The sequence below is a fragment of the Rhizobium mayense genome, assembly GCF_030272705.1.
Lineage (GTDB): Bacteria > Pseudomonadota > Alphaproteobacteria > Rhizobiales > Rhizobiaceae > Rhizobium > Rhizobium mayense.
In genome coordinates, this window is record NZ_JARFYM010000020.1 from 56,219 (window position 1) to 111,435 (window position 55,217).

Here is a 55,217-nt window from a genome sequence, read left to right on the forward strand (position 1 = left end):
GGCGATGATCAAGGCGGCATCCTCGGCACTGCGCAGCGGCGGCCGCCTAATGCTGGTCGCCAATCGTGGGCTGCCCTACGAGCCGGTACTGGCGGAAAATTTCCGAGAGCATGGCGAGACCTGCCGCAATGCCCGCTTCAAGGTGCTGTGGGCGAAAAAATAAGCGACGAAGGCGGCCAATCGGCCGCCTTTCTTTTATGGGTTAGGCCTCGCCAGTTCGACCTGGGCGGGGCATCAGGTGATCGCGCAGACTCAGGAAGTTCCTTTCGACGAGAAACCAGAGCGTCGCCGCCACGATGAAGCAGGTGGCGAAATAGATCACGAAGCCTGAGAGCCCCAGAAGATTGTCCTTGCCGAACGCCATCTGATCGAGATGGTAGACGCCCTTGTGGGTCAGGTAGAGGCTGTAGGAGAGCGTCGCGATACCTGATACCGCCGGAAGATGCCAACGCCCGATCCTCGACTGCAGGTCCAGCAGTGCGCCTAGAATGAGGGCTATTCCCGCCGAGAAAAGCGGAAAGCCGATGACCGCGCCTGGAAGAGGCTGAAACACGAGCGGTAAACTGGTTTCCGCGAAAGGCCCGCGGGCGGAAAAGATCACGAGGGCCGCTATCACGAACATGCTGCCGACAGCGAGCACGAGGTATGGCGGCATATATCTTTCCCATAGCAGCGGCTTGAATAGCCGGATCGCTGCCAGAACGACGCCGAAGGTCAGCCCGTCCAGGCGATTGTAAGTCGGATAATAGACATCCCTGAGATAGACGGCGAGCGCTGCCTTGTAGGCCTGCATTTCGACAGCCGGGCCGACCTGGCTCTGCCAGAGCGCAAACCTCAGGCCCACACCGGCCATCACGATCGTCACAACCAGACAAGCGATGAAAACCACCGTCGCGCGCCGCTTCAGCAAGACGACGAGAACCGGCAGGACGAGATAGAAATGCTCCTCGACGCTTAGCGACCAGGCCTCGGTGAACGTGCCGCCCGCGCGCGGATCGAGCCCGAAATTGACCGTGAAGGTCAGGAACCGCCACGCCGATTGCATCGTCGGCGCGTCGCGCAGTGATGGGATGAACGTGTAGAAGGCCAGCACGAGCAGAAAGGCCGGCAATATGCGAAACGCTCGGCGCAGGTAGAAGGCCTTGAAGTCGACGGTTTTGCGGCGCGCGGCTTCGGCCATCAGCTGGCTTCCGATGAGATAGCCGCTGAGCACGAAGAATATATCGACGCCGATCCAGCCGTAGGGCCTGATCCCGGCCAACGGCAGCGGGGCCGCCTCCTCCGGCAGATGCACGAACATGACCAGCAGGATGGCAAGCGCGCGCAATATATCCGGCCCCAATGCCCGCGCGGTGGCAGGGGCTTCGAGCGATGTTGTCTCGTCCAATGGATCGAGCGGCTTGGGACTGGCAACAGTTATGGTGTTCACGGTGGGGTTCCCGTAAATGGCTGGTGAATGCCGATGGACATGCAGGAAATACTGTTGAATGCGCCAGATGTATCGGAATTCCGGCCGGTCGTAACGGGCCATCCCCGGCAAGATAGAATTAACCTAAAATTTTCGTAAAATCTTATGGAATGGAGATTAACGCGGCCGATTCGGCGCTCTTGAAGCCCATTCGCGGCTCAGCACGGCATAGATATATTCATCACCCCAGACGCTGTTGAAGCGATCATTCTCGACCAGGTGCGCCTCGCGACGCAGGCCCAGCCGTTCGACGACGCCGATGGAGCCAACATTCCTCGCATCCAGCCGCGCGAAAATCCGATGAAAGCCGAATCTATCGAAGCCGAAGGTGATGATGGCTTCAGCCGCTTCGGTCGCGTATCCCTTGCCGGCATAGGCCGGATTGAAGATATAGCCGACCTCGGCCTGCAGTGCGGCCTTGTTGGTAAGTTTCAGGCTGACCTGACCCAGCAGGGCATCATCCTCGCGCCGAACAACGGCACAGCGGAGAATATCGCCGTCTTCCGACAAACGCATATTCAAACCGGCATCGAAACGCTCGCGCAACTCCTGTGCCGACGGTGGATCGCTGTAGAGGAAACGGTAGACGGCCGGCAGCGAGCGATAAGCGCTATAGGCTTCGAAATCTTCAGGGACGAATCCTCTGAGGATGAGACGTTCGGTGGCTGCGAAGGGTTCGGCGTCGCTGGACGTCATCGGGAATCCTCTGAAAGGATATCCGGAAATTCTGTCCTCCCGGCCAAGGGCCGAGAGGACAATTCAGATCAGCGCGCTTACTCGGCGTCGGCTTTCGACAGCGTTTCCAATGTCGGCATCGAGGTGATGTTGTAGCCGGCGTCGACAAAGTGGATTTCGCCGGTGACGCCTGCCGACAGATCCGACAGGAGATAAAGCGACGAAGAGCCCACCTGATCGATGGTGACCGACTTGCGCAGCGGCGCGTTGCGTTGGTTCCACGACAGGATGGCACGAGCATCGGAAATGCCGGCGCCGGCGAGCGTCCGGATCGGACCGGCGGAGACGGCGTTGACACGGATGCCGCGCGGACCGTAATCGGCGGCGAGATAGCGCACCGAGGCTTCCAGAGCCGCCTTGGCGACGCCCATGACATTGTAGTTCGGGATGACGCGTGTCGAGCCGTTATAGGTCAACGTCAGCATGCTGCCGCCTTCGACCATCAAATCGGCGGCGCGCTTCGCGATCTCGGTGAAGGAGAAGCAGGAAATCACCATGGTGCGGGTGAAATTATCGCGCGTGGTGTTGGCGTAGAGGCCCTTCAGCTCGTTCTTGTCGGAAAAGCCGATGGCGTGGACGATGAAATCCAGTTTGCCCCAGCGCGCCCTGATCTCCTCGAAGACGGAATCGACCGAAGCGATATCTTCGACGTCGCAGGGCAGGAGAAAATCCGAGCCGACTTCGGCTGCGAGCGGCTTGACGCGCTTGCCGAGCGCTTCGCCCTGAAATGTGAAAGCCAGTTCCGCGCCTTCGGCAGCAAGCGCCTTTGAAATACCCCAGGCAATCGAGTGATTGTTTGCGACGCCCATGATGAGGCCGCGCTTACCCTGCATGATTCCCGTCATTGCCTTATCCGTTATAGCGCTGGAATACGAGCGTGGCGTTGGTGCCGCCGAAGCCGAAGGAATTGGAAAGAGCCGTGTCGATCTTGGCATTGTCGATGCGCTTGCGCACGATCGGCACACCTTCGAATTCCGGGTCGAGTTCGGTGATATGAGCGCTTTCGCCGATGAAGCGCTCTTGCATCATCAGGATCGAGTAGATCGATTCCTGCACGCCGGCTGCGCCGAGCGAATGGCCGGTCAGTGACTTGGTCGACTGGATCGGCGGGATCTTGTTGCCAAAGACTTCGCGAATCGCGCCGATTTCCTTGCTGTCGCCCACCGGCGTCGAGGTTCCGTGGGTGTTGATGTAGTCGATGTCGCCCTTCACGGTGGCGAGCGCCTGGCGCATGCAGCGCACTGCCCCCTCGCCCGACGGCGCGACCATGTCGTAGCCATCGGAAGTGGCGCCGTAGCCGACGATTTCGGCATAGATCTTGGCACCGCGCGCCTTGGCGTGTTCCAGCTCTTCCAGTACCAGCACGCCGGCGCCGCCGGCGATGACGAAACCGTCGCGCTTGGCGTCATAGGCGCGCGAAGCGGTTTCCGGATGATTCTGGTTGAAGTCGGAAGACATGGCGCCCATGGCGTCGAAGAGGTTCGACATGGTCCAGTCGAGATCCTCGTGACCGCCGGCGAACATGACGTCCTGCTTGCCCCACTGGATCATCTCGGCGGCGTTGCCGATGCAGTGCGCCGAGGTCGAGCAGGCAGACGAGATGGAGTAGTTGACACCGTGGATCTTGAACCAGGTCGCGAGCGTTGCCGAGGCGGTCGACGACATCGACTTCGGCACGGCGAAGGGGCCGATGCGCTTCGGGCTGTTGTTCTTGCGGGTGATATCGGCGGCTTCGATCAGCGTTCGGGTCGACGGGCCGCCCGAGCCCATGATGATGCCGGTGCGTTCATTGGTGATGTCGCCGTCTTCCAAGCCGCTGTCGGCGATCGCCTGCTTCATGGCGACATGGTTCCAGGCGCCGCCTTGCGACAGGAAGCGCATGGCGCGACGATCGACCAGGTCCGTCGTGTCGATCTTCGGCGCGCCCCAAACCTGGCATTTGAAGCCGTGTTCGGCGAAATCGGAGGAAAAAGAGATGCCGGACTTGGCTTCGCGCAGCGAGGCAGTCACTTCTTGAGCATCGTTTCCAATCGAAGAGACAATCCCCAGACCCGTAACAACTACCCGTCTCATGTCGATGACCTTTTCTAAAACGTCTCTTTTTGTGAAGGCGGCAGCGCCGCGGTTCAGGCAGCCTTGTCCTTCGACAGGCCCACGCGCAGGTCTGTCGCCTGATAAATGACCTCGCCGTCGGCCTTCAGCCAGCCGTCGGCAGTGCCGAGGACAAGGCGGCCGCGCATGACGCGTTTGAAATCGATGCCGTATTCGAGGAGCTTTGTGTCCGGACGAACCATGCCCTTGAACTTCACTTCGCCAGTCGAGAGCGCCATGCCACGACCCGGTTCGCCGAGCCAGCCGAGGAAGAAGCCGGTGAGCTGCCACATGCCGTCGAGACCGAGGCAACCCGGCATGATCGGATTGCCGGCGAAATGGCAGGGGAAGTACCAGTCGTCGGGACGCACGTCGTATTCGGCGCGAATGTAGCCCTTGTCGTGGGCCCCACCGGTTTCGGAAATATCTGTAATGCGATGGACCATCAGCATCGGTGGCAGGGGAAGCTGCGCGTTGCCCGGGCCGAACAGTTCGCCGCGGCCGCAGGCCAGGATTTCCTCATAGTTGAAGCTGGATTGTCTCGTCGTCATAAAAATTCCATTTCCCCCACAAGGATGCCGATGAATGTGAAGCTTTAGTGCAAGATCGACAGAAAATGAAGCGCAAGCATGACGCCCAATTCCACCATCCGATCTTACACACTTCACTGTTATGTGGTGGTCGCATACAGGAAGGCTAGGGCTGCTGCCAGAGGCAAATGCGCCAAGAACCCTATTTTTACGGCTTTCAGCTAGCTTCCCACTCCATTGAAACTATTGAAAGCAATCCCCGCAAAAGTTATATGGCTTAGTAAAGATTTACTAAGATCAGGAATCCGGAGTTCCGTGAATGGCGGTTGAGCCTGAAATTGCGATCGAAACCAGGCTCCGCAGCGCGGGCCTGAGGCCGACCCGTCAGCGCGTCGCGCTCGGAGATCTCCTCTTCGCCAAGGGCGACCGTCACCTAACCGTCGAAGAACTGCATGAAGAGGCGGTCGCGGCCGGCGTGCCGGTTTCGCTCGCCACCGTCTACAACACATTGCATCAGTTCACTGAGGCCGGCCTGATCCGCGTGCTCGCCGTCGAAAGTACCAAGACCTATTTCGACACCAACGTTTCCGACCACCACCACTTCTTCGTCGAAGGCCACAATGAAGTGCTGGACATTCCGGTCAGCAATCTGACGATCGACAATCTGCCGGAGCCGCCGAAGGGCATGGAAATCGCCCATGTCGACGTCGTCATCCGGCTGCGCCGCAAGCAGCGGTAAGGCAGTAGGCAATAGGCAATAGGCAATAGGCAATAGAATTGTCCTCCAGCCATTGCTATTGCCGAGTTCCTGCCGCCTTCCATTTTCTACTTCCTCCCATTACCTGCTATTGCCTACTGCCTAATTCCTACTGCCTCCATCACATCACATCGTCGGGATGCCGGCCGGGCTTATGATGGTAGGTCGGGAAGGTCCAGCCGAACCAGAGCGCGCCGCCACGCACCATGAAGGCTGCGGCAACCCCCAGTGCCGCGGATGCGTAGAGCGGCATCATGGTCTCGTTCGCAGCGGTAAAGACGCCGGCCCCGACCAGCGCCGCCGTCACATAGATTTCCGGCCGTAGCAGCACCGAGGGCTCATTTGCCAGGAGATCGCGCAGGATGCCGCCGAAAGTCGCCGTCAGCGCACCGGTGACGATGGCAACCGTCGGCGAGCCCGTCGCCGCCATGCCCTTGGCCGCGCCCATGACGCAATAGGCGGACAGACCGACCGCATCGAGCCAGATCAATAGCCGATAGCGCGATTCGAAGAGATGCGCAGTGAAGAAGACCAGCACGCCGACAACAGCGCAAATGATGATATAGGTGGGGTTCACCACCCAGAAGACCGGCACGCGGCCAAGGACGATATCCCTGAGCGTGCCGCCGCCGATACCGGTGACGGCCGCAAGAAACAGGAAGCCAATCAAATCGAGCTGCTTGCGCGAGGCCGACAGCGCGCCAGTCGCGGCGAAGAGAGCGACGCCGACATAATCGAGAAACGAAAGAAGCGACATTCGAGGCTCCAGGAAAGTGCCGGCAGGATTTTCGGCGGAGTGAATCACGGCGGCAAGGGCCGCGCAAGCAGGCAGGCGTAAAGATGCCGCAGCGGTCGCGGCAACGCCGGCGGCCGTCCCTGCGCTTTCAAGAGGAAATGCCCCTGTGAAGTCCCTGCTGATCGTGATCCTGAATTTCATCGCGCTCGTGATCATGCCCGTGGTGGCGCAAGCACAGCAATCGCTCGTGCAAGATCCCGTGGCCTTCGAGAAGGAACATTTCACCAAACGCTGCGGGGGTCAGGCGAGCTTCGGTGACGGTTTTGCCACCGAGCGGGACATCAACAACGACACCTTGACCGACATCGTGGTCAACGAGGGTGAAATCACCTGCAAGGGGGAAAAGGGGCCCGACTGCACCGACGAGGGCTGCCCCTACAATTTCTACATCCATGTCGCCGAGGGCGGCTATATTCTCGTCGCCACCGCACAAATCTACAGCTACGATTTCATCCAGCGCTTCGGCAACATGGTTCTGGTCATGAAGATGCACCCGCACTACTGCGATCGCACCGATGGCGACCCCTGCGAGATCACCGTCCGCGTCCGTGGCGTGAAATTCGTCACCGTCTCGAAAAAGTAGGCGCTATGCGCACCCACGAGGGTCCGCAGTTACGGGCCGGCCAACGTGGTTACGGGCTGGGATAAAGCGCCGAGGTGCGGCCGACGGCGTAGTAGCCGACGAGGCCGATCCATTCACGGACGCCGGTTGCCAGCAATTGCGCGTTCAGCGACGGCTGGGTGAAATCGAGCCCAAGCGTTTCCTTGCCCGTGCTGCGATAGTCAACCGGCCAGGGGACGATATCGATGCCTTGCTTGCGGAAGATGCCGACAGAGCGCGGCATGTGGAAGCCGGACGTGATCAGCAGGCAATCGGACAGACCATTCTTGGCCAGCAGTTCCTTCGTGTTGACGGCGTTTTCGAAGGTGGTGCGCGACGTCGTGTCCTCGATGAGCCGGTCCTTCGGCAGGCCGAGGGCAACAAAGAAGCGCTCGGAAATGACGGCATCGCCCTCGTACTTGCCGCTAATCGAGCCGTCGCCGCCGGAAACGACGACGCGCGCCTGTGGAAACTTCTGCGCCAGCCGCAACGTCTCGATAAGTCGGTCGCCGGCCGAATCGAGCTCATAACCGCCGCGCGCCGTCGTCACCTCGTTCTGCGTGGCACCGCCGAGAACAATAATGCATTTGAGATCTGCGGGATCACCAGCCGGATGCGGAAAGCGCTCCTCCAGCCCCTGGACGATATAGGCGCCGGTGGTCGTGTAGAGCGCGACGAACAGGATCAGGACCGACAGAAACGTCGAGACGATGGCGATGAGGCGCCTGTGAAAAAGGCTGGCGATGAGCGCCAATAGGCCGAAGAAAAAAGCCAGTGACAGCGGCTGACCAAAAATCCAGACGAGTTTCGAAAAAACGAACAAGATACATCCTCGGGCGAGTCGAGCTGGAGCTCTTGCGAGCATTAGCAGAAAACGATTCGTTCTTTCCTAGCAGATATTTGTGCGCTGCAATGTGGCTATTTCGGTTGGTGTGTAATCGGAAATGGTGCGGCGAATGGCTGCTGACGGGCTCAACCTACAATCTCTTCTTTGCAAAGGCGCGTCCCGAGCCAGATTTCAGATACTTCTCGAATGCGACCGCCTGGGATTCGTCGGAAAAGGCGACATAAGTCTTGAGCGACCATGGAGCATATTTCGACGTATGTGGGACCTCCTTGGCATTGTGCTTTGCCAAGCGGGCTTTCAGATCGCCGGTGACGCCGACATAGTGGCAATCCGGGAACTCGTGGCTTGTGAGGATGTAGACGTACTTCATGCGTCGGCATGATAGAGTAGCTACCGACGAATGCAATTATTGAGAGCGATAAACCGTTTCGCTGAGCCATACGTCATGGTATTGAAAGAACAGCCTGCGTCGAGTGGAGAGAGGTCCGCTTACGCTGCTGTGCAGCTTCAGCGGGACAGCCTTCGTCTGCTGGCTTGCCGAGCCGAAGCTCGGAGAGCGAAGGCTGGTGGAGCTAAGCGGGATCGAACCGCTGACCTCTTGCATGCCATGCAATGGGTCGTGCTTTCCGGCAGTTTCCGCTAATATCCCCTACTCATCATAACCCCTTTTGTTTCAAGGAAAATCCTGTACCATCGTTCCGACGATTTCCGCATGATTCCCTTTTCGTGCTTCCCCGGTGCTTCCCCGAGTTATTCCAATGGCAAAAAAAGAACCTCCGATCAATTCCGCAATAACCGCTGAGATTACCCTCAATCTGCTTAAGCGGGTTGAGCCAGGCGAGAGCGAATATTTTGTGTCCGATACCAGCGCGACAGGTTTTGCGATCCGAGTTCGGCCGACTGGCTCGATGTCCTACGTAGTCCTCTATCGATATGGGGGCGGCCGTGATGGCGCGGCTCGGAAATACACCATCGGCAGCACAAAGAAGGTCACCCCGGATGAGGCAAGACGCCTTGCGAAATCGGTCTTGGCCGAAGTTGTGCAGGGCAAGGACCCGGCGAAGGAGAAGAGCGCCGAGCGATTGTCTCCGACATTCGACATGCTCAAGGATGACTATCTGCTATCGGTCGACGCGAAGCAAAAGAGTTCGACTTATGGCCTCTACTCCCATTGGCTGGGTATAGCCGGCGAGACGCTCGGCCGAAAAAAGGCAAAGGACATCAGCAAAAGCGAGATCGAAAAGCTGCATGTTGCGATGAAGGACAAGGCCATCACGGCAAACCGTGTCCTGTCGACGATCAGCTCAATGTACACGTGGGCCATGGACGTCAAGGCTCTCCCGAAGATGGAGAACCCCGCCAGCGGCATCAAAAAATACCCGGAAGATAGCCGCGAGCGGTATCTGACGAGTGAGGAGCTTGGGCGGCTCGGCGACGCCATACGTGAAGCTGAGACTGACGGCATTCAGTGGGACCCCGATCCTGTGAAAAAGATCAAACACGCACCCAAGGCGGAGAATCGTCGCATAACCATCGATCAGTTTGCTGCTGCCGCTCTTCGACTGTTTATTTTGACGGGCGCTCGACGTGGGGAAATCCTTAAACTCAAGTGGTCAAACGTCGATTTACAACGCGGGCTTCTTTTCCTCGATGATAGCAAGACGAGGAAGAAAACCATCATCCTCAACGGTCCAGCTCAGGTTATCCTGTCGGAGCTTCCTAAGTTGGGCATCTATGTGATTCCAGGTGAACCCAAGACGTTGCCCGATGGCACGGTTCAGGAGCGCCCTCGGTCCGATTTGAAGCGCCCTTGGCATCACATTCGCAAACGCGCTGGCCTCGATGCGGCGGCCGAAGATCCGAAGCTCCGGGTTCGCATCCACGACCTGAGGCACACCCACGCGTCAGTCGGCGTGGAGGCGAACCTCAGCCTCCAGATCATCGGCAAGCTGCTCGGACACACGCAGATGAAGACAACGGAACGCTACGCCCATTTGGCAGACGATCCGAAGCGTCGCGCCTCCGATCTCATCGGTTCGAAAATCGTCGATGCCATGGGCGACCGGCCGCGGCGAGAGAATGTACACCCATTGCGGCCGGGCAAATCCTGATCGCAATAATATCGCAGGGATAGGACGGCCATCCGACAAGCCGGGCAGCACCCCCGGTTTCCCTGCGGTTAAGCTGGTGCATCGCAGGTGCACGATGACATTAGATTTGAAAGCGGCTCAAGCCGCATCGGACCGCTACGAGCAACGCCAAGATCTGATTGATCGGGTTGAGGAAGGGCTTATGGCGCCGGAGACGGCAGAACAAGAGGCGCTGCAACTTGGACTATCCCCGCTTGCCCGAGATGCCGACCGCAGCAAATTTCCCGTTTCGAGCTTGCCCGCTTGGTCGCCACTCATGGCTCTGGCTTGGATATTGTGGCGCGACTACGAAATTGTGACCGACTTCTATGATGAGTATAGGGCTGAGTGCCTTTACTGGAAGAAGGTCGAGCCGAAACAAACTATGCCGCCGACGCCGACGGCACTCTTGCCGCCCACCAAGCATTTCCTGCGACCCCTCCCAACCGCCACCTTCAATAATTTGAAATTGAGGATGGATCGGGAAACCAGGAACGCGCGCCATTCGTTCGTACCCGACATTGCGACTGCCCAGGCGATATTGTCGTCAAAGCTCTATGAGGGAAAGATTGCCGCAAACGGAATTCGAGCAACTACCGAGGATTATGAGCGAATCGAACCAGAAGCATGGGCAATTCTCGAATTCGAAAAGACGCTGCGAAACGGCAAATTCGTGCAGGCGCACCGGCCCGGAGAGGCATATTACACAAAAGTCTATCTATCCCGCGAACACATCGAACGAGAGTGGGCCGCTCAGATGACTGTGCCCGTCCAAGCTCAGGAGACGCCAGGTGCGCCGCTAAGCCAGCGCCCTGCGGGTAAGCAGCAAGTACGAGACGCATTCCACGCCGCGTCCCATTTTTTCAGGTCGCGTGGTTTCTTGATGTGGAGCAAGGACGAAGCAGAAACTGATCTACCCAAATTATTGAACGCCAGCCGGAATCACATTCGTGAGGTTTTCGCCGAAGACGACTTCAAAAAGCTATTCTCTGGCGGAAGAGGGAAACGAGGGCCTGTAAACCAGAATAGAAACAATGAATTGGCAGAGTTTCGCCAGTTTTTTGCATCGGCGAATATGCGAAAATAGACGGCGAATTTGCCGCGCAGCACCTTTGACCACAGGAGACGACTCCTAGTGAAAGCAAAGGAAAGCACATGCTTGATAGCACTACTCCACAGAGGCGCATGCTTCGTACTGAAGACGCGTCTAACTACACCGGCCTTTCTGCCTCGACACTTACCAAGCTTCGGCTGACCGGCGGCGGTCCGGCATATATCAAGTTGGGCAAGTCTGTCGTTTACGATCCTGCAGACCTGGATGCTTGGCTTTCCTCCAAGCGCCGCCGATCCACTTCGGTCGCGGCGTGAGGTGCAGCCATGATCAAAATAGAAAACCCGGCAGCGCTGGCAGGCGCTCACCGGGCTCTTGAAATCGTAGCAACCGCCAAGCCGCTCGATATCAAGAACCCTACCCAACATCACCACGAATTTCAATCCGATTTGCTGGCGGTCCGTTCCGTCATGCGTCGCTTCCGCGTGTCTTTCTGGCACGCCCAAACGATCTGCCGGCTTTCTGGCCTGGGAGGTCGAGCATGACCAACAAACTTACCATTACCGCCCGCATTCTTCCCGACGGCCACGCCATCAAGGTTATCGGCCGGGACGCTTGGGCATTGCGGAACCTCGTCAACGCCGGCGTCGGCGGCTGCACGCCGATCGACCATCCCGGCCCGCGCTGGAGCCATTACGTCTTCAAGCTTCGTGGATTTGGTTTCGTCATCGAGACCATTGACGAGAAGCATGCTGGTCCGTTCGCCGGAACTCATGCTCGGTACGTTTTGCGATCGAATGTCGAAATTCTGGAAACGACTGGTGACAGGAGGGCCGCATGACGGACGCCTCCGAAAACCCGAATATCGTCGCCGCCGCACAATGGCTTGCTGACCAAAAGGAACCGCCTGCAAAGGCGGTTCCGACCATCCGCGAGCGTTTCTCCCTTTCGATGCGAGAAGCCTGCGAGGCCTGCGCCCTGGCGCAGAAATACCGCACGGCTCGGAGGGCGTTCGGCTGATGAACACGACTTCCATTTCGCAAGATGGCTATATCCCGGAACTCGAACAGGAAGTGCTTGGCACGCTCCTGTCATCCGGAAATTTGAAACTTGTCTCCGGCACGCTGCGGCCGGAGCATTTTGTCGAAAACCTGCATCGGCGGATTTTCGAACGCATGCAGGAAGCGGATAGCGCCTATGGCAATGCCGGTCTGCCGGTCGTGTACAAACTCTTCAGCAAGGAAGAGCAGGACGCAGTGAAAACCCGACTCGGCATTCCTCTTTCGGCATACCTCGCCAGCATGGTCGGTGGCTGCGTCCGTGGCGTGCCTGGCCTTCGTACCAGCCTACAGGCCATGCTCCAGCAATGGGCAAGGATTTCGCTTGGCGAGCAGGCCGCCATCGTGCAGGCAGCATCTGCTGATCCCGGCGCCCGGCCTGCCGAGCTCATCCGCGCGCTCGGTCGCACGCTCGACGACATTTCGGCATCGCTGCGTACCGGAAAGCGCACCCAGACTCGATTTACGATGGCGGAAGCATCCGCAACCGCCATCGCGGCGATCGAGGAATCCCGTGCTCGCGGAAATGGGCTCACTGGCATCACATGGGGCCTTGCCGACGTGGACCACGCCACAGGCGGCTTGCAGCGCGGAGAAATGACCATCCTCGGCGCTCGGCCCGCCATGGGCAAGACTGCCGTGGGCTTGGGCGTTGGCATGAAGGCAGCCGCGGCCGGCGCCGGGGTCGGCTTCATTTCCCTCGAAATGGGCGCGCGCACGCTGGCAATGCGCGCGTTGACGGATATCGCTTTCGACCGCTTCGGACGGATTGCCTATTCGGATCTCATCACCGGACGCGTCGATGAAGTGGCAATGGCCCACGTCTACGCGTCTCAGGAGCAATTGGCCGCGTTGCCCTTGCAGATCGAGGACGCCTCCGGCCTCTCGATACCGGACATCCGGGTGAAGTTCGAGCGGATGGCCGATATTGCCGAGCGCGCCGGCACGCCGATCGAGGTCTTGATAGTCGACTATCTGCAGCTCGTCGCGGCGTCGAGCCGTTACCAGGGAAACCGCACGGCAGAAATCACCGAGATTTCGGCCGGCCTGAGAAACATGGCCCGCGAATATAATATCGCCCTTCTCGCCCTGTCTCAGCTTTCCCGCCAGGTCGAAACCCGCGAGGACAAGCGTCCGATGCTTTCGGATCTTCGCGAATCCGGCTCGATTGAGCAGGATGCCGATACGGTCATATTCCTTTTCCGCGAGGCCTATTACCTCTCGAAGGAAAAGGGCAAGAACGCCGATCAAGAGGCGGAGCGCATTGATCGCCTGATCGAATGCGAAAACAGGCTCGAATTCATCATAGCAAAACAACGAAACGGCCCGGTGCGCTCGATTGACTTGTTCGTCGATATCGCATGCTCCGCCGTGCGCAACGCCGCGAGGGTATGATGGCCAGAATCAGAACGATCAAGCCCGAATTTTTTAAGCATGAAGGCATCTTCGACGCTGAACACGCAACCGGCCTTCCACTGCGCCTCGCCTTTGCCGGTCTCTGGACCCAATGCGACCGTGAGGGGCGATTTGCGTGGCGCCCACGACAGTTGAAAGTGGACATCCTGCCCTACGATGACGTGGATTTTTCACGCGTGCTCGACGCGTTGGCCACGCGTGGTTTCATTGTCAAATACGCGTCAAATGGCCGTGAGTATGGATGCATACCATCATGGCATCGTCATCAGGTCATAAACAACAGGGAACGGGATAGCGAAATCCCAGAACCTACGGAAATAATTGAGGTATCTGACGCGTCGAGCACGCGTGATGCACGCGTGGGGCACGCCGGTAAAGCGGAAGGGAAGGGAAAGGAAGGGAAAGGAACAATAGAACCTAACGGTTCTTTGTCCGAAACGAGTTCGGACGAGGTCCAAAAGCCGCGAAAGCGGGAAAGCTATCCAGACGATTTCGAAGCCTTCTGGGAAAGCTATCCCCGAACACCGAACATGTCGAAGAAGGAGGCTTATGACGCTTGGAAAAAGCTTGGCCCGGCAGATCGTGAGAATTGCTCACGTGCCGTTCCCGGCTATGTCGCCTTCCTCAAGAGCAAGCCTGATCTCGAAATCATCCACGCTTGCCGTTTCATCAGCAAGCGCCGTTTCGACGGTTATGCGGAGATCGGCGGCGCCGTTGTCACTGCCGTTGACGAAAAGACATGGCGTTCCCGACTCAGGTACGGGCGCCGACTGGGAAAATGGTCGATCGCCGATTGGGGACCGCTTCCCGGCGCCGCCGGTTGCCGCGCCCCCGGTCATTTGCTCGAACCCGGTGACGGAAACGGTTGGACCGAGATGGAGCGCGCAGCATGAGCGAGCGAGTTCCACCGATTTTCATCCGCCCCGCCGAGCGCATCGGAATTCGGGAAGCCTGCCAGCACACCGGAAAGACAGATCGGACGATTCGGACGTGGTGCAAACGCTTTGGCATTGGTCGTGTGCCCATGTCCGGCGGAGCGCTCGTCATCTCTCTGCCCGCCCTCAACATGGTGATGCAGGACGACCCGGAGGCGCTGGAACTACTTCGTGCTGGAGACCGAACAAATCCACTTGTCCGCCGACATTTTGCTGAAACGGGGACAGCGGAAAGCTGACTTGTTCTGTGTCGCCGATTTCCGCGCATTTCCGAGGGTCTGTCGGGCCCCGGTTAAGAATGCGATTCTCTCCGCGACGCAACAGGAGACGCTAATGCCCCGAAACGGTTCAGGCGTGTACGCATTGCCACCAGGCAGCACATTCACGCCGAATACGCTCATTCAAAGCTCGGTCGTCAACGGGATCAATAATGACCTGACGACGGATGCCAACACGCCGCGCCCGATCGTTGCCGGTGGGACGGGAGCGCCGGATGTGGTGACGGCCCGAACAAACCTCGGCGTCCCATGGGAGCTTATCGCAGCGAATAATTTTTCGGCAGTCGCGACGGTGGATATTACCAATTTGAGCGCATATAGGCGCCTTCGGCTTACTGGGACAATAACGCCGGCTGTTGCTTCGGCAATCGGAATTCAGACAAGCACCAACAACGGGTCATCATATGACAGCGGGGCCACGGATTATTTGTGTCAGGCGCTGAATGTGTCCAACTCAACGGTCACTGCTGCCAGATTCACAACGATGGTCAACGGCGAAATAGTCGAGATGACAGACGATGAGATTGCCGCTCTTCAGGCCGTACAAGCGGTTTCAAGCGCGCCAGTCATTCCTGAAATCGTATCCGCGCGTCAGTTCAAGCTGCAACTTCTCGCCCAGGGACTGCTTGATCAGGCCATGGGCTTCACGTCACAGCAGATCGATGACTTCTTCACCGCGGCGGCGAAGCTCTAACTGGATGACGGGAGTAAAAAACGAACCCAAGGAAAAAGCTGCCAGTTGAAAGCGTTTTGCCCCTTGTGTTCTTTCATTGGAGATTGCCATGAACTGCAATACTGCCGGGAAGACCGACCGGCGAGAACGTCGGGTTCCGGTGATGCTCCGAGGCGCGACTGTGATGGAAGGTTTTCGCGAGAGCTTGTTTGATGCCGCCAACCGTGCCGGTATGACGCCGAACGAGTTTTGCCTTCAGGCGGCGGCGGAAAAGCTCAAGCGCGCAGGTCGCGATTTCTCTGGTGTTTTCCAACCTGGCGACATCGCGGAGGTGCGCTAATGCCGTCAATTGGCAGAATTCCCCAGAGTGTCCCGCAACAGGCGCCATCAGCGCTCCGCCAGCAATATCCCCAATACAGCGCCATGTCCGAACAGGACCTGACGAGTGCGCTTAACGCGTTGCCTTCGGGCTTCCAACTGGATCAACCGGCGACGCAAGGAGCGGCAACTTCCATTCCCTCTCCTCCTCCGGGATTTACGCTTGATCAGCCGTGGCAGAACGACCCGATCGTCCAGCCGGCAGCCACGGCCGCGCCATGGGAGAATGATCCGATTGTTGGCGGCCATCAGAACGGCAACCTCAACACTGACAATGCTGTGCGCGCGGTCGCAACCGGCCTCCCGATCATCGGTGGGGCTTTGAATCGTCTCGACGCTGCGACCAATGCCACGCTTGCGCCTATCCTCGATCCGTTATTGCCGGATAGCTTTCAGAAGCTTCCCGGAAAGACTTGGGACGACCGCTATCAGCAGGCGCTTGATATCCAGCAGGGTAAGGATCAGGCCTTCCAGCAAGAGCATCCCTACGTCGATACCGGATTGCAGGTGGCCGGCGGCGTTGCGGCAACCGCTCCCGTCGTGGCCGCTGCTCCTGATCTCTTTGGCCTCGGGCAAGGATCTCGCCTCGCGAAAATTGGGGCTTCCATGCTGTCCGGCACCGGCATCGGCGCCGCCGACAGCGGGGTGCGGTCGGATTTCGATCCAAAGCAGACTGCGTTGGGCGCTGGTATCGGTGCCATGGTCGGCGTTGCTGCGCCAGTGATTGGTAATGCTATCGGTTCGGCGGCCCGGAGTTTCACGACCGGCCCCGACGCTGTTTCCGGCCTATCGCGGCCTGCTCAGCGCTATTTGCAAGAAGCAATGGGCAACCCCGACAAGGTCGCGCTGCTTCGGGATGCTCTCTCGCGTATGGGCGATGATGCAACATTGGCGGACGTTTCTCCGGAATGGCTTGGCGTGGCTCGCGGAGCGGCAACTCAGCCAGGGATGCGCGATGCTATCGTCACGCCGCTGACCGAGAGAGCACAGGGTGCAAATGCGCGCCTCGCGGCAGCCATTGATGAAAATCTCGGGCCCAATGTCGTTCCATCTGAGGTACAGGCCAATATTGCCGGCAATCAGCAAGCCGTTGGTCCCGCTTATCGACAAGCATTTCAAGGCGCCAGCGCCTATGACGTCCAACCGATCGCCGACACCATCGATGCAGATATCAACCGTCTTCGCGGACCGGCCCAGAATGCCCTTCGCCAGGTACGCGGCATGTTGAATGTGAACGGCACAGATCAGCTTTCGAGCGATCCGCGCGTCATGTTCGAAACACGCCAAGCGATCGACGGGATGTTGTCGAACGAGCAGAATGTCAAGGCGATCGGTGCACTGACGGAGACACGTCAGATGCTCGACGACGCACTGACACGGGCGGTTCCTCAGATCAAGGAACCGGACGCGATGTATGCCGAGCTTGCGCGGCAGAATGGCGCCGTATCCCGAGGTCAACAGGTCCTCGACAGCGGCAGGACCGCGCCACGGCCTTCGGAATTGGCTCAGGAAGTCCAGCAGGGCGCACAGCCGCAGGGAATGCAGATCGGACCGTCTGCGGTGCCGTTTCGCCTCTCACAGGGCGCCCGGGCTGAAATTGACCGTATCGTCGGCACGAATACCAATGACGTCGCGAAAATGAATCAGCTCATCAAAGGCGAAGGTGATTGGAACCGGGACCGGCTCGCAACGCTGTTTGGCCAGGATAAGGCAGACCGCCTGTTTCAGGTTCTCGAGAACGAAAAGGCCTTTGCGGATACCACCAATCGCGTTACCCGCGGCTCGGATACCGCAATGGCAAACCGCTTTGGCAACATGCTCGATAACGTCTCAAGGACAGCGGAAGTGCCCGCCGACACCACCATGACCGGCCTTGGCCTGAAGGTAGCGCACAAGGCCGTCAGGAGCGTTTTGGATGATCAGGCCGAACGGGCAGGATCTAGGTTCGCGAATGAGTTAGGTAGCCTTTCGGTGGCACAGGGCGCGCAGCGTGACGCACTGGTAGCGGCTCTCGCCAATCGTGCCGGCGTCCCGACGTCAGATCCGCGCATCGCTGCCTTGGTTGCGGCGATGACGCAACAGGGCGGTCGCCAGCTTACTTCAGGTTACGGAAATCTCGGGAGATGACACCGAAACAGCCGATCATGAGCGTCGATCCGAACAGGGCGCCGAGGACAAACTCTAGGCCCATGTATCGCAAGAACCACGTCATGGCGCCCATAATGACGGCGAAGACGACAAAGCAGACAGCGATCAGCAGGTTCATTCGATCGGAAGACATGATGGCCCGCGCACAAACGGTGAAAGGTCTACAATAAATGGCACTTTGCTCGAACAATATCAATTCGGTTGCGGAAGCCGTCTCCTTGATCATGGCGCTGAAGGCTGGTGGTCGCCAGGACGATGCTACCAAAGCCTCCATGGATCGTGCCCTCGATGTCATTGACCAGGCCGAGTGCCGTGGCGCGAACGACGCTGTGGCGTTGCTTTGCCTCTCTCGAACGCTTCTGAGCCAAGCAATCGAGGCGGTCATGGATGACGAAGACACCCGGGCAACTGCCGTCTTCTACGCTCGGGCCTACCTCACCAAAGCAATAGCCCATCTCGGGACGGACCACGCTCTCCAGACCGGCGGCGCACGCTTGAATTGATCGGAGCCGATTCATGACCTCTATTCGTCAAAGGCTGGAAAAGATCGAAGCCGCTATGAAACCATCAGCGCGGCGGACTTTCTTTGTGCTCGCAGACGAGCGTCATACGGATACCGACATCGCCAAGTGTCTTGCGGCCCACGGCTATTCGCTGCTCGATAATGATTTGCTGATCATGTGGAGAAGCATCGGGCCGGGCGAAGTGATAACCGACCCCGAATTGCTGTCGGCAACCGTCCACTGAAATCAATCAGGAAATATCAGACATGGCGAAGGTGGGCGGCGCGAGGCCGGGAGCGGGAAGGAAAAAGGGATCGCTGAATCAGCGCACCGTCGAGCTTGCCGCGGATGTTCTCGGATCGGCAAAATCGCCGCTGCAGTACCTATTGGACGTGATGATGGACGAAGAGGCGGACCAAAGGCGCCGAGATTGGGCAGCGGAACGCGCGGCCGCCTTCCTGCATCCGCGACCGGCGCCGGTTCCTCGCGCAATCACGTTCCCGATGAAGGCGATCGAAAGCGCGAAGGACATCCCCGCGGCGATTGCGGGCGTCCTTAATGCCGCCAGCAAAGGCGAGCTGTCACCGTCTGAGGCGCAGAGCGTCGTCGCCATCATCGACAGCCATAGGAAGGCGATCGAGGCTGGCGAGATACTGGAGCGGCTGGAAGCTCTTGAGGCAGCAATAGCGAAACGTTGAGATCGGGTTGGATATGAGCAAGATCGATGACATCGAAACCTCGAATTCTGCAATTGATGCCGTGGCCGATTTGGAAGAACGCCTGACGCATCGCGAGATCCGATTTGTCCGGGAATATTTAATCGACCTCGATCCGAAGCGAGCCGCGATTGAGGCCGGCTATAGCAAAACTGTGGCGGCATCCAAAGCTTACCAGTGGGTAAGCAATGGTAAGGTGAAGCCGCTGGCGCCGCGATGAACTGGCTGAAGAACACCAAATGCATGTTCACCCAGCTCATCCGACCGACGGGCAATTGCAAAGAGCCGCCCAGTTGGATTTGATATCTCCATTGCGTTTGGAGGTCGCCCAATGTCAGCTCGCCACTATCTTTTCCATGATGCCACCGATCCGGAAAGACTCTCGCAGCGCTTGGTCGATGGCCTCATATTCGAAAATGACTCCCTCCCCCAATACGCCGGGACGCGGAAACGAGTGCTCGCAGTTTATCTGGAACGGGAGTCAGGCAAGCCCCAAAGAATATGGAAGACGGAGGGTAGCTATTGGAATTTCGATGCAGACGGCGGCATCGCTGACAGCCTTCGACAATCGGCCGGAGAGGTTATTTCGGCCGCATTTTCCAAACCCGCAGATGGGGCAACGGTTTTGGACCTGAAAACTCGCCTGAATCGAAAGAAGGTCATCGAGAAAAATCGCTGGGAGCCGAGCAACGCAGAGATCGAGCGCATTATCCGTGACATTTGGCCCAAGAAGCCCGGGGACACACTGAAGCCTGCCAAAGGTACCTCAAAAAAGAAGCCTCCCATGACCTCCGAGGCGAGGCATGCTCTTCGAGAAATTTCCTCAGGATTCTGGAAAATAACTCACGAGATAGAGTCGCTGTCGGAGCCGAGCCTGCGCGGGTTCGCGTTTGATGCAAGAAACCAGTCCGAGGGCGATCCAGACTTCGGCATTCTATATCGTGCGATTGCCGACATTTGCGCGTGTGGCACAACTAACGAGCCGAGACCAAATAGGAAGAGGCAATCTCCATGGACGCCTAATGGGTGGGGAAGGTATTGCCGGATATGCCTGAGATTATCGTGATTGCCGTTAAGATTTTCGGCGCTTTGATAATCGTCGCTGCCTTCGTCGTTTTCCACCGCTCCAACGAAAAAAAAGCTGCAAGCATTCTGATGGCGGTGATGATTTTCGTCGGACTCGCTTTAATCATGCACGAAAGGATAGCTGAGGTAACGTTAGGGCGTTTCGGAACGTTTAAGCTGCTGCGCGATCAGGTGTCAGCTGACGCAGGTGTGATTCAAGCTCTGAAAACTCGAGTCGAAAATCAATCTGCGACAGTAGATGCCGTGGCAGCACAGGCCAAAAATGCGGCCGGCCTTTCGGAGAAGGCCGCCTCCCAGATTAACATCGCCGATCAGAAGCTTGCGAACCTCAATGCCACACTCTCGGCGGCAAAGGTCACGTTAGAAAATCTTGAAAGAGATGCAGACTTCGCGAAGACGATTGAACAAGCGCAGAATGATGATCGGGTGGCCTTTGACAAGCTTTCCTCGATCGCCAGTGACCAGAACAGCCCTTATGCAAAACGGGCTGCCGACGCTTGGAGCGTTATCATGGATGCTCACAGCCAAGGGATCTACGAAAGTAATTTCACCATCCCTTGGCCAGTTGGTGTTAATCCGGCGACCTATTCCCTCGCAGACTTAAAGCAGCTTTTTGCTTCGGCGCCGACTGCGTTTAAGCCTGCTGTGCTTGAATATATCAGCAAGCGAGATGATATCCCCAAACTTCAAAAGCTGGATTTCCTCATGGAAGTGATGAAAACCGATGCAAGCTTAAAGGCGGTCGAGTACGCTGGCCGGTATTTCACGACAGACACAGATCTAAAAATTAAGCCGTTGGCACTCGACTACTTGTCGAATTGGTGGTCAGAACACCGCAAGGACTACGAGATTACAGCGTTGGAGCCCAAGTAACCGTTCGCACCGCATGTATGACTGCGATGACGTGGCCCCGCAGTGGCTTCGACGATCAGGACGACAAATGCAACTGTATCACTACACGACGTTTTCCGGTGCTCTCGGCATCCTCTCATCGAGGTCGATATGGGCATCTTGCATCCATTTTCTAAATGACAAGGAAGAATTCCGACACGGAATTGACCTTGCTTCAGGGATCGCGGACAGCCTCATCCACACTCAAGGACCAAACGGAAAGCGCTTTCTGCAGAAGATTGTACAAATGCTTCCAGCGCTGGAGAAACGGTTCCTCTGCGTCGCTTCCTTTACCGAGAACGGCAACTTGTTGAGCCAATGGAGGGGGTATGCCACGTCGGGTGGCGTGTCCTTCGGTTTTCGCAAAAGTGCGCTAGAAGCGGCGGGGGGGCGCGAGCAGTTCCAGTTGCGAAAATGCATTTATGAGAACGCGCAAAAAATCGAAATTATAACCCGAGACCTCGAGAGCTACTTGAAGGACATCGAGGCCCCAAACAACTCCTCGGACGGGGAGATTTGGAACCGTGCAAATGATTGGGTCTTTGCATTCCAAGTCCACGCATCATGCTTCAAGCATGAGAGCTTCGCCGAGGAGAATGAGTGGCGGCTGGTCTCCGGATTAATCCCCGAATACGGCGCTCGTGTCGCGGTTCGGCCGGGACCGGGCCTTCCGATCCCGTATTTTACCCTCCCGCTTCAGCAGGCGGTTGTGAACGGACTGATCGATTTGGGTTTGCATTCAATTATGGTCGGCCCCCATCATGATCAGGAGCTAGCGGAGAGAGCGCTCGATATCGCTGTTGCCACTAACAATGTCCGTTTCGCGGGAATTACGCGCTCTTCCATTCCATATCGAACTGTGTAGCTGGTAGCGTTGGCGGGTTTTCCCTTGCTCCTCTGACAAGGGCTTCGCGTTCACATGTCGACCATTCCCCCCGTTACTTCATCCTTTTGAATCGAAAATGTCGAATGAGGAATCGCGGCGATAGCAAAGCGATTAGATGCCATACGGCAAGACGCTATTTCCGGAGTCTCACGCCTGGTTGACCGTGATTGAGGAACTCGATGCCAGCTTCTTCGAGCACCCGCTGTACCATTTGAACGTTTTGCGCGCGCCCGGCAATCTGACCGGCCCCGGCTGCCTCCATATTGCGGATCGTGTTGACGTTCACACCCACTCTTTCGGCTACCTCCTTCTGCTCAAGGCCTGCTAGCGCGCGTGCTGCCTTTAATTGATTGCCGGTGGTGAGCATTTGATGTCCTCCGTTATCACCAAATTAGTTATCAGAACTAGATATGTGTTGACAAGAATGAATATCCCGTTAAGTTCGGAAAACAGTTATCTAGTTTTCAAACCCAAATGGAGATACAGATGCCGAACACTGCAGTTCAGGCCGCCGGCGAAGCTATGCTCGAAGTGGGAGCACTTAACAGGCTACAGGGAATGCTCAAAGCAGGTGACGTCCAGGGAGCTCTGTCTCTTCTACTAGAGCAATCGATGGTACCCACCGTGCAAATAAGCGATCCGCTCCTCGACGCCATAAACGCATACTGGGCTGGTATTGACGACTTCAATCTAAATGCTCCTGAAGACGACGACGGCGCAAACGCGTACGCCGGTGTGTCGTATGGGCCACCGATGCGGGTGCTGGAAGAATGGAACGAACCCGCGCGGACCCTTGAAGGGGCGCTTACCGCCCTGAAAATTGCGCTGAGGGACAGCAAGGGTGTCCATGGCAGTGATGCGGCGGAAAAAATGATCCTCGCTGCAATTGGCTATTTAGAAGCCGTCATAAAATCGCGAGATGTCCGCGGTGCTATCGCGCTGTTGGACGTCGATAGGTCATCGCTAAATGGTGCGGCTCAAGCGCCCGTCGTGGGCACAGCTGTCGAAGGAAAAGCTCCGGCTGCCTCAGATCCCATAATAGATGCCATTGGCGCTTTTCAGGCAAAATGGAGAGATTATTTGACCGCTGCCGATGGGGAAGCGGACCGGCTAAGTCATCTTTGGAAGGAACCTCATTCTATACTGGTGAATTGGTCCCAGCGGTGCATCACCCGAGAGGGCGCCATTGTTGCGCTTCGATTTGCCATCGAAGACAATGAAATGGGCGAAAGCTACGTAATAGACCCATTGATGCGTGCGGCGCTTGGTTATCTCGAAGCGGTTGCGGCAGTGTCGTCGGCTGCCGACGAGAAAGAGGAGGCAGATTCGTCAATCTCGGAAATGTTCGCCCAATGGAATGAGGCCCGACGCCGCGGTTATGAAAATTCCTCGGAAGAGGAACACGAGAAGAACTATGCGAAATATCGCGACCTTCGGGAACACATTGTTGTTGCACACCCGGCCACTCCAAAGGATTTGGCAATTCAATTCGTCGTGGACACTGATGAGGGCGATAGCGAGGGGAGCGAGGCATTTCGCAAGAAAATTTTCGCGCTCGCCGGCGTGCCAGTGGAAGAGAGGGGCGAGCAAGTCTGACGCTCCCGTCGACACAGCAAATTAGCCAGCGCCTTTGGCGCTGGTTAGTTGGCACACGTCATCACGCCATCTCTGACGATATCAGCCCATTTTGCGGCTTGCTAACTTTGATGGAAAACGAAACGACTGGCTTTTGTCCCTCGAAGGGCCGGCGATTAGAGCCCAATCTGGTTCAGGCAGCCAACGAGGCCAACCGAGGCGAAACCCGGACAAATATGTAAAGCCGAGGATGATCCGCAGTCCCGTTGACACGCTCAATGACCGCCGTCACGCGGTCCTCGCTAATCCACTGTAAGAACGCAGCACACTGAAACTTATTGATATACCCGACCTTCATTCCGCGCGCGAGGACCATCACAGCGTGTGGGTCCCACTGGTTTTCTGGTTCTGGAATTAGGTCGACAGCTTCGCCCAAAGCCCCATCTAGGTCTGAGGGGTAATGCCTATGGCCAACCACTTCGATCATAAGCTCCCGGGTCTTCACTGTGTCGTCGAGGGGATCGACTAGCGCAAACCCATCGGCAGGTAGCTTCGCCTCCGTGATGCCCAATAGGGCAAAATCTGAGATTGTTGTATTTCGGCTAAGCCGGAAATGTGTAATGTACTTATCAAAATCAGCCCGATTGCGCGGGGGTAGGCGCCTGAGAAAGGCTTCGAGTACCCCATCTACATGGTGAAGCTTGGTAGGCTTGAAGGCGGGATATTGAGCATATCCAATGGACCTAATGTATGTCAGCGGCTTCCCGTTCACCCGAAAAAATTCATCTTCTGAATAATAGGTGAAGGTGGGGGGCGAAGCTGCCTGCAGCTCACCGACAGCAAATCTCGTTCGCGACTTAGAGTCGTCGAGGGTTTGCCAGGTCAGTAGCAGCCGGCTAGGTTCAACAATATGTTCGATCTGATTAAGCATTATCCGCACATAAAGCAGTTAGCAGCTCGCGACGCCGAATCATCAGGGCCCGTAAGAAATCCGCACGTACAGCACTAAACTCAACTGGGGACTCAAAGTTTCGGCACCAACCGAGCACGTCGTCGATCGCGTCATTAGTGAATCGAATCATAAATTCTTCCGCTACGCCAGCCGGTTTGTAAGTTTCGAAAAATAATTTGCACAATTCGACATGTCTGTCCCCCTTTGGTCCACCGTCCCAAGCGCAGTGATGGCGTCCCCGACGGATGTAAGCGTCAAGGTCTTGATACCTCGCTAGTTGATCATCCGGCTCGCCGTAACTGAGGCTCGATCCGTTATCGAATAAAGGCGCCATCGAATAATTGAAATTGTTGCCCACAATCGCTGATGCCAGCAGTCCCCAATTGTCGGGATGACGGTCAACGTTGCCGATAATGGCATCAAAAAGGAACGCATTTGCCCACCACTCCTTGTAGTTGGAGATTCCCAGACTTCGAGCAATAGTCAAATTCGCGCGCACCGCATGAGGTCTGCCGCGCTTCCGGTCATAGTTTGATGACAGCCATGCGTGCACGAAATCACTCCCCGGAATGAATCTCGGGAGCTCTTCCCCCTTGTAACCGTAAAAGAACTCTACGAGAACGCCGAGATGGCCTTCGGAACTGTCGCGAGCTAAGAAGCAGGGAGGCACCGACACACCGACAGCTCGCGATAGTTCGTAAGCGATAAGTTCAGACCAAATCTGCTTCTCCTGCCATCCCGTTGGCGTCTTAAAGAGGTACTTGTGGGTCGGAAGAAGAAAAGGCGGGAGCCTATCGCTCGGTGAGATCAGCAATTTTTTGGGTTGCTTACCTTCGGGGTAATAGGGATTGTCTGGGTCGACTTCCCAACCTGCGACGTCGATAATCTGATGGGGGCCTTGCCGCGGTCGATGTTCAATGCCCACGTAAAATCGCCTCTCGACATTTCGGCGCTTCTTGCACTTTAAAAGATTGCTTGCGCTTCCCCAGTGCTTCCCCAACTGAAGCCTAAAAATCTAATGATAAGCTAGAGCAGCGTAATTAATTGAATTTATTATTCTATTTTGGTGGAGCTAAGCGGGATCGAACCGCTGACCTCTTGCATGCCATGCAAGCGCTCTCCCAGCTGAGCTATAGCCCCATCAAGGTGGTACCGGTTTGGCCGGTCCTGGGACCCTTCCGAGCGCTTCGCCCGTCGGGGTGGCGGCTTATTACTTCTGGTTTTTGCAGATAGCAAGCCGAAATTTTCGGCCCGGAAAACTTTTCTCGTTCACCGGGCCGATTGTTCAGAGATCAAACGTCGTCGTCGTCGCCGGTAACGCCGATGATGTCGCTCATATCGTCATCATCTTCGTCTTCGTCGGCTTCGAGGAAGGTGTCGTCGTCATCGTCGCCGATTTCGACATCGTCATCGCCCATATCCGGAATATCGTCGCCGGAGGCAGCCTCATCGGCATCTTCGAGCGATACCAGTTCGACTTCCGTGTTTTCGGTATCGACTTCAGCCACTTCTTCTTCTTCCGGAACTTCCTTCGAAGCCGAGGTTTCCTCGAAGAAGGACAAGGGCCAGGACTTGCCGGTATAGGGCGACACGACCGGGTCCCGGTTCAAGTCATAGAATTTCTTGCCGGTATCGGGATCGGTGCGTTTTGTTCCAAGTTCCGCTTTCGCCACTGTCAAAGCCTCATGAATGGCCGAATAAAAATTCGGCAATGCCGGGGAAGCCGGCGTTTTAAGGGAAATTATCAGCCGGTCCCCTTAATCGTTGCTGCTCTTTCTGTCAAAGCCAAACTTTATATACTCCGAATCAGGTTTTCTGGGCATTCCGGGATGACCCGGCAACGGGTCTATGGTAACGAGCCAACGTGAACCGCAGGTCAGCTGGCGCAACAGGAGCTAAGTCAGCGATAATGCGGCGTAAATAACGGCATCGCAAAGGAATTGCCCATGCCGCACGACATTCATCCGCGGCCCGCGACGGCGCGCCGCTCGACCAATCTTTCCGGCACCATCCGCGTCCCCGGCGACAAATCCATTTCGCATCGCGCCCTCATGTTCGGCGGGCTAGCTGCCGGCGAAACTCGCATTACCGGCCTGCTCGAAGGCGAGGATGTGATCAATACGGGCAAGGCCATGCAGGCCATGGGCGCCAAGATCGAGAAGATCGAGGCCGAATGGATCATCACGGGCGTCGGCAACGGCGCGCTGCTCGCCCCGGAAGCGCCGCTCGATTTCGGCAATGCCGGCACCGGCAGCCGCCTGACGATGGGCCTGGTCGGCGTCTACAATTTCGAATCCACCTTCATCGGCGACGCTTCGCTTTCCAAGCGACCGATGGGCCGCATCCTCGATCCGCTGAGGCAGATGGGCGTACAGGTCAAATCCAGCGAAGGCGACCGGCTGCCGGTGACGCTGCATGGGCCGGAGACGGCCAGTCCGATCACCTATCGCGTGCCGATGGCCTCGGCGCAGGTCAAATCCGCCGTCCTGCTGGCCGGCCTCAACGCGCCGGGCATCACCACCGTCGTCGAGCCGGTCATGACCCGCGACCATACCGAAAAGATGCTGGCTAGCTTTGGCGCCGATCTTTCGGTCGAGACGGACCGGGACGGCGTGCGCACCATCCGCCTTCAGGGACAGAGCAAGCTTTCCGGCCAGATCATCGACGTTCCCGGCGATCCCTCTTCGACCGCTTTTCCGTTGGTCGCGGCGCTGATCGTTCCAGGCTCGGACATCACCATCCGCAACGTGCTGATGAACCCGACCCGCACCGGCCTGATCCTGATGCTGCAGGAGATGGGCGCCGATATCGATATTCTCGACAGGCGCCTTGCCGGCGGCGAGGATGTCGCCGATCTGCGTGTGCGTTCCTCCGCGCTCAAGGGCGTCACGGTGCCGGCCGAGCGGGCGCCGTCGATGATCGACGAATATCCGGTGCTTGCCGTCGCCGCCGCCTTCGCCGAGGGCACGACGGTGATGCTCGGGCTCGAAGAACTGCGGGTCAAGGAATCCGACCGGCTTTCGGCCGTCGCGGAAGGGCTGAAGCTCAATGGCGTCGACTGCACCGAAGGCAGGGATTCGCTGACCGTTCGGGGAAGGCCGGATGGAAAAGGTCTCGGCGGCGTAGACGGCGGCGAGGTCAAGACCCAGCTCGACCATCGTATCGCCATGAGCTTTCTCGTGATGGGGCTTGCCTCGGAGCATCCGGTCAGGGTCGACGATTCCACCATGATCGCGACCAGCTTTCCGGAGTTTTTTGACCTGATGACAAGATTGGGTGCGACGATCGAGGTCGAGGGCTGATAAAACAGTGGCCGCCTGCGGGCGAAATCACCCGCAGGCGCGAGGCAATCCAAGTCGGAATCAGCCGATGGCCATTCGGGGCCGCCGGCCCTATGATGCGCCCGACAACGACAGACGGTCCAAACCATGTATCAGCCGCCCCATCACCGCGAAGACGATCTCGGCACACAGCACGCGCTGATCCGCGCGCATGCGCTAGGATTACTGATCACCGCCGGCAATGGCGGGCTGATCGCCAATCTTGTGCCGTTCCACCTCAAGACCGGCCTTTCATCCAAGGGCACGCTGCAGGCGCATATCGCCAGGGCGAACGGTCAATGGCGGGAAATTCAGGCGGGAGCGCCGGTCCTCGTCGTCTTCCAAGGCCCCGAAAGCTACATCACGCCATCCTGGTATGCGACCAAGCGGGAGACGGGCAAGGTTGTGCCGACCTGGAACTATGCAGTCGTGCAGGTTCGCGGCAACGCGCGCGTCATCGAAGATACCGCCTGGCTGCGCGAGCAGATCGGCATGCTGACCGGCGAGAATGAGGGCCGCCGTGCGGAGCCCTGGGCCGTCGACGATGCGCCTCCGGATTTCATCGCTTCCCAGTTGAAGGGCATTATCGGCATCGAGATCGATATCGAGGCGATTGACGGCAAGTGGAAGGTCAGCCAGAACCGTCCCGCCGCCGATCGCCAGGGCGTGGCCCATGGCCTGGACGCAATCGACAGCGATTCAGCGGCCGAAATGGCCGATCTGGTGCGCCGATACGACAAATAGTATCAGGGCCGAAGGCAGGGATAGAAAAAGCATGATCATCGCCATCGACGGACCCGCCGCGGCTGGCAAGGGAACCTTGTCGCGCCGGATCGCCGAGGAATACGGCTTTCACCATCTCGACACCGGCCTCACCTACCGCGCGACGGCCAAGGCACTGCTCGACGCCGGCCTGCCGCTCGACGACGAAGGAGTGGCGGAGGCGATGGCACACAAGGTCGATCTCGCCGGCCTCGATCGCGCCGTTCTGTCACGGCATGAGATCGGTGAGGCCGCGTCGAAAATCGCCGTCATGCCGGCGGTGCGCCGGGCACTGGTCGAGGCGCAGCGCGCCTTTTCGCGGAAGGAGCCGGGCACGGTGCTCGACGGCCGCGATATCGGCACGATCGTCTGCCCGGATGCGCCGGTGAAGATCTATGTTACGGCGTCGGCTGAGGTCAGGGCGAAACGACGCTACGACGAGATCATCGAGGCCGGCCGCAGTGCCGACTACGCGGCGATTTTCGAAGATGTGAAACGGCGCGATGAGCGGGATATGGGCCGCACCGACAGCCCGCTCAAACCGGCCGAAGACGCGTACTTGCTTGATACCTCAGAAATGAGTATAGAAGCGGCGTTTCAGACGGCAAAGTCGATCGTCGACGCCGCTCTGAGCCGAAATGCCTGAAAATATGAGCAGCTTTCGCGCGCCTTGCGCATGAAACTGACGATTTCAAAGCCTGACATTCCGTCCAAGCGCCGGATAGCTTTCCCCAAGGGAAGGCGGACTGGGGTCAGGCCCGTTTAACACGAACCACCGGCGCATCAGTGTCGAATTGCATAAATTGGACACGCCAGGAGATTCTATGTCTGTAACTACCCCCTCTCGCGAAGATTTCGCGGCCCTTCTCGAAGAATCCTTCGCCAAGAACGATCTGGCCGAAGGCTATGTCACCAAGGGCATCATCACCGCCATCGAGAAGGACGTCGCCGTTGTCGACGTCGGCCTCAAGGTCGAAGGCCGCATCGCGTTGAAGGAATTCGGTGCGCGCGCCAAGGACGGCACGCTCAAGGTTGGCGATGAAGTCGAAGTCTATGTCGAGCGCATCGAAAACGCGCTTGGCGAAGCCGTTCTGTCGCGCGAAAAGGCTCGCCGCGAAGAAAGCTGGATCAAGCTCGAAGCCAAGTTCGAAGCTGGCGAGCGCGTTGAAGGCGTCATCTTCAACCAGGTCAAGGGCGGCTTCACCGTCGATCTCGACGGCGCTATCGCCTTCCTGCCGCGTTCGCAGGTCGACATCCGTCCGATCCGCGACGTCACCCCGCTGATGCACAACCCGCAGCCCTTCGAAATCCTCAAGATGGACAAGCGCCGCGGCAACATCGTCGTTTCGCGTCGTACGGTTCTGGAAGAGTCCCGTGCCGAGCAGCGTTCTGAAATCGTTCAGAACCTCGAAGAAGGCCAGGTTGTTGACGGCGTCGTCAAGAACATCACCGATTACGGTGCGTTCGTTGACCTCGGCGGCATTGACGGCCTGCTGCACGTCACCGACATGGCATGGCGCCGTGTGAACCATCCGTCGGAAATCCTGTCTATCGGCCAGCAGGTCAAGGTACAGATCATCCGCATCAACCAGGAAACCCACCGTATCTCGCTCGGCATGAAGCAGCTCGAGAGCGATCCGTGGGATGGCATCCAGGCCAAGTACCCGGAAGGCAAGAAGATCTCCGGTACTGTTACGAACATCACCGACTACGGTGCATTCGTCGAGCTGGAGCCGGGCATCGAAGGCCTCATCCACATCTCGGAAATGTCCTGGACCAAGAAGAACGTTCACCCCGGCAAAATCCTGTCCACGAGCCAGGAAGTCGAAGTCGTCGTTCTCGAAGTCGATCCGACCAAGCGTCGTATCTCGCTCGGCCTGAAGCAGACGCTGGAAAACCCGTGGGCAGCATTCGCCCGCAACCATCCGGCTGGCACCGAAGTCGAAGGCGAAGTCAAGAACAAGACCGAATTCGGCCTGTTCATCGGCCTCGACGGCGATGTGGACGGCATGGTGCACCTCTCCGACCTCGACTGGAACCGTCCGGGCGAACAGGTCATCGAAGAGTACAACAAGGGTGATGTCGTCAAGGCTGTCGTTCTCGACGTCGACGTCGAAAAGGAACGCATCTCGCTCGGCATCAAGCAGCTCGGCAAGGACTCGGTCGGTGAAGCCGCCGCTTCCGGCGATCTGCGCAAGAATGCAGTCGTCTCGGCTGAAGTCATCGCGATCAACGATGGCGGCATCGAAGTGAAGCTCGTCAACCACGAAGACATCACCTCGTTCATCCGTCGCGCCGATCTGTCACGTGACCGTGACGAGCAGCGCCCTGAGCGTTTCTCGGTCGGTCAGGTTGTCGACGCCCGCGTCACCAACTTCTCCAAGAAGGACCGCAAGATCATGCTGTCCATCAAGGCTCTGGAAATCGCAGAAGAGAAGGAAGCAGTCGCTCAGTTCGGTTCGTCCGACTCGGGTGCTTCGCTCGGCGACATCCTGGGTGCGGCTCTGAAGAACCGCAACGCCGAATAATCTTCGGCAAGCCTGTTAGAGACAAGAAACCCGCCGGAACAATCCGGCGGGTTTTTATTTGGCTCTGGAGCATTCCTTTTTCGGGTAGCAAGCGGGCAAGTTGCTCGGGATTTAAAAGCTTGAAGCGATCGTTGTGCGTTCAAATGAACGTCCGACGCCCTCGGTCGAGCTATTCCCACCCCACCATGCGTCGATAGAAATCGAAGGCGTGATCATGCAGTGGATCCCTCGGTGCGGGCGTCGGCAGCGCGAGCGGTTTCGGTGCAGCCGCCGCTGCTTCGGCAGAAGCTGCTTGACTATCCGTCTCGTCGGACGCCTCCGCAGCCGGCTGTTGCGTTTCGGCAGACTGGGAATCGTCTTCACTTTCGTCCCCCGCCGTCTCTCCGTCCTGCTCTTCTTCGTGCTCCTCGTCATCCGCCGGATCGACACGATCGACCCGCTCCAGCTCCTCCTCCTCAATGGGGAGGTTCGCCGGCAAATATTGTACGATTGCAAAGGGAATACCCTGCGGCGGGACCGGCGTTCCCATTTGCGCCGCGGCTTCAGGTGCATTCATCGCGGGTGCGGCCAGCGTGTCGGCCAACGATTTGCCGAGAAGTGCGGCTGCGGCGGTCGGCGCATTCGAGGTCTCTTCGGGCGGAATAGAATTCTGGCTTGCCATCGCGGCGGCGAGGTTCCTGACGGCCTCATCATTCGGCGTCTGCGGCAATGACTGCACTTCCCCCTGGTCAGCGGCATTTGCGGCAAGCGCCTGCGCGACAACCCTTTCCACCAAGGACGTGCTGTTCTCGATAATCTGCAACAGCTCCGGGCCGGCGACCTCAATCGGGCTGCCGATGACAACCTGCAGCCCTTCCTTGATATCGGCGCGGATCTGCTGGAGATCGCGCGGCACAGGCGGAGGTGTCACCGGCGACCTGATCAGCGCGATTTCCGTCGGGAGCTTGGTTTCGGCCGGTACGGCAGGCGACCCTGCTCCGGCGGGCACCGAGTTCTCCTGCGCGGGAATGGCATTTTGCGGATGGACCTCACCGACGTTGGCGTCAACGAGCAGTGCGCCTAGGGCTTGCGCAATCGGGGCGAGTTGTTGATTTGGCGTGGTCTGAGGAGCCAAGGCGGTTTCGAGATTAGACACCACCTCCGGGTCCAGCGCCGCTGCGGGAACGAGAACCGCCTGACCCTGGACAGCCGATGCCGCCGTTCCTCCGGGAGCTTGGGCGGCGACTGCGGAGGGCGCCGTCGTTGCGGCGGTGGGCAGAGGCGCTGCTTGTGCCGGGACCGGGCCTTGCCGCCCGACCGTCTCCGCTTCGCCGGCGTTCTGCCCATAGGAATTGACGACAGCCTTTAGGACTGCATCGGGTTCCTGTGTCAGCGCCGCCTCCAGGCTGACGGCAATTTGCACGGCTTCCGGGCCATCCGGATTGGCCAGAGCTTCGGCAATGAGCGGCAGTGGGATCGGCAATTTCGCCTGCGTGTCCAACAGTTGCTGGGCGACCGCGAGCTGTTGCGGCGGCAAGCTGCGGATCGTATCGGCCAGCCGCTGCGCCAAGGCGGCATTGCTCTCGTCCGGCTGGCGCGAAACATTCAGGGCAAGGCTGGCATCGTCTATGGCAGACATCAGGCTGTTGAACATCCGATCGCGCGCCGCCATCAGCAGCATGTTCAGCTTGCCCTCGACGCTGGCGTTCGCCGCACTCGACAGCACGGCAAGCGGAGTCGCCGCCGTCTGGACGCCGGACGTTTCGGCGGTAGCAACCACCGGCTTTTCAAGGGCGGCACCCACAGCAGACACGGGACTTACGGGAGACAGCATGACATGCTCCTTTGTCTGGCAAGACGACGACGGAAGCAGAAGGCAGGTTCAATCAAGGTCCGCTCATGCGGCCGATAGCGATTCGAAGGCCGGGTGAGCGGCCGGGCGACGCCGCAAAGCGTCGGTCGAATGCATGAAATCAGGGATAGAATAGCAGGACGCCCCTTAACAGATTGCTAACTATAAAGCCGGCGCCCAGTCCGCGGCACCGGCTTTCACGTTCAATTCGCTCTTCACACAGCCAATCAGCTATGCGCGAAAATATCGGTCTCCTCCCAGCCGAGGAGATCGAGCTTCGCCCGGGTCGGCAGAAAGGTGAAGCAGGCATTGGCGTGCTCGATGCGGCCGTCGCGTACCAGGCGCTCCGTTAGCTTGTCGCGGAGTGCATGCAGATAAAGCACGTCAGAGGCGGCATATTCTAATTGCGCCGGCGAAAGCGTCGCAGCCGCCCAGTCGGAAGACTGCTGCGCCTTGGAAATATCGACCTCGAGCATCTCCTTGAGATTGTCCTTGAGACCATGCCGGTCAGTATAAGTGCGGCAGAGGCGCGAGGCGATCTTAGTGCAGAAAACCGGCGCGGCCGTCACGCCGAAAGTATGGAACAGCACGGCGATATCGAAGCGGCCGTAATGAAAGATCTTCTGGCGTGTGGGATCGGCGAGCATGGCGACGAGATTCGGCGCCTCCTTCTGGCCGGCGGCAATGCGGATCACGTCAGCGGTGCCGTCGCCCGGCGAAAGCTGCACGACGCAGAGCCGGTCGCGGCGGGGGATAAGGCCGAGCGTTTCGGTATCGATCGCTATGGCGCCGGTGTAGCGGGCAGCATCGGCGGCGGAAATATCCCCTTCGTGATAACGGATGGTGGCGGCCATGAAACTCTCCTGGCTCTTTATCGTCTGAATTCTTTTCAGCCCTGTTCTATAGAACAGACAAGGAGATAACGATACTGCGCGGGCTTAAAATGTCGGCGGCGTGTTGATCCAGAGCAATATGGTCTCGCCGTCATGACGGTTGCGCCAGGAATGATAGCGGCGGCTTTCGAAATAGAGCGAATCGCCGGGCGAAAGATCGAAAAACTGATCGCTGTCGAGCACCAGTTCCAGCCGGCCCGACAGCAAATGGATGAACTCTTCGCCGTCATGGCGGTAGGCGCCCTCGCTCGCCGCCCCAGGCGCCAGCACAAAGCGATGGCAATCCATCATAGTCTTTCCCTCGGCGAGCAACTGGACGGTGACCCCGGGCGTCGTTTCCGGCCAGGCCCGCCATTCCCCCGATCGGATCAGCGCCGGAACGTCATCACGCTCCTCGCCCGACAGCCGTGAGACGGTCGTGCCATAGTAATCGGCGAGATCGTGGAGGGTCTTGAAGCTCACGCCTTGCGAAGTTCGCTCCAGTGTCGATAGCGTCGACGATGTCATCCCCATGTCCGCGGAGACCTGCTCCAGCGTCTTGCCCGCGGCGTGGCGCAATGACCTGAGCTTGCGGCCGATGCCTGAGAGAACGGCTAGCTCTCCACCATCCCCAGGGGCATCCTCCGTTTCCAGCGCTTCGCGGATCGCCGCGGGATTGAGCCCGCGCTCGGCGCGAAACCAGGAAATCCGCTTCAGCCGCGCCACGTCCTCGGCGCTGTATTGCCGATGCCCCGCCTCGGAGCGGCTGGGGACGACCAGGCCCTGGCTTTCCCAGAGTCGCAGCGTCGAGGCCGACACGCCCGCCAGACGCGCCGCCTCCGCCACCTTGTAGCGCACAGGCCTGTTGCTGTTCATCGCCAATAGTCCCTAATTTCAGTCTTTTGAATTGCTTAGCACGGATCGGCCGGTTGCGTGACTGGTCGATTGCATTCTTGTCATCCGCACAAGATCTCACTTGATATCTTGCAGGAAAAATGTAGGAGTTTTATATATTCTTTGCAGAAATTCTGCAAGATAAGCTAGATTCCCCCTTGGAGCGCAACGATGCCCGCGACAACCCTCACAGACCGGAAAAATGCAGCCATTTCCCGCGGCGTCGGCATGCTCACGCAGGTTTACGCCGACCGGGCTGAGAATGCGGAGATCTGGGACAAAGAGGGACGCCGCTATATCGATTTTGCTTCCGGCATCGCGGTCGTCAACACCGGCCACCGCCATCCGCGCGTCATCGCTGCCGTCAAGGAACAGTTGGACCGCTTCACTCACACCTGCCATCAGCTCGTGCCTTATGAAAGCTATGTGCACCTTGCCGAACGCCTCAATGCGCTGACACCGGGCGATTTCGCCAAGAAGACCATTTTCGTCACCACTGGCGCAGAAGCTGTCGAAAATGCCGTGAAGATTGCCCGTGCCGCCACCGGCCGCTCGGCCATCATTGCGTTCGGCGGCGGATTCCACGGTCGGACTTTCATGGGCATGGCGCTGACCGGCAAGGTCGTGCCCTACAAGGTCGGCTTCGGCTCGATGCCGGGCGATGTCTTCCATGCGCCCTTCCCCGTGCCGCTGCATGGCGTCACCGCCGAACAATCGCTGGCGGCGCTGAAGAAGCTGTTTGCCGCCGATGTCGATCCGCAACGGGTCGCCGCCATCATCATCGAGCCGGTGCAGGGCGAAGGCGGTTTTTATCCGGCGCCCGCCTCATTCATGAAGGCATTGCGCGAACTCTGCGACCAGCACGGCATTCTGCTGATCGCCGATGAAGTGCAGACGGGCTTTGCGCGTACCGGCAAATTGTTTGCCATGGACCATCATGAGGTCGCTGCCGATCTTATGACCATGGCAAAAAGCCTCGCCGGCGGTTTTCCGCTTGCCGCCGTTACCGGCCGGGCCGAGATCATGGACGCGCCGGGACCGGGCGGTCTCGGCGGCACCTATGGCGGCAATCCGCTGGGCATCGCCGCCGCCCATGCAGTGCTCGACGTCATCGTCGATGAGGACCTCTGCAACCGCGCCAATCAGCTCGGCTCCCGGCTGAAACAACGGCTGGAATCGCTGCGCGACAGGGTGCCGGAAATCGTCGATATCCGCGGCCCCGGCTTCATGAATGCCGTCGAGTTCAACGATATCGCGACGAAGCTGCCGAGCGCGGAATTTGCCAACAAGGTGCGGCTGATCGCGCTCGAAAAGGGCCTGATCCTGCTCACCTGCGGCGTCTTCGGCAACGTCATCCGCTTCCTGTCGCCGATGACCATTCAGGACGAAGTCTTCAGCGAAGCGCTCGACATCCTGGAAGCTTCAATCCTGGAAGCGAGCGCCGCCAAATAACGGTACTCACACCCCGATTCTTCACGACCCGCCTGTCCGACGGGCGAAAAACTCTTCTTTGGAGAGATACCATGTCGTTTACGACCGCAATGACCAGGCATGTCCCCTTCTCGTCGCCTTTCCTGCGCGCCGCCGGCTACATCAACGGCGTCTGGACGGCGGGCGATGCCACGAAAACCTTCGATGTCGTCAATCCGGCGACCGGCGAGGTGCTCGCTACGCTTCCCGACATGGGCGCCGCCGAAACCAAGGCTGCGATCGACGCTGCCCATGCAGCTCAAGCTGCCTGGGCCGCCCGCCCGGCCAAGGAACGCAGCACCATCCTGCGCAAGTGGTTCGACCTAATAATTGCCAATGCCGATGAACTGGCTGCCATCCTGACGGCCGAAATGGGCAAACCGCTCACGGAGGCCAAGGGAGAAATCCTTTACGCCGCCGCCTATGTCGAATGGTATGCGGAGGAAGCCAAACGCATCTATGGCGAAACGATTCCCGCCCCGTCCACCGACAAGCGCATGATCGTCATTAAACAGCCCGTCGGCGTGGTCGGCACGATCACGCCCTGGAATTTCCCGGCGGCGATGATCACCCGCAAGATCGCGCCGGCGCTCGCTGTCGGCTGCACCGTGGTTTCGAAGCCCGCCGAGCAGACGCCGCTGTCGGCGATCGCGCTGGCGGCGTTGGCCGAGAAGGCGGGCATTCCGGCAGGTGTCTTCAACGTCATCGTCGGCCTCGACGGTCCGGCGATCGGCCAGGAGCTGTGCAGCAATGCCAAGGTGCGCAAGATCAGCTTCACCGGTTCGACCGAGGTCGGGCGCATCCTCATGCGCCAATGCGCCGACCAGATCAAGAAAGTCAGCCTGGAACTCGGCGGCAATGCACCTTTCATCGTCTTCGACGACGCCGATCTCGACGCTGCCGTCGAAGGGGCATTGGCTTCGAAGTACCGCAATGCCGGCCAGACTTGTGTCTGCGCCAACCGGATCTACGTGCAGTCCGGTGTCTACGATGCCTTTGCTGCCAAGCTCGCCGCCAAGGTGGCGGAGCTAGCGGTCGGGGACGGGTTCAAGCCCGGCGTCACGATCGGCCCGCTGATCGACGAACAGGGCATCGCCAAGGTCGAGGATCATGTTCGCGACGCCGTGTCGAAGGGCGCAAAGGTGCTCACCGGCGGCAAGCGCATCGAAGGCGCCGGCACCTTCTTCGCACCGACCATCCTGACCGGCATCGACCGGAGCATGAAGGTTGCCCGCGAGGAAACATTCGGTCCGGTCGCGCCGCTCTTCCGCTTCGAGACGGTGGATGATGTGATTGCCCAGGCGAACGACACCGAATTCGGCCTCGCCGCCTATTTCTTCGCCGGCGACCTCAAGAAGGTCTGGCGGGTTGCCGAAGCGCTGGAATACGGCATGGTCGGCATCAACACAGGCCTGATGTCTTCGGAGACGGCGCCTTTTGGCGGCATCAAACAATCCGGCCTCGGCCGCGAAGGCTCGCGTCACGGTGCCGACGACTATCTCGAAATGAAATATCTCTGCATCGGAAATGTGTAAGCCAGTTCGGCATCGGCCAGAGCATCAGGTCGAGGTGACGTGGATGTGGCCTTGCCACAGACGCGCCGCCGTCAGCTTTCCGGAACGGAAGGCCCCGGTGTCTATGTTGAGCCGAAGCCCATGCGCCTCGGCTTGCTTCACCGGCGTATGGCCGTGGATAATCAGCTTCGGCAGCGGCTGCGCGCTGTCGTAGAAGCGCGAGCGGATGAAAACGAGGTCGTCATCATCCTGCGCCGCGATCGTCCGCTCGGGATCAATACCGGCATGGACGAACAGCACCTGCGGCGTATCCAGCAGGATCGGCAGCCGTCGGAGAAAATTGAGATGATCGTCGGGTAGCCAGGTCCGTATGAAAGTGTCGAGTTTTTTCTGTCGGGGATATTGCTGCCGCAACGTTTGGATATCGACGCCATAGGAATTCAGCGTCGCCTCACCGCCAAGCGCCACCCAGTCGTCCAGGGATATTTCACCATCGGCATAGGCGAGCATGGCCATTTCATGATTGCCAGTGAGGCAGATCCGGTCGAAACCATTCGGCAGCGGCGCCATCAGCCGGCTGACGACTTGCGCCGAGGCTGGACCGCGATCGATATAATCACCAAGCATGACAATCAGCTTGCCGCCGGGCAGCTCGGCAGCATCGGCGAAAATCTTGCGCTCCAGCGCACTGAGCAGGTCGTAGCGGCCATGTACGTCGCCGATTACATAGGTCGGCATGTCCAGGATATCGAGCCGCTCGCGACGCCGACGTTGGTTGAAGCCGCGAGTCGTTTTCTCGCGTATGGTATTTGCCGCCATGAAATTCCCTCATCGAAATGTCACCATCCCGAGCGCTCTGACCGTCGTAAGCAGAAATAATCGAAAAGCGACTATTCTTTGCCGAACACCGGAATAAACGCTTCCGCCCGACGTCTATACCGATGGAAGTGACCAATTAAAGAATCGCCTTGCGGCAAAGCGTCCCGAACGCAGCCATTCCTCATAATGAAAGTTGACACAACATGTCCACAATTCTATCGCGCTCGGTGATCCGGCAGAAGGACTTTTCATGACCAAAATCATTATCAGGCTCGGCCTCGCCGCCATTCTCGCTATCGGCCTTGCCGGCCAGGCTCTTGCGCATGCGCAGCTGGTGTCTGCGACCCCTGCGGACAAGAGTACGGTCAAGAGCTCGCCCAGCGAACTGGATCTTACCTTCACCGAGGGCCTGAACTTGAAATTCTCCGGCATCAAGGTGACCGGCCCCGACAAGGCCGCCGTCAAGCTCGGCGAACCCATGCTGATGCCGAGCGACACCGTGTTGATGGTTCCCGTCTCCGAAACGCTTGGCGCCGGCACCTACACCGTCGAATGGCATGCCCTTTCCACCGATGGCCATAAGACCAATGGCAGCTACACGTTCACAGTAAAACCTTGATCGACCCCAACTCAGCGCTCCAGGCGTGCCGCTTTTTTCACGATGCATCCCTGATGCTTCTATGGGGCGCCTCGGCCTTTCTCTGCCTTCTGGTGCCAAAGGCGCTCGCGGGCAGGGTCTGGCGCATGTTCGGCGCCGGACCCCTCCTTACCGCGCTGATCGCCGGCCTTGCGACCGTCGCCTCGCTGCCGCTTGAAACAGCGACTATCGGCAACGGCTGGAGCGATGCTTTCAACGCCGGCGCGATCCACGACGTCCTGTTCGAAACGACGGTCGGCCAAGCCTGGCAGGCGCAAGCCGCTGCGGCCATCATCCTCGTTCTCGCTTTCCTGGCGTCGAAAGATTGGCGCCTTCCCGTCGTGGCTCTGGGCTCCGGTCTCGGGCTTGCAGCGCTGACGCTGACCGGACATGCTTCGATGCATGAGGGCTGGCTGAAGCTGGCGCACCGCGGCAACGATATCCTTCATCTCCTGACCGGCGGCGGCTGGCTGGGCGCTTTGCTGCCGCTGATCCCCATTCTTCGGCTTTTGAATACGCCAGAATGCCGGGAGCAGGCGCTGCTGGCGCTTCGGCGCTTCTCCACTGTCGGACATGGCGCCGTGGCGCTGGTCATCGTTTCCGGCATCATCAATACCATGCTGGTTCTCCGACGCCTGCCGACCGACTGGTCGTCCCCCTATCAGGCGCAGCTCGCCATCAAAATCGCGCTTGTCGCCGGCATGAGCCTGCTCGCGATCGTCAACCGCTATGTCTTCGTGCCTCGCATCCGGGGTGATCGGGCGCGGGCTTTGAGCGCCATCCGCCTCGGCGCTATTGCCGAGGTCGTTCTCGGTATCGCCGTCATCGCCCTGGTCGCCGTCCTCGGCGTGCTCGAGCCCGTCTGACCGTCAAGCCGAAAGCGACGTCACCACCGCGCGAACCGCCTCGGGATCCTGCGTCAACGGCCTGTATTCGAGACCGACCCTGCCGCGATAGCCGTGGTCAAACAGCCAGTTCAGACGATCGAGCAGATCGATCCCGCCGGTGCCGGGATCGTTGCGGCCGGGGTGATCGGCGACATGGACGTGCACGATGCGATCGACGCGCCCGCCGATTACATCCTCCGTCCGCTCGCCCATCACGGCCGAGTGGTAGATATCATAGACGATGCCGATTTCCGGCCGGCCGACCTCGTCGACGATATCCAAGCCTTCCGTCGTCGAGGACAAATAGTAGCCGACATGATCGATCCGGGTGTTCAGGGGCTCAAGGCCGAGGCGTACGCCCGAGCCCTTCAGAATGTCGGCGCCCGCGCTCAGGGCGGAGATTAGTGCTGAGCGCTGCGTGGCACGCGAAAATTCAGGCAGATCGTCACCCGCCTGCGCGATCAAAACCGGAGCGCCCAGGCGCTGAGCAACGGTGACGGATCGCTGAAGCCCTTCCAGCCACCTCTCCTTATTCGCCGGATTCGTCAGCGCGATCATCGGTTCGGCGACCAGGCCCGAAACGGCGATGCCGGTCTCCGCTACCGCCGATGCGATTGCGTCCAGATCCTTGTTCGTCCAGCGCCAGAACTCGACTGCATTCAAGCCCGCCCGATGCGCCATTCGGATGCGGTCGGCAAAATTATCGCCTTCGCGGGCGAACAGCCATTCGATACATGCCGAAAATTGCCGCATGAAAATCTCCTCCAAACAATATGTTCTGAGGAGTGCGCCATATCGGCGGCAACGGCAAGAGGCCGGCGCCTAGAATTGCGAGGCGGATCGGCGCAGGGAGGGCTGGGCACCTTCGACGCTCATTGCTGTCACCATTCGCATGTCCCGGCGGAAATCCGAAGGCGACATGCCGGCGATGTGACGGAAGGATTTGTTGAAGGCGCTGATCGAGCCGAAGCCGCTGTCCATAGCCACCTGCAACACGTTGGCGCCCTCGCGCATCAGCATCGCCTGAGCACGCGACAGGCGCAGCAGGTTGACATATTTGCTGAGCGTCATGCCGGTGCATTTCTTGAAGAGGTTCATCGCATATTTCGGATGCAGATCCGCCGCCCTGGCAATATCGACCGTATCGATATCGTGCAGGAAATTGCCCGCGATGAAATCGCACATGCGCGCCAGGCTGCGCGAGGATTGCGGATGGACGTGCTCGTTCGGCTCATACTCCCCCTTTTCCGGCAGCATGCGATAGGGCTCGAAGGCGATGCGCTCCAGGCGCAGCAGGAGTTCGGCGACGGCATGTTCGGCCTTGGCCGGATCGCCGGAGCGGGCGTAGCGATACCAGCGAGCGAAATTCTCGTGGTCGGCAGAGTCCGTTGCTGAAGTCACCAGAGTTTCGCCCCGCATCAGGCGGCCGGAAATATCGAGCGGCAGGCGCATACGGAAGAAATGCACCAGCGGCAAATGCGCGCCGGCATAAATCGAATCCTCTGACGAATCATCCATCTGGTGGGGTTGCCCACCCCAGAACAGGCAGATATCGCCGGCGTTGAGCTGAATTTCATGGTCATTCATACGGTAGTGAACCGTGCCGCGTATCAGGTAATTCACTTCGACCTGGGCATGCCAATGCGGCTTCACCATCGGGGGCGGATGGGAATGAAACATCTGCAGGGTCGTCGGCAGCCCCTCGATGCTGCTCGCACCCGGCTGATAAACCGCACGATGACCTACCTTACTTTCCGCCAAGTCGATGTTCCTTTTTTAGGAGACAGAAGCGCACCGAGAGTTAGTTTAAGCGCGTTCGCTAGAGGACGGCAATTGAAAAGGGAGGATTTTCAATGCGCTTAAAACTTCTTGGCGCGACGGCACTCGTCGCGTTGTTTGCCACCGGCTCTGCCTTTGCCGCGCAAACCACCATCACCGTCTGGAGCTGGAACGTCGCCGCATCGGCGCTGAAATCCACGCTCGAGGGCTTCAACAAGAAATATCCGGATATCAAGGTCGATGTGCAGGACATCGGCAATCCGCAGGTCTTCGACAAGATGCTGGCTGCCTGCGCGGCTGGCGGCGAAGGACTGCCTGACGTCATGTCGATCGAAAATCATAAGGCCGCGATCTTCTGGAACCGTTTCCCGGACTGCCTGACTGATCTGACGAAGCTGGGCTATACCGACGACATCAAAAAGCAATTCCCGGATTTCAAGCGCGCCGAGCTTGAAGTCGGCGATGCCGCCTTCGCCATGCCGTGGGATTCCGGTCCGGTCGCCATGTTCTATCGTCGCGATTTCTACAAGAACGCCGGCATCGATCCGGCATCGATCAAGACATGGGACGATTTCATCGCCGCCGGCAAAAAGATCTCCGCCGCCAATCCGGGTGTGGTGATGTCGCAGGCCGACCTGAACGGCGATAGCGAATGGTTCCGCATGCTCGCCAACGAGCAGGGTTGTGGCTATTTTTCGGCCGACGGCCAGAACATCACCATCAACCAGCCGGCCTGCATCGCAGCGCTCGACAAGGTCAAGGCGATGAAGGACGCCGGCACCCTGACCGCCGCCAACTGGTCTGAAAAGGTGCAGTCCAACACGGCTGGCAAGGTCGCGACACAGATGTATGGCGGCTGGTATGACGGCACCATCCGCTCCACATCGCCGGATCTCTCGGGCAAATGGGGCGTCTATCTGATGCCGAGCATGACGGCCGACGGCCAGCATGCTGCCAATCTCGGCGGTTCTTCGTTGGCAATCGCCAACAATTCGCCGAACAAGGAAGCCGCCTGGAAGTTTGTCAACTACGCGCTCGGCACCAATGAAGGGCAGGTTACCATGCTGAAGTCCTTCGGCCTCGTGCCGTCGCTGCTGTCAGCCGTGAAGGACCCCTTCGTCAACGAGCCGCTGCCCTATTATGACAACCAGAAGATCTGGATCGATATCCTCGGAACTCTGCCGAAGATCAGCCCCAGCCCGGGCACCCAGTATTTCAGCGATGCCGACGCCGTCTTCAAGGCAGTACAGACGAAATACCTCGCCGGCGGCTATCCGGATGGAAAGACCGCGCTTGCCGACGCTGCCCAGCAGATCGCTTCCGCAACCGGACTTCCGATCGCCAAGTGAGTTATACAGCCGGCCGCGTTCCGACGCGCCCGGCATCCCCGCCGCCTCGGAGGCGGCGGCGGGGATATGGCTTCATACGCCGATTCGCTAGGCATAAAAGGAGAAGGCATTCATGCGGTTGCGAAACCGGAGCGCCTATGCGTTCCTTGCACCCTATTTCCTGGTGTTCGCCACCTTCTGGATCTGGCCGATCATCTATTCGTTCCTGATCTCGTTTCAGAACACGCGCGTCAATCCATGGGTATTCAGCGTCTCGATCAACTGGGGACGCCTGTTCGGCGACCCGGCCTTCTACAACGCTCTCGCAAACACGCTGATCATCCTGGTCATTCAGGTTCCGGTGATGATCTCGCTCGCCACCGTCATGGCGGTGCTGCTGAACTCGCCGCTTCTGAAGGCGCAAAGCCTGTTCCGCTTTGCCTTCTTCGCTCCCGTCGTGGTCGGCGAAGTGGCCTATGCCGCAGTCTTCCGGCTGATGTTCAATGTGGATTTCGGCATCATCAACAAGCTGCTGGGCGGCATCGGTATCGCACCGGTTTCCTGGTTTTCCGAAGCGCATGCCGCCATGCTGCTCATTATCATCGCCGTGACCTGGCGCTGGTCCGGCTACAACGCGATCATCATCCTGTCCGGGCTGCAATCGATCCCGGAGGATGTCTATGAGGCCGCCACGCTCGACCGTGTCAGCCGCATCAAGCAATTCTTCTACATTACCCTGCCGCTGTTGAAGCCGATCATCCTCTTTTGCGTGGTGCTATCGGTCATCGGTACGATGCAGCTCTTCACCGAGCCCTTCCTGATCACCAATCGCGGCGGTCCAGGCGGTGCGACGGAAACGCTCGGCCTCTTGCTCTATCGCCAGGGTTTCCAGTCGCTGAACTTCGGCTACGCCTCGGCCATTGCCTACACCATGGCGGCGCTCGCCGTAGCCATCTCTCTTCTCAATCTCTGGGTGGGGCGCGAACCGAAATGAAATCCAAGTCCAAATCCACTCTGATGCGATCGGTCGCTCTGCACGCCCTGCTGACGCCACTTGCCATTATCTGGCTGTTTCCGCTCTGGATGATGTTCATCTTCTCCACGATGCCGGACTACGGCATTTTCAGCCCGGATATCATCCTGACCCCGTCGACGGGCTTCTTCGACAATGTCCGGAATCTGCAAGCCGACACCAACTTTTTCGGCGCGCTGACGATCTCCATCGGCGTTGCGGTTATCTATACCTTCCTGTCGGTTCTCCTGACCTCGATGGCCGGATGGGCGCTTGCCCGCTACCGCTTCCTTGGCCAGTCCATTGTGATCGGCATCATTCTCGGAACGATCACGCTGCCCTATTCAGTCGTCGTCATTCCGCAATTCATCATGGTGGCGCGCGACTTCAAGCTGGCGAATACCTGGATCGCGCTGATCGTGCCGCCGCTCTTCAACTCGCTAGGCGTGCTCTTCATGCGCCAGGCCTTTTCGATGATGCCGGGCGAGCTTTTCGACGCTGCCCGGGTCGAGGGTGTCAAGGAGTGGCAGATATTCCTGCGCATCGCCCTGCCGCTGGCGCGGCCGACCATGGCCGCGCTCGCCATCATCCTGTTCCTGGTCTCCTGGAACAACTACCTCTGGCCGCTGCTGATCAATTCCAAACCAGGCATGATGACGGCGCCGGTAGCCTTGGGAACGCTTATCGGCCTTACCAAGGTCTCCTGGGGCGGCATCATGGCCGGCGCGGTCATGCTGACGGCGCCGATCCTGATCGTCTTCGTTCTCCTGCAACGCCACTTCATCGCCGGCATTGCCGCCGGCGCAATCAAATAATTCCGGGAGATCCCGTATGGCAGAACTGTCCCTCGCCAATGTCGTCAAGCGCTACGGCGCCCTTGAGATCATCCACGGCGCCAATCTCGAAGTGAAGGACGGCGAGTTCGTCGTCTTCGTCGGCCCATCCGGCTGCGGCAAGTCCACGCTACTGCGCATGATTGCCGGCCTGGAGGACATTTCCGGCGGCGACATCCGCATCGGCGGACGTACTGTCAACGATGTCGAGCCGGCCGATCGCGGCATCGCCATGGTGTTCCAGTCCTACGCGCTTTATCCGCACCTGACGGTCGAGCAGAATCTCAGCTTCGGCCTGCGCATGAACGGCAACCCGAAGGCGGATACCGACCGGCGCGTCAAACAGGCGGCCGAGATCCTGCAGATCACCGAGCTGATGCAACGTCGACCGAAGCAGCTTTCCGGCGGCCAGCGCCAGCGCGTCGCCATCGGCCGCGCCATCGTACGCGAGCCGCAGATCTTCCTGTTCGACGAACCCCTTTCCAATCTCGACGCCGAACTGCGCGTGCAGATGCGCGTCGAGATCTCGCGCCTTCACAAGAAGCTCGGCACCACGATGATCTATGTGACGCACGACCAGACGGAGGCGATGACGCTTGCCGACAAGATCGTTGTTCTACGCGGCGGCAATATCGAACAGATCGGCGCGCCGCTCGATCTCTACGACAATCCCGCTAATCAGTTCGTCGCCGGCTTCGTCGGCTCGCCGAAGATGAATTTCCTGCCGGCCGAGGTTGTTGGCAAGCAAGATGGCAGCGTGACGGTGGCCCTGCAGAGCCTGCGCGACGTCCGCCTGTCGCTGCCGGTCACCACGGCTCCGGTCGAAACCGGCCAGACGGTGACGCTCGGCGTCCGACCCGAACATTTTCTCGAGGCCGGCCGCGGCGATATCGACATGACCGTCGATGTCGACGTCGCCGAACATCTCGGCAATACCAGCTACATCTACGCCAACATCGCCGGCGGCGAGCAGATCGTCATCGAGCGGGAGGAATCCCGCAACACCAATAATCGCGACACGCTGACCGTCGCACTCTCCGCAGCCAAGACATTCCTCTTCGACGGCGCCGGCAAACGCTTGCGATAGGCGCCATCCCCTTACCCCTCCCAGGACAGCATGCAGATTTACGAAAGGACCGTTTCATGAGTACAAACGCACCCATCCGCTGGGGAATTATCGGCCCCGGCAAGATCGCCCAGACCTTCGCCGACGGCGTTGCCCATTCGCGCACCGGCAAACTGGTGGCGATCGCCAGCCGCAATCCCGAGAAGCCGGGCCTTGGCGATAATTTCCCAGGCGCGCGCATCGTGGACGGTTACGAAGCGCTGCTGATCGATAAAGAAATCGATGCCATCTATATCGCCACGCCGCATACGGGCCATGCCGAATGGGCCATCAAGGCGATCCGCGCCGGCAAGCATGTGCTCGTCGAAAAGCCGATCGCGCTGTCGGCCTATGACGCCGAGGCGATCTATTACGAAGCCAAGAAGGCCGGCGTCTTTGCCGGCGAAGCCTTCATGTACCGCGTCCATCCGCAGACGGCGAAGCTGGTCGAGCTGGTGAAGAGCGGCGTGATCGGCGAAATCCGCATCATCCGCTCTTCCTTCGGCTTCAACATGGGCACGGTCAAGCCGGAGCACCGGCTGTTTGCCAACGACACCGCTGGCGGCGGTATTCTGGATGTCGGCGGCTACCCGGTATCAATGGCGCGGCTGATTGCCGGTGCCGTTGAAGGCAAGCCGTTCCTCGATCCGGAAAAGGTCTCGGGCGTTGCCCATCTCGGCCAGACCGGTGTCGACGAATGGGCTTCGGCGGTGCTGAAATTCCCGAACGAGATCATCGCCGAAGTCTCCTGCTCGATCATGGCGAACCAGGACAACACGCTGCGCATCATCGGCTCGGACGGCCGTCTGGAAGTCAAAGATTTCTGGTTTGCCTGCGGCCACAAGGGCGGCATCGGCAAGATCGAACTCATCAAGGGCGCCGAGACGCAGACGATCGAGGTCAAGGAGGACGGCTGGCTCTATTCCTTCGAAGTCGATGCCGCCGGCGAGGCCATCCGCGCCGGCCGGCCGGAATTTGCCTATCCGGGCATCGGCTGGGCAGACTCGATCGGCAACCTGCGCGTTCTCGACCAATGGCGCGCTTCTGTCGGCCTCGAATACGAGGTCGAGAAGGCGACGCGACGGACGACGAACATCGCCGGCGCGGCGGTCACCAAGGGCAACAGCATTCCGAAACGCAGCATTCCCGGCATTGCCAAGCCGGCCTCGATCGTCACGCTCGGCTTCGAGTTCTTCCCGAATTTCGCCGCCGCCTCGCTGACGCTCGACGCCTTCTATGAGGCTGGAGGAAACGTCTTCGATTCGGCCTATGTCTATGGCGGCGGCAAGACGGAGAGCATTTTCGGCGACTGGCATACCAGCCGCAACGTGCCGCGCGAGGAGATCGTGCTGATCGGCAAGGGTGCGCATTCGCCGCTTTGCTATCCGGACATGATCGGCAAACAGCTCGACCAATCGCTGAACCGGCTGAAGACCGACTATGTCGATATCTATTTCATGCATCGCGACAACACGGCCGTTCCGGTTGGCGAATTCGTCGATGCCATGGATGCCGAGGTCAAGGCCGGCCGCATCCGCGGCATTTTCGGCGGCTCCAACTGGACCCGGGCTCGTTTCGACGAGGCGATCGCCTATGCCGAGAAGAATGGCAAGGCGGCGCCTGCCGCTCTTTCCAACAACTTCTCTTTGGCGGAAATGCTCGACCCGATCTGGGCCGGATGCGTCGCCGCCTCCGACGACGAATGGAAAGCCTGGCTCAATGCCAAGCATATCCCGAACTTCGCCTGGTCAAGCCAGGGCCGCGGCTTCTTCACCGACCGTGCCGGCCGCGACAAGCGGAATGAAGAGGAACTGGTGCGCGTCTGGTATTCCGACCGAAATTTCGGCCGTCGGGACCGGGCGATCGAACTGGCGCAGAAGCTTGGCCGCAACCCTATCCACATCGCGCTCGCCTATGTCGTCGCCCAGCCCTTCCCGGTCATCCCGCTGATCGGACCGCGCACGATCGCCGAGCTGGAAGACAGCCTCTCAGCGCTCGACATCAAGTTGACGCCGGAGCAGGTGAAGTGGCTTGAGGGCTGACAGAAGCCTATGGCCGGCTTGACAACAATCGAGCCGGCCGTTTCGCGCATGGTCAGAGGCCGAAAACAAAAATAGCCTGCTTGGTTCCACACGCGGGCTGTTCAGACTAATCTCGCTAATAGTCCTGACATTGTCGATATGGCCGAGTTTGGCGGGTCTGGTGCCCACCCAGATAATCGCGATGACCGGACGTTTCCTCAGACCGAGTGCAGCCAATCCGTCACGCCGCAAAATTGAACGTCTTGGTTTCTGAACCTTCAAAACCCAGAAGATAGGTCTTCCGCTCCAGGCCACCGGCAAATCCCCTCAGGTCCCCCGCCGATCCGATAACGCGATGGCACGGCGCGATGATGGATATCGGATTCCTGCCATTGGCCGCGCCAACCGCGCGTATCGCCTTGGGCGCACCGATCTGCGCGGCAATCTCGGCATAGGAGCGCGTCTCTCCAAAGGGAATGGTGAGCAGCGCCTGCCACACCTTCCTTTGAAACTCGGTGCCGGCAAAATCGAGCGGAAGATCAAAAACCTTTCGTTCGCCGACGAAATATTCCCGCAATTGCCGTTCCGTCTCGATGAGAACCGGATGGCTCTCATCCGCTGCGACGATATTCAGCGGGACACGGTTCGGCCGGTCGATATCCCAGAGAATCGCCGCCAAGCCCTCGTGACTGGCGACGAGCTTCAACCGTCCGACAGGAGAATTCGCGATCTTGTAGACGTAATCTTTCTGCACACCTCGCGCCGTCTTGGCCATGTCTATATCCTCTCGCTGGAACCGGACCGGATCGTTGAAACGGCCCCGCCGCCTTTCGCCCGATCACGGCGAATCCGCTACGCCGCTGACAGTGACGCATATGACCTGAAACGCCGTCTACGGCCCACCCGAAAACTGTTTCGACCGAGGAAAAGCACAATATTTTCACGGCGCGAGCGCGAATCGCCCAATGCTTGCAGAATCCGGACGCCCGCGGCGTGGACCGTCGGTCCACGACACGGGCGAAGACTTCACCGGAAGAACAGATATTTAATCAGCGCCGCGATCACCAGAACGACCACGACGATTCCGAGCAGACCCGCGAGGCCCATGCCCCACATCATGCCGCTGCCCATCATATCGTTCATCATCGCATCCTCCTTTCATTCGGCTGCCTCGAGACCGCCCTCGTCTTGCTCGACGAACCCGCTCTCCGCGGACGATATCGGCAGCCGCCATCCCTTGACGAGGCCATAGACGGCCGGGATGACGATCAGCGTCAGCAGCGTCGAGGAAACCATGCCGCCGATCATCGGCACGGCGATGCGCTGCATGATCTCCGATCCGGTGCCGGTCCGCCAGAGGATTGGCACGAGGCCGGCCATGATGGCGACGACCGTCATCATCTTTGGCCGGACACGTTCGACCGCCCCGACCATGATGGCCCGGTTGAGGTCCAGTTTGGAGAAGGATCGCCCTTCCTTCTCGCAGGCTTCGCGCTGCTCCTTCATGGCGTGGTCGAGATAGATCAGCATGATCACCCCCGTCTCTGCCGCCACGCCCGCAAGGGCGATGAAGCCGACGGCGACCGCCACCGAGGCGTTGAAGCCCATCCACCACATCAGCCAGATGCCGCCGACCAGTGCGAAGGGCAGCGACAGCATGACGATCATCGTCTCGGTCAGCGCCTTGAAGTTCAGGTAGAGCAGCAGGAAGATCAGAGCCAGTGTCAGCGGCACGACGATCGCAAGCCGCGCCTCGGCCCGCTGCAGATATTCGAACTGGCCGCTCCAGGCGACGGAGTAGCCCGGCGGCAGTGTCACGCTTTTTGCCACCGCCTGCTGAGCTTCTGCGACATATCCGCCGAGATCGCGGCCTGCGATGTCGACATAGACGTAGACGGCAAGTTGGCCGTTTTCCGTGCGGACCGTCGTCGCACCGCGGGTGAGCTTGACGTCGGCCACCTCGCCGAGCGGAACCGTTCCGCCGCCCGGCAGCGATATCTGGACATCGCGGGCGATCGACTGCGGGTCGCTTCGGAAGGCCCGGGGGTAGCGGACGGCGACGCCGTAGCGCTCGCGGCCCTCGACGGTCGAGGTGACGACCTCGGAGCCAAGCGCCATGCCTATGACGTCCTGGACATCGTTGATGGTCAGTCCGTAGCGGCCGAGTGCGGTGCGGTCCGGGACGATGTCGAGGTAGTAGCCGCCGATCACTCGTTCAGCATAGGCGCTCGAAGTTCCGGGTATCGTTTTCAACATGCTTTCGATCTGCCGCGCCACCTTCTCCATCTCTCCGAGATCGGTGCCGTAGACCTTGACGCCGACCGGCGTCCTGATGCCGGTCGACAACATGTCGATGCGGCCGCGGATCGGCATCGTCCAGGCGTTCGACACGCCGGGGAACTGCAGCGCAGCATCCATCTCGTGCTTCAGGCTGTCGACGGTCACGCCCGGCCGCCATTCCGACTTCGGCTTCAACTGGATGATCGTCTCGAACATCTCCGTCGGAGCCGGATCGGTGGCCGTCAGTGCCCGGCCGGCCTTGCCGAACACCGTCTGGACTTCCGGGAAGGACTTGATGATGCGGTCCTGTGTCTGCATCAGTTCGGCCGCCTTGGTGACGGAGATGCCGGGCAGCGTCGTCGGCATGTACATCAGCGTGCCCTCGTCGAGATTGGGCATGAACTCGCTGCCGACGTGTTGCGCCGGCCAGACGGTCGCCGCCAGGATTAGGACCGCAATGGCGATCGTCAGCGTCTTCACCTTCAGGACGCCGGAGATGACCGGGCGGTAGAGCCAGATAAGAATGCGGTTCACCGGATTCTTCTGTTCGGGCACGATATGCCCGCGGACGAAGACGACCATCAGGGCGGGAACGAGTGTCACCGACAACAGCGCCGCGGCCGCCATCGAGAAGGTCTTGGTGAAGGCGAGCGGGCCGAACAGGCGGCCTTCCTGCGATTCCAGCGTAAAGATCGGCAGGAAGGACACGGTGATGATCAGCAGGCTGAAGAACAGCGCCGGCCCGACCTCGCTCGCCGCCTCGACGAGGATCTCGACACGGGGCTTGTGCGGTGGAGCCCGCTCAAGATGCTTGTGAGCGTTCTCGATCATGACGATGGCCGCGTCGATCATCGCGCCGATGGCGATGGCAATGCCGCCGAGGCTCATGATGTTGGCGCCGAGGCCGAGCAGCCGCATGGCGATGAAGGCGATCAAGATGCCGACCGGCAGCATGACGATGGCGACGAGCGCGCTCCGGACATGCAGAAGGAAGGCGATCGTCACCAGCGCGACGACGATGGATTCCTCGACCAGCGTTCCCTTCAGGGTCTCGATCGCCGCTTCGATCAGGGTCGAGCGATCGTAGACGGGCACGACCTCCGTACCCAGCGGAAGGCTGCCCCTGATGGAGTCCATGCTTTTCTTGGCATTGTCGATCACGGTCAGGGCATTTGCTCCGAAACGCTGCAGCACGATGCCGCCCGCCACTTCGCCCTCGCCATTGAGTTCGGTGATTCCGCGCCGCTCGTCTGGGACGAGTTCCACCCTGGCGACGTCGGCGAGCCTCAGCGGCACGCCGTTCTGGCTCTTCAGTACGATGCGCTCGATATCGGGGATGCCTTTCAGGTAGCCGCGGCCGCGGACCATGAACTCGAACTCGGAGAGTTCGATCGTTCGGCCGCCGACATCGGTGTTGCTGGCGCGCACGGCATTGGCGACGTCTTGCAGCGATACCCCTTGCGCCTTCAGGCGGGCCGGATCGACGACGATGGAATATTGCTTCACGAAGCCGCCGACGCTTGCGACCTCGGCGACGCCCTCGGACTTCGACACGCCGAAGCGCACCACCCAGTCCTGCAGCGACCGCAGTTCGGCGAGCGACAGTTCCTTGGCGACGAGGGCATATTCGTAGACCCAGCCGACGCCCGTCGCGTCGGGGCCGAGGGTCGGGGTAACGCCTTGTGGCAGGCGGCTTTGCGCGGCGTTTAGATATTCGAGCACGCGGCTGCGCGCCCAATAGGGATCGGTGCCATCGTCGAAGATGACGTAGACGAAGGAGACGCCGAAGAAGGAGAAGCCGCGCACGACCTTCGACTTCGGCACCGTCAGCATCGACGTCGTCAGCGGATAGGTGACCTGATCCTCAACCACCTGCGGGGCCTGGCCGGGATATTCCGTGTAGACGATGACCTGCACATCGGAGAGGTCGGGGATGGCGTCGAGCGGCAGGGAGCGCAGCGCATAGATGCCGCCCGCCACGGCGAGCGCGGCGCCGACGAAGATCAGGACGAGATTGTGGGCGGACCAGGAGATGACGCGCGAGATCATGGCTTGGCCTCCTCCGGGGTCATGGCGCTCAGCGCCGCGTTGAGGTTGCTTTCGGCATCGAGCAGGAAGTTGGCCGAGATGACCACCTTGTCGCCGGCGGCGATGCCTTGCCGGATTTCCGTCCTGTCGTCGCCACGGACGCCGAGCTTGACGTCCTTCGGTTCGAATCGTCCGTCTCCCTTGTCGATGAACACCACCTGGCGGTCGCCCGTATCGACGATCGCGCCATTGGGAACCGCGACGACCGGCATGGGAGCTCCTGCTTCGATCTCGACATCCGCGTACATGTTGGAAAGCAGGACGCCGTCCGGATTGGGAAGCTCGACACGGACCTTAGTCGTGCGCGTCTGCATGTCCACTTCCGGGTAGATGAGGTCGACGGTGCCGCTGAAGGTCCTGCCGGGGAGGCTGCGGACGGTAACGTCGGCCTTCCCGCCGATCTTCACAGACGCGAGGTCGTATTCCGGAACGTCGGCGATCGCCCACATGTCGGAGGTGTCCGCGATACGGAATAAGGTGTCGCCGGGCTTCGCCATCATGCCCGTGGTCGCCATGCGTTCGAGGACGACGCCGTCGCGCGGGGCGGTATAGGCCATGCTCGTCGGCACCTGACGTGTCCGGGCGATATCGTCGATCACATCCTGCGGAACACCGAGGTTCTTTAGGCGCAATGCCGAGCCAGCGTCGTCGCTACCGCGGGAGCTATCGCGACCGGCGGCGTATTCGGAAGCGGCAGTGGCGATCTCCCTTGAATAGAAGCGAAAGAGCTTCTCGCCCTTGCCGATATGATCGCCCGTCGTGACGTTGGCGACGTCGTCGACGAAGGAATCCGCTCGCATCGAGATCACGCTGACGAGGCGCTCGTCGAGCGTAACAGTGCCTGGCACCTCAACCTTGCGGCTGATGCTGGCCATCTCGGCCGTGGCTGTCTTCACACCCGTGCGCTGCAGCTTGCCGAGCGAGACCTTGACGGTCGAGGCGTCGGACTGCTCACCCTCGTAGACGGGAATGTAATCCATGCCCATCGAGTCCTTCTTCGCAACCTTCGACGTGTCGGGCAGGCCCATTGGGTTCCGATAATAGAGGATGCGGCCTTTGCCGGTCTCGCCCGCAGTTCCGGCGTCCGCCGTCTTTGTGGAGGTAGCGGGCGCCTTCGCCTTGTCGTCAAAGCTCACCTCCTCGCTGGCATCCACGGCGACGAAGGGACGTCCGTCATCTGTGTTCTTCGGTGCCGCAGAGAATTGAGGGCGCCCGTCGGGGTGGCGATAATAGACGATCGCGCCCGTCGAAACGCGCCCCGAAGCGGCGGGCGTGGCGAGCGCCGCCTCCACTAGATTGAGGCCGACCATGGAGGCCAAGTTGTTCGTGCCAGCCCAATAGCCTCCCCCGCCGAACAATACGGCGAGGGAGAGCGTGGCTGCCACACGCGATGGCGTGTTCAAGGGTTCGCCTTCAGAACGAGCTCGCCCTGGACGGTATCCGGCTCACCCTGGACCTTGGCCGCGAGTTTGAAACGCCAGCTGCCTGCCATAGCGAAGTCGGTCTTGAAAACGTAGACGCCTGGCTCCGTCGATGTCGCCGCCTCGACGGGCGCCGTCATCATCTCCATGCCTTCCGGAGCCATGTCCATGCGGGTGGTGAAGATGACCGCGTCGGCAACCGGCTTGCCGGTCCGCTTGTCAACCAGACGCACGGAGACCAGCGATCCCCGGCCCTGCTTGACGTCGGTCGAAACCGGTTGGAACTCATAGTCCTGCGCGGATGCGAAGGACACGGTGGCGGAACCGGCGATCAGCACGCCGGCGAGGAGCATTGCTCCCGAAAAAGAAGTCTTGTTCATGATTCCGATCTCATTGGGACGGATCTTCCCGATCACGTCCTCGGGGTCAAAATTGATGGCTATCGGATCCGAGCGGACGCAATTCGGCGTCCGGCTGAACCGTGCGGCGTGTTTCAAAGATGACTTGAGATCAGGCTCTTGGAGGGCGATCCGGCGGCGCGCCGATCGTCGGATCACGCATCCGGTCCCGGTACGGATCGACATTGGCGCCACGATCGACGCGAAACAGGGCAAATTCCCCATGCGCGAGACCCGGAGCGCATTTGGCCATGCAAATGGTCGCGAGCGGACAGGACTTCTGGCAGTCGGGCAGAGACTGTTTCTGATCCGGGCAGCAGGGCATGTCGTCAGGCATTGCGCCCATGTCCATCGTCTGTGTCATCGCCTCGGCCGTCAGGGCCACGACCGACGGCGCAGCCATCGGAGCGGTCAAAAAGCCCAGGATCGCAAGGATCGAGAGCAAGCGGGCGATAAGGGACCAGAGTCTCATGGCGGCAACGGATGACATATTGTGCGCCACAGGAAAAGACGGCCATGTTCACATTTTCGGCAGAACGCCGTGACATCTCATCGGTTCCGGCGCGCAAGATGTCCGTCGCGAACAGACTCTGTTTCGTGTCTTGTGACGCGGATTTAGCAGCCGCAGATCATAGTGGTCTGGCGCACAGGATCGCAGTTTTCGGCTATTGTGGGATAGTTTAGCGCCGGTGGCCGCGGGGGGCAGGCTTTGTGGTTTTCTGTGCCGCGTCTCGCCTTTCGGTAATGGTCGGGAGGCTGATGAGGTAGCATGCCGAGCGAAGCGGACTGCTTGGTGGCGGCGATCGTGGATTTTGGTTGGAAGGCTTGGTTGCGGGGGCAGGATTTGAACCTGCGGCCTTCAGGTTATGAGCCTGACGAGCTACCGGGCTGCTCCACCCCGCGTTACCAGCGTAAACC

59 protein-coding genes and 2 tRNA genes (1 of these 61 cut by a window edge) are annotated in these 55,217 nt (G+C 59.4%); 35 read left to right on the forward strand and 26 right to left on the reverse strand.

Features of this window, described 5'->3' with window-relative positions:
• On the forward strand, positions 1-163 hold the end of the coding sequence (locus tag PY649_RS21850; protein ID WP_285870782.1) for a class I SAM-dependent methyltransferase. Its footprint begins 854 nt before the window's first position; the window shows 163 of its 1,017 coding nt (coding positions 855-1,017); the start codon falls outside the window, past its left edge; it ends in the stop codon at positions 161-163.
• A 39-nt stretch (positions 164-202) separates the two neighbouring features.
• Here the strand turns inward: PY649_RS21850 and PY649_RS21855 are convergent, their stop codons facing one another.
• The 5 genes from PY649_RS21855 to fabA all read right to left on the reverse strand — a co-directional run bounded on the left by PY649_RS21855 (position 203) and on the right by fabA (position 4,845).
• Positions 203-1,429 carry an acyltransferase family protein gene (locus PY649_RS21855; protein ID WP_285870784.1) on the reverse strand — a complete coding sequence of 409 codons (1,227 nt, stop codon included), beginning with the start codon at positions 1,427-1,429 and terminating at the stop codon, positions 203-205.
• A gap of 156 nt (positions 1,430-1,585) precedes the next feature.
• Positions 1,586-2,164 carry a GNAT family N-acetyltransferase gene (locus PY649_RS21860; protein ID WP_285870786.1) on the reverse strand — a complete coding sequence of 193 codons (579 nt, stop codon included), beginning with the start codon at positions 2,162-2,164 and terminating at the stop codon, positions 1,586-1,588.
• Positions 2,165-2,241: 77 nt separating this feature from the next.
• Positions 2,242-3,048: an enoyl-ACP reductase FabI gene (gene fabI, locus PY649_RS21865; protein WP_285870788.1), complete on the reverse strand. Its 807-nt coding sequence runs from the start codon at positions 3,046-3,048 to the stop codon at positions 2,242-2,244.
• A 4-nt stretch (positions 3,049-3,052) separates the two neighbouring features.
• A complete protein-coding gene (gene fabB, locus PY649_RS21870) occupies positions 3,053-4,276 on the reverse strand; it encodes a beta-ketoacyl-ACP synthase I (RefSeq protein WP_285870789.1) in 1,224 nt (407 codons plus the stop codon).
• Positions 4,277-4,329: 53 nt separating this feature from the next.
• Complete coding sequence (fabA, locus tag PY649_RS21875) at positions 4,330-4,845, reverse strand: 3-hydroxyacyl-[acyl-carrier-protein] dehydratase FabA (RefSeq protein WP_285870791.1); 516 nt, start codon at positions 4,843-4,845, stop codon at positions 4,330-4,332.
• A 298-nt stretch (positions 4,846-5,143) separates the two neighbouring features.
• Here fabA and irrA point away from each other — a divergent pair, with 298 nt between their 5' ends.
• A complete protein-coding gene (gene irrA / locus PY649_RS21880; protein WP_285870792.1) occupies positions 5,144-5,563 on the forward strand; it encodes an iron response transcriptional regulator IrrA in 420 nt (139 codons plus the stop codon).
• Between the two features lie 139 nt (positions 5,564-5,702).
• Here irrA and PY649_RS21885 read toward each other — a convergent pair whose 3' ends face one another.
• Positions 5,703-6,338 (reverse strand): trimeric intracellular cation channel family protein, encoded by a 636-nt coding sequence (locus PY649_RS21885; RefSeq protein WP_285870793.1) that lies wholly within the window; start codon positions 6,336-6,338, stop codon positions 5,703-5,705.
• Positions 6,339-6,483: 145 nt separating this feature from the next.
• Here PY649_RS21885 and PY649_RS21890 point away from each other — a divergent pair, with 145 nt between their 5' ends.
• Complete coding sequence (locus PY649_RS21890; RefSeq protein ID WP_285870794.1) at positions 6,484-6,960, forward strand: hypothetical protein; 477 nt, start codon at positions 6,484-6,486, stop codon at positions 6,958-6,960.
• Positions 6,961-7,009: 49 nt separating this feature from the next.
• On the opposite strand, the gene PY649_RS21895 is transcribed toward PY649_RS21890, so the two are convergent.
• Both PY649_RS21895 and PY649_RS21900 read right to left on the reverse strand, forming a co-directional pair.
• Complete coding sequence (locus PY649_RS21895; protein ID WP_285870795.1) at positions 7,010-7,801, reverse strand: YdcF family protein; 792 nt, start codon at positions 7,799-7,801, stop codon at positions 7,010-7,012.
• Positions 7,802-7,955: 154 nt separating this feature from the next.
• Positions 7,956-8,195, reverse strand: coding sequence for a GIY-YIG nuclease family protein (locus PY649_RS21900; RefSeq protein WP_285870796.1), 240 nt, complete (start codon positions 8,193-8,195; stop codon positions 7,956-7,958).
• A gap of 388 nt (positions 8,196-8,583) precedes the next feature.
• On the opposite strand from PY649_RS21900, the gene PY649_RS21905 reads away from it, so the two are divergent.
• The 11 genes from PY649_RS21905 (at position 8,584) to PY649_RS21955 (ending at position 17,870) form a co-directional block, all read left to right on the forward strand.
• A complete protein-coding gene (locus tag PY649_RS21905) occupies positions 8,584-9,936 on the forward strand; it encodes a site-specific integrase (protein WP_285870798.1) in 1,353 nt (450 codons plus the stop codon).
• Complete coding sequence (locus PY649_RS21910; protein WP_285870799.1) at positions 9,905-11,041, forward strand: hypothetical protein; 1,137 nt, start codon at positions 9,905-9,907, stop codon at positions 11,039-11,041. The genes PY649_RS21905 and PY649_RS21910 overlap by 32 nt, the downstream gene beginning before the upstream one ends.
• Positions 11,042-11,109: 68 nt before the next feature.
• The gene (locus PY649_RS21915; RefSeq protein WP_285870800.1) at positions 11,110-11,322 is read left to right on the forward strand and encodes a helix-turn-helix transcriptional regulator; all 213 of its coding nucleotides are present in this window, start codon (positions 11,110-11,112) and stop codon (positions 11,320-11,322) included.
• Positions 11,323-11,546: 224 nt separating this feature from the next.
• Positions 11,547-11,846 (forward strand): winged helix domain-containing protein, encoded by a 300-nt coding sequence (locus PY649_RS21920; protein ID WP_285870801.1) that lies wholly within the window; start codon positions 11,547-11,549, stop codon positions 11,844-11,846.
• Positions 11,843-12,025, forward strand: a complete 183-nt coding sequence (locus tag PY649_RS21925; RefSeq protein WP_285870802.1) for a hypothetical protein — start codon at positions 11,843-11,845, stop codon at positions 12,023-12,025. Before PY649_RS21920 ends, PY649_RS21925 begins: the two co-directional genes overlap by 4 nt.
• A complete protein-coding gene (locus tag PY649_RS21930; RefSeq protein ID WP_285870803.1) occupies positions 12,025-13,458 on the forward strand; it encodes a replicative DNA helicase in 1,434 nt (477 codons plus the stop codon). Before PY649_RS21925 ends, PY649_RS21930 begins: the two co-directional genes overlap by 1 nt.
• Complete coding sequence (locus tag PY649_RS21935; RefSeq protein WP_285870804.1) at positions 13,458-14,372, forward strand: LvrA C-terminal domain-related protein; 915 nt, start codon at positions 13,458-13,460, stop codon at positions 14,370-14,372. Before PY649_RS21930 ends, PY649_RS21935 begins: the two co-directional genes overlap by 1 nt.
• Positions 14,369-14,653 carry a hypothetical protein gene (locus tag PY649_RS21940; protein WP_285870805.1) on the forward strand — a complete coding sequence of 95 codons (285 nt, stop codon included), beginning with the start codon at positions 14,369-14,371 and terminating at the stop codon, positions 14,651-14,653. The genes PY649_RS21935 and PY649_RS21940 overlap by 4 nt, the downstream gene beginning before the upstream one ends.
• A gap of 94 nt (positions 14,654-14,747) precedes the next feature.
• Positions 14,748-15,386: a hypothetical protein gene (locus PY649_RS21945; RefSeq protein ID WP_285870806.1), complete on the forward strand. Its 639-nt coding sequence runs from the start codon at positions 14,748-14,750 to the stop codon at positions 15,384-15,386.
• Positions 15,387-15,474: 88 nt separating this feature from the next.
• Entirely contained in the window at positions 15,475-15,705 is a 231-nt protein-coding gene (locus tag PY649_RS21950) for a hypothetical protein (protein ID WP_285870807.1), read from the forward strand.
• Positions 15,705-17,870 carry a hypothetical protein gene (locus tag PY649_RS21955; protein ID WP_285870808.1) on the forward strand — a complete coding sequence of 722 codons (2,166 nt, stop codon included), beginning with the start codon at positions 15,705-15,707 and terminating at the stop codon, positions 17,868-17,870. The genes PY649_RS21950 and PY649_RS21955 overlap by 1 nt, the downstream gene beginning before the upstream one ends.
• Here PY649_RS21955 and PY649_RS21960 read toward each other — a convergent pair.
• Entirely contained in the window at positions 17,839-18,024 is a 186-nt protein-coding gene (locus PY649_RS21960; RefSeq protein ID WP_285870809.1) for a hypothetical protein, read from the reverse strand. The two genes, PY649_RS21955 and PY649_RS21960, sit on opposite strands and share 32 nt — an antisense overlap.
• A gap of 37 nt (positions 18,025-18,061) precedes the next feature.
• On the opposite strand from PY649_RS21960, the gene PY649_RS21965 reads away from it, so the two are divergent.
• The 7 genes from PY649_RS21965 (at position 18,062) to PY649_RS21995 (ending at position 21,952) form a co-directional block, all read left to right on the forward strand.
• Complete coding sequence (locus PY649_RS21965) at positions 18,062-18,394, forward strand: hypothetical protein (RefSeq protein WP_285870810.1); 333 nt, start codon at positions 18,062-18,064, stop codon at positions 18,392-18,394.
• 13 nt (positions 18,395-18,407) lie between these two features.
• On the forward strand, positions 18,408-18,638 hold the full coding sequence (locus PY649_RS21970; protein WP_285870811.1) for a hypothetical protein: 231 nt from the start codon (positions 18,408-18,410) through the stop codon (positions 18,636-18,638).
• A gap of 22 nt (positions 18,639-18,660) precedes the next feature.
• Entirely contained in the window at positions 18,661-19,092 is a 432-nt protein-coding gene (locus PY649_RS21975) for a hypothetical protein (RefSeq protein ID WP_285870812.1), read from the forward strand.
• A gap of 13 nt (positions 19,093-19,105) precedes the next feature.
• Positions 19,106-19,330 carry a terminase small subunit gene (locus PY649_RS21980; protein WP_285870813.1) on the forward strand — a complete coding sequence of 75 codons (225 nt, stop codon included), beginning with the start codon at positions 19,106-19,108 and terminating at the stop codon, positions 19,328-19,330.
• A 111-nt stretch (positions 19,331-19,441) separates the two neighbouring features.
• On the forward strand, positions 19,442-20,176 hold the full coding sequence (locus PY649_RS21985) for a hypothetical protein (RefSeq protein ID WP_285870814.1): 735 nt from the start codon (positions 19,442-19,444) through the stop codon (positions 20,174-20,176).
• Positions 20,158-21,069: a hypothetical protein gene (locus tag PY649_RS21990; protein WP_285870815.1), complete on the forward strand. Its 912-nt coding sequence runs from the start codon at positions 20,158-20,160 to the stop codon at positions 21,067-21,069. Before PY649_RS21985 ends, PY649_RS21990 begins: the two co-directional genes overlap by 19 nt.
• A gap of 67 nt (positions 21,070-21,136) precedes the next feature.
• A complete protein-coding gene (locus tag PY649_RS21995; protein ID WP_285870816.1) occupies positions 21,137-21,952 on the forward strand; it encodes a DUF2971 domain-containing protein in 816 nt (271 codons plus the stop codon).
• Between the two features lie 154 nt (positions 21,953-22,106).
• Here PY649_RS21995 and PY649_RS22000 read toward each other — a convergent pair whose 3' ends face one another.
• Positions 22,107-22,340 carry a helix-turn-helix transcriptional regulator gene (locus tag PY649_RS22000; protein ID WP_285870818.1) on the reverse strand — a complete coding sequence of 78 codons (234 nt, stop codon included), beginning with the start codon at positions 22,338-22,340 and terminating at the stop codon, positions 22,107-22,109.
• Positions 22,341-22,459: 119 nt separating this feature from the next.
• Here PY649_RS22000 and PY649_RS22005 point away from each other — a divergent pair, with 119 nt between their 5' ends.
• A complete protein-coding gene (locus tag PY649_RS22005) occupies positions 22,460-23,569 on the forward strand; it encodes a hypothetical protein (RefSeq protein WP_285870819.1) in 1,110 nt (369 codons plus the stop codon).
• A 172-nt stretch (positions 23,570-23,741) separates the two neighbouring features.
• On the opposite strand, the gene PY649_RS22010 is transcribed toward PY649_RS22005, so the two are convergent.
• From PY649_RS22010 to PY649_RS22025, 4 genes are all read right to left on the reverse strand, one after another.
• Positions 23,742-24,479 (reverse strand): HIRAN domain-containing protein, encoded by a 738-nt coding sequence (locus PY649_RS22010; protein WP_285870820.1) that lies wholly within the window; start codon positions 24,477-24,479, stop codon positions 23,742-23,744.
• The gene (locus PY649_RS22015; RefSeq protein WP_285870821.1) at positions 24,472-25,425 is read right to left on the reverse strand and encodes a HipA domain-containing protein; all 954 of its coding nucleotides are present in this window, start codon (positions 25,423-25,425) and stop codon (positions 24,472-24,474) included. The genes PY649_RS22010 and PY649_RS22015 overlap by 8 nt, the downstream gene beginning before the upstream one ends.
• 139 nt (positions 25,426-25,564) lie before the next feature.
• A tRNA-Ala gene (locus tag PY649_RS22020) sits at positions 25,565-25,640 on the reverse strand.
• Positions 25,641-25,792: 152 nt separating this feature from the next.
• Entirely contained in the window at positions 25,793-26,173 is a 381-nt protein-coding gene (locus tag PY649_RS22025; RefSeq protein ID WP_285870822.1) for a TIGR02300 family protein, read from the reverse strand.
• Positions 26,174-26,446: 273 nt separating this feature from the next.
• Between PY649_RS22025 and aroA the strand changes: the two genes are divergently transcribed.
• The 4 genes from aroA to rpsA all read left to right on the forward strand — a co-directional run bounded on the left by aroA (position 26,447) and on the right by rpsA (position 31,110).
• A complete protein-coding gene (aroA, locus tag PY649_RS22030; RefSeq protein WP_285870823.1) occupies positions 26,447-27,802 on the forward strand; it encodes a 3-phosphoshikimate 1-carboxyvinyltransferase in 1,356 nt (451 codons plus the stop codon).
• 126 nt (positions 27,803-27,928) lie between these two features.
• Positions 27,929-28,564 carry an FMN-binding negative transcriptional regulator gene (locus PY649_RS22035; RefSeq protein WP_285870825.1) on the forward strand — a complete coding sequence of 212 codons (636 nt, stop codon included), beginning with the start codon at positions 27,929-27,931 and terminating at the stop codon, positions 28,562-28,564.
• Positions 28,565-28,595: 31 nt separating this feature from the next.
• Entirely contained in the window at positions 28,596-29,228 is a 633-nt protein-coding gene (gene cmk / locus PY649_RS22040) for a (d)CMP kinase (protein WP_285870826.1), read from the forward strand.
• Positions 29,229-29,406: 178 nt separating this feature from the next.
• Positions 29,407-31,110: a 30S ribosomal protein S1 gene (rpsA, locus tag PY649_RS22045; RefSeq protein ID WP_285870827.1), complete on the forward strand. Its 1,704-nt coding sequence runs from the start codon at positions 29,407-29,409 to the stop codon at positions 31,108-31,110.
• Between the two features lie 169 nt (positions 31,111-31,279).
• Here rpsA and PY649_RS22050 read toward each other — a convergent pair whose 3' ends face one another.
• The 3 genes from PY649_RS22050 to PY649_RS22060 all read right to left on the reverse strand — a co-directional run bounded on the left by PY649_RS22050 (position 31,280) and on the right by PY649_RS22060 (position 34,689).
• Positions 31,280-32,923 (reverse strand): hypothetical protein, encoded by a 1,644-nt coding sequence (locus tag PY649_RS22050; RefSeq protein WP_285870828.1) that lies wholly within the window; start codon positions 32,921-32,923, stop codon positions 31,280-31,282.
• A 245-nt stretch (positions 32,924-33,168) separates the two neighbouring features.
• Positions 33,169-33,795 carry a ribonuclease D gene (locus PY649_RS22055; protein ID WP_285870829.1) on the reverse strand — a complete coding sequence of 209 codons (627 nt, stop codon included), beginning with the start codon at positions 33,793-33,795 and terminating at the stop codon, positions 33,169-33,171.
• Positions 33,796-33,879: 84 nt separating this feature from the next.
• The gene (locus tag PY649_RS22060) at positions 33,880-34,689 is read right to left on the reverse strand and encodes a MerR family transcriptional regulator (protein ID WP_285870830.1); all 810 of its coding nucleotides are present in this window, start codon (positions 34,687-34,689) and stop codon (positions 33,880-33,882) included.
• A gap of 189 nt (positions 34,690-34,878) precedes the next feature.
• Here PY649_RS22060 and PY649_RS22065 point away from each other — a divergent pair, with 189 nt between their 5' ends.
• Positions 34,879-36,159: a 4-aminobutyrate--2-oxoglutarate transaminase gene (locus PY649_RS22065; RefSeq protein WP_285870832.1), complete on the forward strand. Its 1,281-nt coding sequence runs from the start codon at positions 34,879-34,881 to the stop codon at positions 36,157-36,159.
• A gap of 71 nt (positions 36,160-36,230) precedes the next feature.
• Positions 36,231-37,712, forward strand: a complete 1,482-nt coding sequence (locus PY649_RS22070) for an NAD-dependent succinate-semialdehyde dehydrogenase (protein WP_285870833.1) — start codon at positions 36,231-36,233, stop codon at positions 37,710-37,712.
• 24 nt (positions 37,713-37,736) lie between these two features.
• On the opposite strand, the gene PY649_RS22075 is transcribed toward PY649_RS22070, so the two are convergent.
• Positions 37,737-38,510 carry a metallophosphoesterase gene (locus tag PY649_RS22075; RefSeq protein ID WP_285870835.1) on the reverse strand — a complete coding sequence of 258 codons (774 nt, stop codon included), beginning with the start codon at positions 38,508-38,510 and terminating at the stop codon, positions 37,737-37,739.
• A gap of 250 nt (positions 38,511-38,760) precedes the next feature.
• Here PY649_RS22075 and copC point away from each other — a divergent pair, with 250 nt between their 5' ends.
• Both copC and copD read left to right on the forward strand, forming a co-directional pair.
• Complete coding sequence (gene copC / locus PY649_RS22080; RefSeq protein ID WP_285870836.1) at positions 38,761-39,129, forward strand: copper homeostasis periplasmic binding protein CopC; 369 nt, start codon at positions 38,761-38,763, stop codon at positions 39,127-39,129.
• Positions 39,126-40,013 carry a copper homeostasis membrane protein CopD gene (copD, locus tag PY649_RS22085; RefSeq protein ID WP_285870837.1) on the forward strand — a complete coding sequence of 296 codons (888 nt, stop codon included), beginning with the start codon at positions 39,126-39,128 and terminating at the stop codon, positions 40,011-40,013. The genes copC and copD overlap by 4 nt, the downstream gene beginning before the upstream one ends.
• A gap of 3 nt (positions 40,014-40,016) precedes the next feature.
• Here the strand turns inward: copD and PY649_RS22090 are convergent, their stop codons facing one another.
• Both PY649_RS22090 and PY649_RS22095 read right to left on the reverse strand, forming a co-directional pair.
• On the reverse strand, positions 40,017-40,787 hold the full coding sequence (locus PY649_RS22090) for a TIM barrel protein (protein WP_285870838.1): 771 nt from the start codon (positions 40,785-40,787) through the stop codon (positions 40,017-40,019).
• A 69-nt stretch (positions 40,788-40,856) separates the two neighbouring features.
• Positions 40,857-41,801 (reverse strand): helix-turn-helix domain-containing protein, encoded by a 945-nt coding sequence (locus PY649_RS22095; protein WP_285870851.1) that lies wholly within the window; start codon positions 41,799-41,801, stop codon positions 40,857-40,859.
• 86 nt (positions 41,802-41,887) lie between these two features.
• On the opposite strand from PY649_RS22095, the gene PY649_RS22100 reads away from it, so the two are divergent.
• From PY649_RS22100 to PY649_RS22120, 5 genes are all read left to right on the forward strand, one after another.
• Positions 41,888-43,162: an ABC transporter substrate-binding protein gene (locus tag PY649_RS22100; RefSeq protein WP_285870839.1), complete on the forward strand. Its 1,275-nt coding sequence runs from the start codon at positions 41,888-41,890 to the stop codon at positions 43,160-43,162.
• A 112-nt stretch (positions 43,163-43,274) separates the two neighbouring features.
• The gene (locus PY649_RS22105; protein WP_285870840.1) at positions 43,275-44,135 is read left to right on the forward strand and encodes a carbohydrate ABC transporter permease; all 861 of its coding nucleotides are present in this window, start codon (positions 43,275-43,277) and stop codon (positions 44,133-44,135) included.
• On the forward strand, positions 44,132-44,968 hold the full coding sequence (locus PY649_RS22110; RefSeq protein WP_285870841.1) for a carbohydrate ABC transporter permease: 837 nt from the start codon (positions 44,132-44,134) through the stop codon (positions 44,966-44,968). The genes PY649_RS22105 and PY649_RS22110 overlap by 4 nt, the downstream gene beginning before the upstream one ends.
• A gap of 16 nt (positions 44,969-44,984) precedes the next feature.
• On the forward strand, positions 44,985-46,073 hold the full coding sequence (locus tag PY649_RS22115; RefSeq protein WP_285870842.1) for an ABC transporter ATP-binding protein: 1,089 nt from the start codon (positions 44,985-44,987) through the stop codon (positions 46,071-46,073).
• A gap of 56 nt (positions 46,074-46,129) precedes the next feature.
• Complete coding sequence (locus tag PY649_RS22120; protein ID WP_285870843.1) at positions 46,130-48,133, forward strand: aldo/keto reductase; 2,004 nt, start codon at positions 46,130-46,132, stop codon at positions 48,131-48,133.
• A 220-nt stretch (positions 48,134-48,353) separates the two neighbouring features.
• Here PY649_RS22120 and PY649_RS22125 read toward each other — a convergent pair whose 3' ends face one another.
• The 6 genes from PY649_RS22125 to PY649_RS22150 form a co-directional block, all read right to left on the reverse strand.
• On the reverse strand, positions 48,354-48,887 hold the full coding sequence (locus tag PY649_RS22125; protein ID WP_285870844.1) for a methylated-DNA--[protein]-cysteine S-methyltransferase: 534 nt from the start codon (positions 48,885-48,887) through the stop codon (positions 48,354-48,356).
• Positions 48,888-49,270: 383 nt separating this feature from the next.
• Positions 49,271-52,441 carry an efflux RND transporter permease subunit gene (locus PY649_RS22130; protein WP_285870845.1) on the reverse strand — a complete coding sequence of 1,057 codons (3,171 nt, stop codon included), beginning with the start codon at positions 52,439-52,441 and terminating at the stop codon, positions 49,271-49,273.
• Positions 52,438-53,883 (reverse strand): efflux RND transporter periplasmic adaptor subunit, encoded by a 1,446-nt coding sequence (locus PY649_RS22135; protein WP_285870846.1) that lies wholly within the window; start codon positions 53,881-53,883, stop codon positions 52,438-52,440. Before PY649_RS22135 ends, PY649_RS22130 begins: the two co-directional genes overlap by 4 nt.
• Positions 53,880-54,281 carry a FixH family protein gene (locus PY649_RS22140; RefSeq protein ID WP_285870847.1) on the reverse strand — a complete coding sequence of 134 codons (402 nt, stop codon included), beginning with the start codon at positions 54,279-54,281 and terminating at the stop codon, positions 53,880-53,882. The genes PY649_RS22135 and PY649_RS22140 overlap by 4 nt, the downstream gene beginning before the upstream one ends.
• 130 nt (positions 54,282-54,411) lie before the next feature.
• Positions 54,412-54,789: a hypothetical protein gene (locus PY649_RS22145; protein ID WP_285870848.1), complete on the reverse strand. Its 378-nt coding sequence runs from the start codon at positions 54,787-54,789 to the stop codon at positions 54,412-54,414.
• Positions 54,790-55,125: 336 nt separating this feature from the next.
• Positions 55,126-55,202, reverse strand: a tRNA-Met gene (locus tag PY649_RS22150).
• Between the last annotated feature and the right edge of the window lie 15 nt (positions 55,203-55,217).

Coding starts and splice junctions, on each gene's coding strand:
- PY649_RS21860 (WP_285870786.1), bottom strand. CDS start 2,164: ATGACGTCCAGCGACGCCGAACCCTTCGCAGCCACCGAACGTCTCATC.
- fabI (WP_285870788.1), bottom strand. CDS start 3,048: ATGACGGGAATCATGCAGGGTAAGCGCGGCCTCATCATGGGCGTCGCA.
- fabB (WP_285870789.1), bottom strand. CDS start 4,276: ATGAGACGGGTAGTTGTTACGGGTCTGGGGATTGTCTCTTCGATTGGA.
- fabA (WP_285870791.1), bottom strand. CDS start 4,845: ATGACGACGAGACAATCCAGCTTCAACTATGAGGAAATCCTGGCCTGC.
- irrA (WP_285870792.1), top strand. CDS start 5,144: ATGGCGGTTGAGCCTGAAATTGCGATCGAAACCAGGCTCCGCAGCGCG.
- PY649_RS21885 (WP_285870793.1), bottom strand. CDS start 6,338: ATGTCGCTTCTTTCGTTTCTCGATTATGTCGGCGTCGCTCTCTTCGCC.
- PY649_RS21900 (WP_285870796.1), bottom strand. CDS start 8,195: ATGAAGTACGTCTACATCCTCACAAGCCACGAGTTCCCGGATTGCCAC.
- PY649_RS21905 (WP_285870798.1), top strand. CDS start 8,584: ATGGCAAAAAAAGAACCTCCGATCAATTCCGCAATAACCGCTGAGATT.
- PY649_RS21910 (WP_285870799.1), top strand. CDS start 9,905: ATGTACACCCATTGCGGCCGGGCAAATCCTGATCGCAATAATATCGCA.
- PY649_RS21915 (WP_285870800.1), top strand. CDS start 11,110: ATGCTTGATAGCACTACTCCACAGAGGCGCATGCTTCGTACTGAAGAC.
- PY649_RS21920 (WP_285870801.1), top strand. CDS start 11,547: ATGACCAACAAACTTACCATTACCGCCCGCATTCTTCCCGACGGCCAC.
- PY649_RS21925 (WP_285870802.1), top strand. CDS start 11,843: ATGACGGACGCCTCCGAAAACCCGAATATCGTCGCCGCCGCACAATGG.
- PY649_RS21930 (WP_285870803.1), top strand. CDS start 12,025: ATGAACACGACTTCCATTTCGCAAGATGGCTATATCCCGGAACTCGAA.
- PY649_RS21935 (WP_285870804.1), top strand. CDS start 13,458: ATGGCCAGAATCAGAACGATCAAGCCCGAATTTTTTAAGCATGAAGGC.
- PY649_RS21940 (WP_285870805.1), top strand. CDS start 14,369: ATGAGCGAGCGAGTTCCACCGATTTTCATCCGCCCCGCCGAGCGCATC.
- PY649_RS21945 (WP_285870806.1), top strand. CDS start 14,748: ATGCCCCGAAACGGTTCAGGCGTGTACGCATTGCCACCAGGCAGCACA.
- PY649_RS21950 (WP_285870807.1), top strand. CDS start 15,475: ATGAACTGCAATACTGCCGGGAAGACCGACCGGCGAGAACGTCGGGTT.
- PY649_RS21955 (WP_285870808.1), top strand. CDS start 15,705: ATGCCGTCAATTGGCAGAATTCCCCAGAGTGTCCCGCAACAGGCGCCA.
- PY649_RS21960 (WP_285870809.1), bottom strand. CDS start 18,024: ATGTCTTCCGATCGAATGAACCTGCTGATCGCTGTCTGCTTTGTCGTC.
- PY649_RS21965 (WP_285870810.1), top strand. CDS start 18,062: ATGGCACTTTGCTCGAACAATATCAATTCGGTTGCGGAAGCCGTCTCC.
- PY649_RS21970 (WP_285870811.1), top strand. CDS start 18,408: ATGACCTCTATTCGTCAAAGGCTGGAAAAGATCGAAGCCGCTATGAAA.
- PY649_RS21975 (WP_285870812.1), top strand. CDS start 18,661: ATGGCGAAGGTGGGCGGCGCGAGGCCGGGAGCGGGAAGGAAAAAGGGA.
- PY649_RS21980 (WP_285870813.1), top strand. CDS start 19,106: ATGAGCAAGATCGATGACATCGAAACCTCGAATTCTGCAATTGATGCC.
- PY649_RS21985 (WP_285870814.1), top strand. CDS start 19,442: ATGTCAGCTCGCCACTATCTTTTCCATGATGCCACCGATCCGGAAAGA.
- PY649_RS21990 (WP_285870815.1), top strand. CDS start 20,158: ATGCCTGAGATTATCGTGATTGCCGTTAAGATTTTCGGCGCTTTGATA.
- PY649_RS21995 (WP_285870816.1), top strand. CDS start 21,137: ATGCAACTGTATCACTACACGACGTTTTCCGGTGCTCTCGGCATCCTC.
- PY649_RS22000 (WP_285870818.1), bottom strand. CDS start 22,340: ATGCTCACCACCGGCAATCAATTAAAGGCAGCACGCGCGCTAGCAGGC.
- PY649_RS22005 (WP_285870819.1), top strand. CDS start 22,460: ATGCCGAACACTGCAGTTCAGGCCGCCGGCGAAGCTATGCTCGAAGTG.
- PY649_RS22010 (WP_285870820.1), bottom strand. CDS start 24,479: ATGCTTAATCAGATCGAACATATTGTTGAACCTAGCCGGCTGCTACTG.
- aroA (WP_285870823.1), top strand. CDS start 26,447: ATGCCGCACGACATTCATCCGCGGCCCGCGACGGCGCGCCGCTCGACC.
- PY649_RS22035 (WP_285870825.1), top strand. CDS start 27,929: ATGTATCAGCCGCCCCATCACCGCGAAGACGATCTCGGCACACAGCAC.
- cmk (WP_285870826.1), top strand. CDS start 28,596: ATGATCATCGCCATCGACGGACCCGCCGCGGCTGGCAAGGGAACCTTG.
- rpsA (WP_285870827.1), top strand. CDS start 29,407: ATGTCTGTAACTACCCCCTCTCGCGAAGATTTCGCGGCCCTTCTCGAA.
- PY649_RS22050 (WP_285870828.1), bottom strand. CDS start 32,923: ATGCTGTCTCCCGTAAGTCCCGTGTCTGCTGTGGGTGCCGCCCTTGAA.
- PY649_RS22055 (WP_285870829.1), bottom strand. CDS start 33,795: ATGGCCGCCACCATCCGTTATCACGAAGGGGATATTTCCGCCGCCGAT.
- PY649_RS22060 (WP_285870830.1), bottom strand. CDS start 34,689: ATGAACAGCAACAGGCCTGTGCGCTACAAGGTGGCGGAGGCGGCGCGT.
- PY649_RS22065 (WP_285870832.1), top strand. CDS start 34,879: ATGCCCGCGACAACCCTCACAGACCGGAAAAATGCAGCCATTTCCCGC.
- PY649_RS22070 (WP_285870833.1), top strand. CDS start 36,231: ATGTCGTTTACGACCGCAATGACCAGGCATGTCCCCTTCTCGTCGCCT.
- PY649_RS22075 (WP_285870835.1), bottom strand. CDS start 38,510: ATGGCGGCAAATACCATACGCGAGAAAACGACTCGCGGCTTCAACCAA.
- copC (WP_285870836.1), top strand. CDS start 38,761: ATGACCAAAATCATTATCAGGCTCGGCCTCGCCGCCATTCTCGCTATC.
- PY649_RS22090 (WP_285870838.1), bottom strand. CDS start 40,787: ATGCGGCAATTTTCGGCATGTATCGAATGGCTGTTCGCCCGCGAAGGC.
- PY649_RS22100 (WP_285870839.1), top strand. CDS start 41,888: ATGCGCTTAAAACTTCTTGGCGCGACGGCACTCGTCGCGTTGTTTGCC.
- PY649_RS22105 (WP_285870840.1), top strand. CDS start 43,275: ATGCGGTTGCGAAACCGGAGCGCCTATGCGTTCCTTGCACCCTATTTC.
- PY649_RS22110 (WP_285870841.1), top strand. CDS start 44,132: ATGAAATCCAAGTCCAAATCCACTCTGATGCGATCGGTCGCTCTGCAC.
- PY649_RS22115 (WP_285870842.1), top strand. CDS start 44,985: ATGGCAGAACTGTCCCTCGCCAATGTCGTCAAGCGCTACGGCGCCCTT.
- PY649_RS22120 (WP_285870843.1), top strand. CDS start 46,130: ATGAGTACAAACGCACCCATCCGCTGGGGAATTATCGGCCCCGGCAAG.
- PY649_RS22125 (WP_285870844.1), bottom strand. CDS start 48,887: ATGGCCAAGACGGCGCGAGGTGTGCAGAAAGATTACGTCTACAAGATC.
- PY649_RS22130 (WP_285870845.1), bottom strand. CDS start 52,441: ATGATCTCGCGCGTCATCTCCTGGTCCGCCCACAATCTCGTCCTGATC.
- PY649_RS22140 (WP_285870847.1), bottom strand. CDS start 54,281: ATGAACAAGACTTCTTTTTCGGGAGCAATGCTCCTCGCCGGCGTGCTG.
- PY649_RS22145 (WP_285870848.1), bottom strand. CDS start 54,789: ATGTCATCCGTTGCCGCCATGAGACTCTGGTCCCTTATCGCCCGCTTG.